Here is a 57,671-nt window from a genome sequence, read left to right as displayed (position 1 = left end):
CTTCGAAACGGTTGCAGCGATGAAGAAATAGAAGGACTCCTCGACCAGGTCCTCTATGTAAAGCCAGAGTACCACGAGCTGGACATGCTTCCGGAAGAGAAAAAACTGACCACGATGGTCAACTTAGGCGGCTGATTCCGTCCCAGTTGCTTCGTTAGTTAATTTTCGGAAGCATTCTCCTGCAATTTAGGAGAAAGCGTGCGAGATGATCTAACAAAAACGTCTGCAATCAAGGGTCATTATTTTTATGTTGGGAACCTCCTTCTAGCGTTACTTGGGGTTTTCCTACTTTTACCTGAAAAGGCAGAGGGCGTCTGTAATCTGATCGGCTCCCTCACAAAACCCGATAGTGTGACCCAGACCCGCTGCACCCAGTCGCGGACCACTCCCACTGATCGCCTCGCACCTGGTTTTGATCCCTCGAAACTCCTGACCCACAGCTTCCCAGGAGAGATAGGGGGGACCGCTGCAATCGATAGCGCCCTCGAGCTTTTCGTTGTTCTCGGTCCTGGAGAGATCACAGGAAATCCATTCGGCCAATTGCTCGATAAGACCAGCACCATCTGTAGCGAGATGGGTGGTCCGATAGGACATGAATGCCAGGGTCTAAATAATATCAGCCTGGGCCGTGCAAAATTTAACACGGCAACACAAAGAGATATCCCGCCAAGCACGGGACCCTGTTTCGATACAGGTCCCAATCCAGACGTGGAAATCACGGAATCAAGCAGCCCGAGTAGTTTTAGCAATCCTCCGCCATTTGCCCAGATCGACTGCCCCGCAAACGACACAGCCGGTTACCTGCACAACAATTTTGTCACGCAGGGAGACTTCTTTCCTTTCCAATTAATCCATGTTGGCTTCGATAGTATTATTAGTTTTGAAGCGGTTCCTGGCGGGACCACTTCCCCGAAAACACTCGTCCCGTGCACGGCTCCTGCCGGGTGGACTTGCGTTAACAGCAGCCAGACGGTGGAACAAGTAACCGGTGTGTTTAACGATCTTGGCACAGGATCTTTCAGCGCGCCTGGCGCAGGGGACCAAGTTGTTGTCAATAATGTGGCCGCATGGTCCGTACAAGCCAAGGGTGATTTAAAATTTACCTCTCCAACAATTGCATGGACACAGCAAATCACCGATCCTGATTTCTCAGGCGTTGCTCTGGAAGGGTTCGATGAACTGACATCTGGATCATTTACATACTGTCAAGGATCGCATGCCCCTGGAGGGCCCTGTGAGGCAAGCAATGTACCCGAGACATCTTATACTTCCGGTGACAGTCAACGAAACGGAACCTTTAGTACCCTGGGAGGAGATTGAATGAGCGCCGTTGATAAACTCACATCTTCTCTATTTCACTCCTCAAAACGAAAAAAGAGTGGATACTCCTCCTGTGCCGATGCTCTTTTGGGGGCCCTTATCCTTCTCGGATTCACACTATTGGTATTTTTAGCTTCTGAACAATCTGCAAATGCGCAGGAATTCGTCATCTTCACTAAAACCCAGGACCAACGGTTCCCTGCTTGTAGCTCCGCCTCTGAAGCTCAATGCGAACGATTTAACTCAAGTCAGCCGGCTTGTACCATCAATATTTTTAGTTGTCGTGGGTACGACCCAACACGGAACATCAGCTCCGGCTTGAACACACCCATAAACTGTCCCGACCTCCAAACAAATTGTCCTGCTCCCGCCGATGGCGCGCTCGAACTCTTCATACACTTGGGACCGGGGGAAGCCACAGGCAATATGCATGGTCGTATACAAGGGGTGAATGGAAGTATTTGCAAAGAGATCTCTTCAGCGGACCCTTCCAGCGAACTTTGTGCGGGAGTGGGGAACCTTAACTTGGGTATTGAGAAATACAATCCTAAAAGTCAGGATGATAACGCCCCTTGTGTCGGAATATTTAATGCCTCCTCTCCGACAGGAACCGGAGATCCTAATCCAGCCGAAGATTGCACGAATCCCACCGGAAATGGAAGCAATACAGCCGGGATGACTTCCGCCGACGGCTTCCATGGCTTTTCCGAGCAATTTGCCAGAAATGACGATTTCTTCCCAGGAGCTATCGAACATGCTGGATTCAAATTCGATGTCAGTTTCAAGTGGATGGACCAAAATACGCTAGCAACCTGTAATCAAAATCGAACCGGGATGGTTCAGCATACTTCCCCCTGTACCCACGCCGCCCAAAGCGTTGAGCAGGTCACTGCGCTTGATTCCGACCTCGGGATTGGAACACGGGCCAATCCCGGACCGGGTGATCAAGTCGTTCACATTAATGTCCTCGGCTGGTCTGCTAAAAATAATGATGACACTTATACCACACCTGGAAATGCTGCCACGCAAGCGACCGGTATAAATCCGAGAATTGCCTGGCAACAAACGATCAAAGACCCGAACTTTTCCGGTCTTTCCGGTTATGATGATGAAATGAATGGTGCATTCACCTATTGCCATGGCGCCCACAACAACTCGGGGGATCCCTGTTTCTCTGTCGTCCTCCCCGATGCAATTTATCCGACCGGAACCAGCCAGACGATCGGCGATTTCAAAAGCTGCTTGTCTTATGATCCGTCGACTGGAAATACAGAAGGCACTTGTCCATGAGTTATCTTAAAACGAATAAATTTCTCTTTAACACTTTAATGGCGCTCTTCCTCCTGTTTTCGATCGTAGGGGAGGTTGGGGCACAACAGTCAGGTGCAACTGACTTTAATATTAACTCAAGCAGCATAGCCCAGCGGCGTGCCGGGAGTGCATCCAGTCCGACTAATTTCGCCAGGAACAATCCAGGTTTTGATCCCTGTTTAAGCCCGACCGGCATTCAAAGCGGTGCAAGATGTGATGGAGAGACAAACCCCGCATCGGGCACGATTCCACTCCTCTCGGCCAGAAACGTCGGCGGTGCCACGAACGATGATAACAACAGACAAGGCGGCTTCTTCCATGCAACCAGTTACGGAGCCGTCACCGATAATATGTTCGGCGCGGTCTCCAAAACCTGTGGTCCAGACAACATTTGTGATAACGCAGACGATGATCCGACGCTTTGCGGAGATCCTGCGTTCGACACCGGGGTCGTGACAGGCCAAAATTGCGGGAACCTCCGCTATAACCCGGTGCGACAGGAGATGCAGATCCCCATCGGCTCGAATAATTTCCACTCGGTTAATTTTCCTTTGCGGCGATTCTTCTCACTGGAGGTCGTTTCCGAAGACAAGGACCTAGATGCCGATGGTGTTGCGGACTACGACCTATTCGGAAGTCCTTCCGGATCGCCTATTATCGCAACACCCGATCGGACCAGTTTTTGCGGGTACACGGCGCCCACCGTCTCGGAGTCCGGCGTAGCCGTGCCGAATGACCCCAATCTCAAGACTCCCTGCCAGGGCCCGCTGTTTTTTGCCGGTATTGGGACCGGCTTTTCAAGCGATTTTACTTTCAGACGTGCACCCTCTGCCGGAACATTTAATTGCGGAAAAGATCCCCGGTTGGCCACGGTGCAAACGACAACAGATCTTACCTGCAGCGTCATGGGAATCATTATGGAAACCCAGCTCGAAACCGGTTTTCCGGATCAACATACTGAGATAGGGGCCTATTTCCACGTTACGAATGCGGATTGTATCGGCTCCTCAAGCGGGGTAGGGGGAAACAATGACTGCCATGCCTCGAACATTAATCCCGCCACCGGAAACACGCTTTCTCTCACGAACTCTCACACGCCTGCCGCCTTTCGTGGCGGGGGTGATCCTATCCCGCCGATGATCACGGTCAATTGGGCGCAGCATATCACCGATCCGGATGTGGCCGGAGCGATCGATCCTAACCAGCCAGCGGCATTCAGCGCAACAATGGCCGGCTCTTTTGAGATGTGCAACCGAGACGTTTGGACCACCTGCAACCAAACCTTCCCGGCGGTCAATGCGCCGACCGGGGAAAGCCAAACGCGGGGAGATCCCGACTTCTTAATCGGGACCGACCCGAACTAGGAAAACAGATGAAGCTCTTATATTTAATACTCGGTATTTTCTGTACAATCCTCCTGACAGAACAGATCTCCTATGCTCAATCGAATGACTTCTTCAGCTCCACGTCAACCGCCAACAGCCGTTTCAAAAGCTCGGGGGATGCAAATGATTGTGCGAATTGTCCCGGGTTTAATCCGTGTAACGGGTCTACGATCGGTGGAACGACTTGCAATGGGAATGGACTGCTTCGCCAGACGCTCGTCGATGGCGCTCTCAACGTGACGCAAGTTGGGTTGGTCGGTCCCCAGGTTTGCATATCGATCTGCGTGGGGACGCCAAGCAATCCGACAAATGATTCGAAACTGGAAGTGAAGGTAAGCCCGCTTTTCGCGATGACCGGCCCCGGCGCCGTCACCGACAATATGTTCAATGTGGTTTCGGACCCGACCCGAACCGCTGCGGAGGTCACGGCCGGGACACCTGCCTTCGGCATGGGAAGCCGTGATCCTGCCAAATGCGGCAATACCGCCGCGGACGGAACGTTTGACCCATCGATCGATCCCGGCGTGCGTTCAGGCCTAAACTGTGGCTATCTTCGGCACAACCCGTCTACTCAAGGACTATCACTCCCATCAGGGAACAACACCCTTTCAACAGGTCAGACGATGACAAGCCTTACAACAATGACGCTGACATCGAGCTCGGGGACCCCGTGTGTCCTCGCAACCGATCCTCCTCGCGCAAACGATACAGGGGAGGGATGCGATTTAGTCGACTTTAATGCAGCGCCCCACGCATTTACTTCAAATGTCTTTCCGACCGGAAGCGACTGGACAGCGGGCCCGTTTACAGGAATCCCGAATGGGCTACACAATGAGTTCTCATTCAGCAGGGGAGTTGTTTGCCGTTCCGACACGGGAGACACAACCTGCGCGAAACAGAGTCTCATCCAGGAAACCCAAACAGAGAACGGCACCTCTCATGCCGAATGGGCCTTTGTCTGGTCTACTAAAAATATTGATCCTGCCGGAGCGGCCTCGGGCGCAGCCACTTGCGGTAATCCGATCCATGGTGTCGCCCAAACGACAGGAGGGAAGATTTGTGTCCATTGGTATTCGAGCTACGAGGACTCCCCCTGTAAAATCATCGGCGCGTATGATCCGAATGCCGGTCCGAACAGCTGCCGGGGGGTGGCCTCCGGATACGGATTCCTGGACGTTTCGGAAGGTTACTTCGTCCGTGATGGGGATGCCGTCAGCACCACTCCGACCAGCTATCCGCTCGGACCACAGGCATCTTTTGGCATCATCAACGGAGCAACAAGCCCGTGATAGAGCATACAGAAATAGAATATTTACCAATTGATTTTTTACTGAACTTTTTTATGTCATTTCTTACTTTTATACTTTACAGGGATATAAAAAGCGGCTAAGCTTAGAGGCAGATTAAATGGTATTTTTTAATCAGGAGGAAACAATGAACCGCTCTATAAAAAAGATTACCCTGTTTTTCCTGGGCATCGGCATCCTGGCATTTTCGGTCCAGGGCGCTTACGCCCAAGCGCTGGACTTTTTCAGCAACACACAATCGCTCGACCTGCGCTCCAGTGGAAGCGATGGCGCACCCGGCTTCAATCCCTGCGCCGGTGGGACCACTCAGCTAACCACAGAATGCTCCGGCGCTCCGGGCGGTTCGGAACCCTTATTGGATGCGTTGAACCTCGGGGATAGCGGAACAAACACAGCCGGCCTCTTCGAAAAGACCGGACCCGGCGCCATTACAGACAACATGTTCGGAATTGTTGAGCGCCCTGCAAGTCCGCTTACCTGCGGAGCCCAGGGGGCAGGTGTCCTTGCCGGCGGCGTCGGATCGCTAAACTGCGGCGATGGAAAATTTGATCCTTCAACGCAGGATCAGACGATCCCAACCTCAGGGACGAATCTTACCGGCGCCATGGCCGTCAACACCCCGATTGACATGACTTCTTGCGGGGCGGGATCGACAATGGGCGCCTGCGCCAACAATGCTTCGCTGCATCGCTCTCAGGTAGAAGACGCCTTTGTTTGGAATCCAACCGGCTCCACGGTGAACCTTCCGGTCAATACCGCCAACATGCCGACAATCATTGCAGCGCCTGCAGCCAAAACCTGCGCCGCGGGAAGCGCCGCGAACCCCGCTGTCTGCGGACAAGCCTCCATGATCGAAACGACCGCGCTTGGCACAACCACCACGGTGGTCGTCAGCCTGGCGACCGATTGGGCGACAACCAACTCTGCAGCAGGTGTGATGGGAACCGCCCCGACGGTCAACTGGGAAAGCAGAATCGTCCAAAGCGAAATGATTGGAGGGGGCACCTTCGATCAAACACTTTCGGGCAGCTTTTTATACAACGGAGGCTCCTTCACTGCGACGGCGTATCCAAATGGGGAGAGCTTCACGATCCGTGCAGGTGGCGGCGGATCACCGGATGAAGCCATTCCATAATTTAAGAAATAAGGAGGTAAGAACATGACTATCATTAAAAAGGTTTCAGCGGTGCTGCCCCTCCTGCTGGCGGGAATGCTGACCGTGGCCGGAACAGAAGCTCAGGCAGTTGACTTCAATATAAATACCCAACTCACCGACCTTCGTTCCGATGGGACCAATAACAACCCGGGATTTAACCCCTGTAGGGGCGGAACACGCACGGCCGGAGTTTGCGGCGGTGCCTTAGTAGTGGATTCAAGTGCGCTTGCCTTGCTGGATCCGGACAACCTTCAGACAGTCTTCCCAAGCCTCGGTCCGGGAGCGGTAACCGATAACATGTTCGGGATTATTTCCGGGCAAGATGCCAGTGGAACGCCAATTCCTGTAACTGCCTGCGGAGTGATCACCAATGCCTCATTGGCTGGCTTAAACTGCGGCGACCTTCGATTTAATCCAAGCACGCAAGGTCAAACCACACTTACCACAGATGCAAACACCCTTGTAACGCCTGTGGCAGGGTTGGACATGAACAGCCAATTTGTCGCCGATTTCTGCCCCGGGCCCGCCGGCGCGCCGACCGATTGTTCGGATGGGGGAGGAACGCCAGCGCAAGTCATCGCGGCCCATACCGGGTTCAATGTCACAAACGACTTCAACTTCAAACGTCTGGGAGGAACGACTTCTGAAATAACCGGCTCCCAGAGCATGCGGCAGGTCACTGCGGTCAAAACAGCCAATATCGGGACCCAAGCGGCGCCCGGAACCGGAGACCAGCTTGTCGAGATCACCGCCGACTGGGCGACCACACCGGCAAACCCTTCCTCGAATAACCCGGCATCAAATCCCGCCAGTCTAACCGTGAACTGGACGCAGAATATCTCCGATCCGGATCAGTCCGGAACGGGGGCCGGATCGTTCACGCAGAACATTGCCGGAAGCTTCGTCTACCACGCTACCGCCGATGCGGTTTCCGCTCAGTATCCAAGCGGAAGGACGCAAACCGAAAGGAGCATCGGCGTTGCCGCCCCCGTGGGCGAAACGATGGACTTCGATGCCGTTCCGTAACAACATATAGAATCATCTTCGCCAAAGAGGAGAGGTCAAACGACCTCTCCTCTTTTTTTTGCCTTTATTTTTGACTTTGATACTACAAGAGATAACATGGTTCTATTTTTTGTCCCTCTCCGTTTTCTAAATTTTTACACAGAATCTATAGACTTTATTGACAATACGCCCGCTCGTGGTAACCTATAAAGACAATTATAGGCTATCCCTGATCGGAGTTGACGTGAGGAAGTTTAATTATCGACAGCTATTGGTTATTTTCTCCCTCATTGTTTCTTTGGCTTTCATTTTAAACGGTTGCGGAGGCAGCAACGGCGGCCGGTCAAACACGGGTGAAGCGCCGAGCGACGATACCACTCCGCCGATTGTTTCTTCGACCTCACCGGCGAATGGAACCAATCAGGTCCCCCTGAATATCATCATCAGCGCCACTTTCAGCGAATCACTCGATCCGGACACCGTTTCCAAGAATACGTTTTTCGTAATAAACGCCTCGAGCGGAGCAACCGTTTCGGGAGAAGTCGTCTACACCGATGAGACGAAAACGGCCTCCTTCACACCGTCCGGCCTCATGGGAATCGATACATCCTACGTAGTGAATATTACAACTTCGCTGACAGACCAGGCCGGAAACCCGATGGATGAAACCTTTTCCTGGTCATTCACAACCGGCGCCGCAATCGATAATTCCCCTCCTTCTTTTCCAGGAAATGATCCTCAACTCATCGCTCAAGCCACCAGTTCAAACTCAATTTCACTCGAGTGGGTAAAGGCCAGTGACAACACCACGCTTTCAAGTCAGCTTCTGTACGTCGTTTGCCGGTCGACTGTTTCAACAGATTGCACAGTCGATCCCTTCCCGGCAACAGGGGGAAATGTGGTCATCAGTGAAATAGCGGCCGGGCAACTCACACAAACAGAGGACGACCGACTCACATTGGGAGTCACCGGATTAAACAGCAACACCCAGTACTATTTCGTCGTCCGGGCGAAGGACCAAGTCAATCTGCTCGACGGCAACACGGTCCAGGAATCGGCAACGACATTCGGAGTTTTTGTTTCGTTAGGAACCAGCTTAAATAAAAACTCAAGTAAAGATGCGCGCGATCCGTCTATTGCAATTGTTGGAAGTACCCCTTACTTAGCTTGGTGGGAAGGAAATACGCCGGCAGATGTCTACGTTAAAACGTTTGATACCATCTCCGAAACATGGTCCACCGAAACCAAAATCAATACGGTTGGAAATCACGCCCTTCAACCTAAGATCGCCTCTAACGGCGCTGCCACTCCCGTTGCTTACATTACATATACCGAGTGTGACAGCGGAGGAGCGAATTGCAAAGTTTACGTTAAAAAGTGGAATGCGGGAGGCAACACCTGGGATCTCGTTGGCGGGGAGATCAATGTGGATGGAACCAAATCCGCCGCCGACAGCGCCATTGCATTTGATGGAAGCGGCACGCCCTACGTTATTTGGGTCGAGCCGGATGGATCGGGCATCAATCAGATTTATGTCAGCCATTTCAATGGATCGAATTGGGTCCAAGATGGGGGCAGCCTGAATGTCGATGCAGCAAAAAACGGATCTAATCCGGCAATCGCAATCAACGGGTCAGCGATTAAGGCTTCCTGGACGGAATGCATCCCGAATTTAAACGACTGCCAGCTCTATGTGAAAGCCTGGGATTCAACCGGTTCTACGTGGACACCCGCGAACCCTACCTCCTTAAAGGCGGGCGATCCCGGTCTTCCTTCTCGCCCCAATGATGTTTCGCTCGGCTTTATAAACCAAGTCCTGCACGTTGTATGGCATGAGAATGCGAGTGTTTATGCTCGGAAAGAGCAGGGAAATACCTTCGTCTCGGTCGGAACCATTTCCACCGTCGTTTCGACTTCATCAAACGCCGCATTTGGATCTGCTGCAACCGGTTCACAGGTTCCCTTCATCACCCTCGTCGATAACAGCAATGCCACGGCAAATCAGGGACCGCACCTCTTCGTTAAAAAATGGGACGGCACACAGTGGGTTACAGAAGGGGGTGGCGCGTTAAACATGACCGGTGGGGGAGGGTTCCAGACGATTACCTCTGCGATTGGATTTTCTGGGGGAACCCCCTACGTTGCCTGGATAGAAAAAGGCTCTTGCCTTGTCAATAATGGATGCGGCCAGAATAATACAAATGTTTCCCAACTTTACGTAAAGCGGTTAGAATAACCGACTCCCTTTTCGTTCCCGACAGATTCATTTTTTATCCGTCGACACTTCCTTACATTTCATTTCAGATCGTTACCTTGACATCTCACTGTCAATCAGGTAAAGTTTTATTTGTCTTTCTCTTTTCAAAGCAAGCACTTGTCTATATGAAACTTTCATTTTTATCCCCTACAAGATCATCAACGAGGATGGTCCATGGATCGACCTTGGCTGAAATTTTATGAGCCTTCCGTCCCTGCAAATCTCCAGTATCCACCCGTCCCTCTTCACCAACTCTTAATCGAATCGACCAAAAAATACCCCAATCAAAACGCAATCCTCTTTTATGGAAAGGGGATGACCTATCGCGAGCTGGATGAAGAGACCAATCGGTTCGCGCAGGCGCTCCAGAAACTCGGGGTTCGAAAGGGAGATCGGGTCGCGGTGATGCTGCCGAACGTTCCTCAGTGCGTCATTGCCTATTACGGCGCGTTGAAGATCGGCGCGATCGTCGTCATGACCAATCCGCTCTATGTCGAACGGGAGCTTCAAATTCAGCTCGCCGATTCGGGGGCCGAAACGATCGTCGCGCTTGACTTCTTCTATCCTCGGATCGAGAAGGCGAAGCAGGGGACCGCTCTCAAAAACATCATCCTCACCTCCGTCCGGGACAAACTTCCCTGGCTCCTCAGCCTCCTCTATCCGATCAAGGCGAAAAAAGAGGGGCAGTGGATTCACGTTGAAAAGACCCCGCCCATCTACGATATGATTGAGATCATGCGGCAGGCGCCGTCGAGTCCGCCGGATGTCCAAGTTACAGAGACCGATCTGGCACTCCTTCAATACACCGGCGGAACAACCGGTATTCCCAAAGGAGTGATGCTGACCCATAAAAACATGGTCGCAAATGCGCTCCAGTGCCGTCACTGGATGCCGACCCTTGAAGAAGGGAATGAAGTCTTCCTCGCCGTTGTCCCGTTCTTTCACGTGTACGGCATGTCGGCCTGTATGAATCTGTCGATCTATCTCGGAACGACGCTGGTCCTTCTTCCGCGATTCGTTACAAAAGACGTGCTCCACGCCATTCAAAAAACGCGGTCGACGATCTTCATGGGGGTGCAGGCGATGTATGTCGCCATCAACAACTTCCCCGACGTGAAGAAATACGATCTCTCCTCCATTAAAGTTTGCATCTCCGGGGCGGGACCGCTGCACGTTGAGGTGCAACGGCAGTTTGAAGCGCTCACCGGCGGAAAGCTGGTCGAGGGGTACGGTCTCTCGGAGGCCGCACCGGTCACCCATGCAAACCCGATTCATGGCAAACGGAAGCCGGGGAGCATCGGCCTGCCGTTTCCAGACACCGAGGTCAAGGTGGTCGATATCGAAACCGGCACCCAGCCGCTCCCAATCGGAGAGGTCGGGGAGTTGATCGTCCAAGGCCGTCAGGTGATGCAAGGCTACTGGCAGAAATCGGAAGAAACAAATGCCGTCCTCCGCAACGGTTGGCTGCATACCGGAGACATGGCGAAGATGGACGAAGAAGGCTACTTCTTTATCGTCGATCGAAAAAAGGATATGATTAAGACACGTGGAGAAAACGTCTACCCGCGCGAGGTCGAAGAGGTTCTCTTCCGCCACCCGAAAGTAAAAGATGCAGTCGTCGTCGGGTTGCCAGATTCCTTTTCCGGGGAGAAGATTAAAGCCTATCTGATTCTAAAAGAAGGAGAGAACGCGACCGCCGAGGAGGTTTTAACCTTCTGCAGAACGGAGCTCTCAAAGTTTAAAGTTCCGCAGGAAATCGAATTTCGGAAGGAGCTGCCGAAGACGATTATCGGCAAAGTCCTGCGGCGCGTCTTGATTGATGAAGAAATGAAGAAACTGAAGGAGTCCAAATGAAAGAAATTGCGATTATCGACGGCGTCCGAACACCGATCGGGAATATGGGCGGGGCGCTGAAAGAAATCACGAACCATAAGATGGGGGAGCTGGTCGTCCGGGAAGTGGTGAAGCGGACGGGGATCGATCCGACCCTGGTCGAAGAGGTGATCTTCGGCTGCGTCGGACAATACAGCGACGCGACCAACCTCGCCCGCGTGATCACCCTGATGTCCGGCTTGCCGATCACCACACCGGCCTACACCGTGGCGCGAAATTGCGCCTCGGGGATGCAGGCGGTCATAAACGCCTGCCAGAACATCCTCGCCGGCGACGCCGATGTTCAGATCGCCGGGGGGGTCGAAAATATGAGCCTGGCGCCGTTTGTCTCGCGCGACATGCGCTTCGGGCATCGGCTGAAACACTCTGTCATGATCGACTCGATCTGGGAGGGGTTGACCGACGGGTTCTGCGGCCAGATCATGGGCTATACGGCGGAGAATCTCGCCGAAGAGTTTAAGATTTCGCGCCAAGAGCAGGACAAATACGCGGTTGAAAGCCACAAAAAGGCTTTCCGCGCCACCCGCGAAGGAAAATTAAAAGATGAGATCGTTCCGGTCTCCATCCCCAAAAAGGTCGCCGGAAAAGAGGTCACGCCGGAGCTCTTCGCACAGGATGAAGGACCCAACGTTGCCTTGAGTGAACAGATGCTCTCCCTCTATCCGACCGTCTTCAAGGAGGGTGGGACGGTGACCCCCGGCAATGCCTGTCCCATCAGCGACGGCGCGGCCGCCCTTTTGATGATGTCGAAGGAGAAGGCCCAAGCGCTCGGATTAACACCGCTCGGTTATGTTCGATCCTACGCTTCAGTCGGCGTCGAGCCGCAGCGGATGGGAATCGGCCCGGCGCTCGCCATCCCCAAGGCGCTCAAAAAAGCAAACCTCTCCCTCTCCGATATTCAACTGATCGAGGTGAACGAAGCGTTCGCCGTCCAATATCTTGCGGTGGAGCGGGTCCTCGGGAACAAGCGGGAGATCACCAATGTCAACGGCGGCGCCATCGCATTGGGCCACCCGGTCGGGATGAGCGGGACGCGCCTGATCATCACATTACTAAAAGAGATGAAGCGCCGGAATCTCACCCTCGGCGTCGCCTCCCTCTGCGTCGGCGGCGGCCTCGGATCGGCGATGGTATTGGAGAGAAAATAACCGGATCAGAACAGCGGGAGCGAACAATGTACATCTATAAAGCGGCAGTGATTGGTGCAGGAGCGATGGGATCGGGCATCGCGCAGGTGATTACCTACTCCGGTTTGCCCGTCGTTCTGAAAGATGTTGATCAAAAATCAGTCGACAGAGGAATCGAGGCAATCCGGAAGATCTATCGGAGCCGGGTCGACAAGGGAAAGATGACCGCCTCGGAGCTGGAACAGAAGATGATGCTGGTCACCGGCGCGACCGACTACTCCGGATTCTCCGATGTCGATATCGTCATTGAGGCGATCTTCGAAGATCTCGAGGTAAAACGAAAACTCTTCCAGGAATTGGAAACGGTTTGCCCCGAGAGCACGATCTTCGCCAGCAATACCTCTTCGCTTCCAATCTCCGCCATTGCAGCAGGAACGAAGCGACCGGAGAAGGTGATCGGGATGCACTTCTTCAACCCGGCCCCGGTGATGAAGCTGGTGGAGGTGATCCCCGGCCTCGGCACTTCTCAGGAAACGATGGATGATGTGGTCGCCTTTACCGAAAGCCTCCGGAAAATTCCGATCCGGGTGCAGGAGTGCGCCGGGTTTCTGGTGAACCGTCTCCTGATGCCTTATCTCAATGAAGCGGCCCTGGCGCTGCAGGAAGGGTCGGCCCCGGCAAAACAGATCGATGAAGCGATCGTCGCCTTCGGGATGCCGATGGGGCCCTTTACCCTCTCCGATATGATCGGAATCGACGTTGCGGTGAAGGTCGCCGACATTCTCTACGATGCCTACGGCCCTCGCGTCACGCCGGCGGAAATTTGGACGGCGCTTTACGAGGCGAAGCGCTACGGGACGAAGAGCGGCTCCGGGTTCTACGAATATGGTGAAGAGAAAAAAGAGAGCCTGGATGCGATCATCGCCAAACTCCAGAAGCAGACCGGAAAGAAGGGGACCCGCTTCTCGGTCAACCGTCTGATGATGCCGATGATCAATGAGGCGGTCATCTCGCTGCAAGAGGGGGTGGCCACGGCAGGCGACATCGACATCGCCATGATGGCCGGCACGGGGTTTCCGCAAGATAAAGGAGGACCGCTTCATTATGCAGATCAGATCGGCATCGATGTCGTTCTCTCCGAATTACAAGCCCTCACAAAAGAACTCGGCCCCCGGTTCTGGCCGGCGCCGATGCTGAAACGGATGGTGATGGGGGGTTATCTCGGTGTGAAATCGGGAAAGGGATTTTTTACTTATACATAAAGGAGGCCGGCTTGGCGAACCAATTCATCAACTACACTCTGGAAGATCGCGTCGCGACGGTGACAATCAGCAATCCCCCGGCGAATGTTCTGACAACCCCTCTTGTAAAAGAATTAGATAAAGTTTTTGATGAGCTTTCCGGGAACAACGATGCGAAAGTCATCATTTTGACCGGATCGGGAACGCTCTTCGTCGCAGGAGCCGATATTAAAGAGATCGGCTCGATCTCCTCCTCGAAGCAAGGGGAAGATCTCGCCCTCATGGGACAAGCTGTCTTCAATAAGATCGAGCAGATGCGGAAGCCGGTCATTGCGGCCATCACCGGTTTCTGTTTGGGGGGAGGAATGGAGCTGGCGATGGCCTGTCATATGCGGATCGCGGGGGATCGCGCCCGGATGGGACAGCCGGAGATCAATTTAGGAATCATCCCGGGATTCGGAGGAACGCAACGCCTGTCGCGTCTGGTCGGCAAAGCGAAGGCGATGGAAATCATCCTGACAGGCGACATGATCAACGCCCAGGAGGCGAAGGCGCTCGGTCTGGTGAACAAAGTGGTTCCGGAAGGGGAGGTGCTGAAGCAGGCGGTCGGATTGGCCAAGAAGATCGCTTCAAAAGGAATGAAGGCGATTGCCGCCGCGATGAGCGCCATTCAAGAGGGAACCACGCAGCCGTTGTCCCAAGGGCTGACCCTGGAGGCGAAGCTCTTCGGACAGATCTGCGACACCAGCGACATGAAAGAGGGGATCTCGGCTTTTATCGAAAAGAGGCAGCCGAAGTTTCAAGATCAGTGAACAGGTGAGCTCCTTACCCCGTATCCTTTGGAGGAACAATGGAATTTAACTTCAGCGAAGAACAGACCATGCTCCGCGATATGGTCCGGAAATTTACCGACAATGAGGTCAAGCCGGTCGCCCAGCGGATCGACAAAGAGCACAATGTCGATCTCGTGAAGGGAATCTTCAAGAAAGGGGCCGAGCTGGGACTCTGCGGGATTCCTTTTCCGGAGCAATACGGCGGCGCCGGGTTCGGCGAGCTTGGATATTGCATCCTTCTCGAAGAGCTCTCTCGCGGATGCGCCTCCACCTGCGTGACGTTCGGCGCGCATATCGGGCTGGCGGGAACATCGATCCTCCTGGGCGGGACCGAAGAGCAGAAACAAAAATATCTCATCCCTTTGGCGCAAGGACAGAAGATGGGCGCCTATGCGCTCACCGAGCCGGGAGCCGGATCGGATGCGGCGAACATACAGCTCTCCGCCAAGCGGGACGGCGACCACTACATCTTAAACGGCACCAAACTCTGGATCACCAACGGCGATATCGCAGATATCGTGGTCGTCTATGCCGTCACCGACCCGGCGCTCAAGGCCCGGGGGGGGATCACCGCTTTTATTGTCGAAACAACCACGCCCGGTTTCTCCGCCAACCGGATTCAAGACAAGATGGGCCTGCGCGGCTCGGCAACCGCCGAGCTGGTTTTTCAGGATGTTCGCGTCCCGAAGGAGAACATTCTGGGCGAAATCGGCAAAGGCTTCATCATCGCGATGCAGACCCTGGATGAATCGCGGCTCTCGCTCGCCGCCGGCTGCATCGGGGCGGCGAAAGAAGTGATCTCGATGTCGGCCGACTTCGCCAAGAAGCGGGTCGCTTTCGGACAGCCGATCGCTCATTTCCAGGCGATCCAATTCATGATCGCGGAGATGACCACCGAGGTCTACCTGATGGAATCGGTCGTCTACCGGACCGCCTGGATGTATGATCAAGGAAAGAAGATCCCCCGGGAAGGGGCGATCTGTAAGTTGTTCTGCACGGAGGCGCTCGATCGGATCGTCGACAAAGCGGTTCAAATCCACGGCGGAAACGGCTTCATGGGAGAACACCCGGTGGAGCGCTTCTATCGGGACTCCCGGATCAACCGAATCTTCGAAGGGACCAATGAAATCCAACGGCTGGTCATCGCCGAAGATGTCCTGAAAAAGGGAGGATTTTAATCCAAATCGTCGTCCTCATCCAGCCGGTTCCCGATCTCTCCAAGGCCAGCGTCAGTAAAAGCCAAGCGCTTCTCATCGAAAAGGGACCGCGCGTCATGAACCCGGCGGACCGAAACGCGCTGGAGTTTGCGCTTCAAATCAAAGAAAAAGCAGCCGAGTGGAAGGCGACCGGTGGTCAGGTGGAGATCACCACCCTCATGCTTGCTCCGTCGGAATCCGAGGGAATTCTGAAAGAGACACTCGCGCTGGAAGCCGATCGCGCGGTCATCCTCTCCGACACTGCTTTTTTAGCGGGGGATGGAACCGCCGCCGCGTCGGCCCTGGGGCAAGCGGCGGCCAAACTGAAAGCCGATCTCGTTTTATGCGGCGAAGGGGCGATGGGTCACCGGGTCGCGGAGGAGATGAACCTCCCCTCGGTTCATTCCATCAGCGGGATTTCATTCGATCAAGGCGCGTTGAAGCTCCTGTCCAAGAAACAAAACGGGGAGGAGACGATCGATGCTTCTCCTCCTCTCCTTGCTTCAGTCATCGCGGGAAGCAATACCCCCCGGATTGCCAATGCAATCAAAATCATGAAGGCCGCCAAAAAAGAGATCCTTCGATGGCCCCCCGCCGATCTCGGCTTAACGGCGGACAAAGTCGGCTCCGGCGCATCCGGGATGGAGCGCGTACGATCCTTCACTCCGGACAGCGCTTAATTGACCCAAAACACTTCGAAAAATTGACGCTCATCAAGAAGGTGTTATACTGATGAATGACATCAGTGTTGATGAAACCTGGACGCATCTTTTAGTCATCGTAGAAGCTGAATCCGGCCGGCTGACCCAGGCCTCAAAGGAGATCCTTGGCAAGGGGCGGGAATTGGCCGACCAACTCGGAGTCTGGCTGATGGTATATCCCCGGCCGTTTCCCCCGGACAACGCAAAAGAGATCATCTCCTACGGCGCAGACCTCGTCTTTCGAACACCCTCTCCTTCGGAAGCCTCCCCGGCCGATCGCTTGCTTGGCGAGAAAGCCCGGTTGACCCACTTGATTGAAACAAAACGACCGGAGATCGTCCTCTTTCCCTCGAACGAGCGAACAACCCCACTGGCGGCCCGTGTCGCACACCATTTTCGAACCGGCCTCGTGACCGGCTGCACGGGAATGGCCCTTGATTTAACCGAGCGACGACTCCTCGCCACGCGGCCTCTTTTTGATGGAAAACTTTTTGAAGAGTATACCTGGCCGGCGCGCCGTCCGCAGATGGCGACCTTGGCCGCCGGCGCCTTCCCGGAAGGATTTGCAGACCCATACAGAGAAGGACAGATTGAGGAGATATCGAATTAAGATGAAGGAGAAAAGATGAATATTGCCGTCTGCATCAAGCAGGTTCCGGCCTCGGAATCGAAGGTGAAGCCGTCGGCGGACGGAAAAGACATCGATCGAACCGGACTCACCTACGTCGTCAATCCGTATGATGAATTCGGCGTCGAAGAGGCGTTGAGAATCAAAGAGCGTCTCAAGACCGGCCAGGTGACCGTCTTCACCCTCGGTCCTGAAAAGGCCGCGGAGGCGCTCCGGACCTGTCTCGCCGTCGGAGCCGATCAAGCGGTCCATCTCAAAGATCTCGGTTTGGACGGGGGCGATGCTTACACCACCGCCGTGGCGCTGGCGGCCGCGCTGAAGCGAAATCCGTACGATATTCTCTTCTTCGGGCGTCAGGCCATCGATGACGACGCCGGCGCGGTCGGAATTCACGTCGCCGAGATGATGGGGCTTCCGCACGTCGCCGGGATCAACAAACTGGAAATCGATTCCCAAGCAAAAAAGGCGGTCGCCCACCGGCAGATTGAAGGGGCGATCGAGGTGGTGGAGGTGACCCTTCCGGCCATCTTCACCTGCCAGAAGGGGTTAAACGAGCCGCGGTACGCATCACTTCCCGGCATCATGAAAGCGAAGCAGAAACCGCTCATGGTGCTGACGCTGACCGACCTTGGCCTTGATCCGGGCCAGGTCGGATCGAACGGAGCGAAGCTGGTCGTGGAAAAGATCGAATCTCCTCCGGTTCGCTCGGACGGGAAAATCATCGAAGGGGAGCCGGCCCAAGCGGTGGCCGAACTGGTTCGGGTGTTACACGAGGAGATCAAGGTCCTCTAATCGGGTTTGATCTCGGCTGGTAAAAAGTGTATGGCGCAAGAAAACGTCCAGGATTCCCAAACCGGGGGAGCGGAAAAGCAGGGCCGAGCCAAAAGGGCGCTGGTCCTGGCCGGCGGCGGGATTCCCGGCTGGATGTATGAAATCGGATGCCTGACGGCGCTCGACGATTTCTTCGACGGCTTCTCGGTGAATGAGTTCGATATTTATGTCGGAACCAGCGCCGGGGCCGCCGTCGCCGCGCTGATCGCAAACGGCGTCAAGCCGCGGATGATCTACGACGATATCAAGAACGACCGAAAGACGCCGTTCAACTTCGCCCGGCGGGACATCTACAGCTTCGGCTATCAAGAAACATCGCATATCATCAAGAAGTTCCTAAAATCGCTTTACCCGATCTTTCGGTACTATATCAAAAGCGGTCGAAAGGTTTCGATCCTCGACCTTTTGGAGTTCCTGCAGGAGAGTCTCCCTTCGGGAATCTTTACGTTGAAGAATTTTGATCTCTACCTTTCCAATTTCTTCTCCCAAGAGGGATACACCAACGATTTTAGAAAACTGAGGAGAGCGCTTTACATTCCGGCGGTCGATGTCGATGTGGGACGATATGACGTATTCGGTGAAGAGGGATTTGATGACGTGCCGATTTCCCAGGCGGTCATCGCCTCTTCCGCCATGCCGATTCTTTTTCAGCCGATTCAGATTCGAGGGAAAGATTACATCGACGGCGGGGTGGGGCGCGTCGCCTATATGGATATCGCCATGAACCACGGCGCCGAGATGATGTGGATCATCAATCCGGTCCAGTATATCGTCAACGACCGAAACCGGGTCCGCCTGCCGTCGCTTTCCGCCGACGGAAAAGCGGTCGGGATCAGGGAGAAGGGGCTCACGTACATCTACGATCAGGCGATGCGGGTCAACACATCGACCCGCATGTACCTGGCGATGAAACGTTATATTTCCGAACATCCGGCAAAACAGTTTATTTTAACCCAGCCCAAACCGTCGGAGGCCTTCATGTTCGCGCACCACGCGGTCAGCTATAACACCCGCGCTCAGGTCCTCCGGTACGGTTACCATTCCACCATGCAGGCGCTGCGAGAGGAATTCGCTTACTACAAGGATTGCTTGAATCGGCATCAAATTGAGGTAACGCTCGACAAGTTCAAGGAACCGTGACGATTGAAGGAGGCACCATGGCAGGGATTTTGGTTTTTGCGGAACAACGGGACGGCAAGGTCAAACGGGTCGGATTGGAAGCGCTCGGCGCCGCCCGTCGGCTCATTCAAAAGGCCGGCGGAGAGGTAGAGGTGGTGTTGATCGGAGATCGGATCGCATCGGAGGCGAAAGGCTTGGCTGCCGGCGGAGCCGATAAAGTCTATCTGGCTGAAACGCCCGAGCTGCGGCTCTACTCGTCGGAAGGGTATGCCTCCATCCTCGCCGACGTGGCGAAAAGAATCCAACCCTCGCTCATCCTCATGGGAGCGACCGCGATGGGAAAAGATCTCGGCCCCAAACTGGCGGCCAAACTCAAAGGTCCCTTCATGGGAGATTGTGTCGGATTGGAAATCAGAGAGGGGGGCGTTGCGACGGCGACCCGCCCGATCTATGCAGGGAAGCTCCTCTCAAGACTGACGAGCCGGCAGCCGACCCTTCAAGTGGCCACGCTCCGGCCGAATGTCTTTCCGGTCCATTCGCCCGATCCCGCCCGCGAGCCGGTCATCGAAAAGGTTGCCCCCCCCATCGATCTTGCAAAATTGAGCGATAAGGTAAAAGAGGTCGTTACGACGGTCGGATCAAAAGTCGAGTTAACGGAAGCCCGGATCATCGTTTCCGGGGGGCGGGGATTGAAGGCGCCCGAAAACTTCAAGCTGGTTGAAGAGCTCGCCGAGGCGCTCGGCGCGGCGGTGGGGGCGTCCCGCGCCGCCGTCGATGCCGGATGGAAGCCGCACGCTTATCAGGTCGGCTTGACGGGAAAGACGGTCTCGCCCGTTCTCTACGTGGCATGCGGCATCTCCGGGGCGATTCAGCATCAGGCCGGAATGTCCTCTTCCAAATATATTGTCGCCATCAACAAAGACCCGAACGCCCCGATCTTCAAGATCGCCACCTACGGCATCGTCGGAGATATTTTTGAGATCCTTCCGCTTCTAACCGAGGCCGTCAAAAAAATGACGGCCGAGGGGTGACAAAAAAATAGGGGCACGACAGGTCGTGATGTCGTGCCCCTACAGAAATGCAAACTGTGGAACTATTTCTTTCCTAAGATCGAGTCTTTCGCCGCCTTCGCAACACGGAATTTCACCACGCGCTTCGCCGGGATCTTGATCGCCTCGCCCGTCTGCGGGTTCCGTCCCATTCTCGCCTTACGATTGACCAGAACAAGCTTCCCGATTCCGGGAAGGGTAAAGGTGTTCTTCGCTTCCCGGTAGGCGAGCCCGGCCAATTCATCGAGAAATTGAACCGCTGTTTTCTTCGGGAGACTGGTCTTCTTTGAAAGGGTGTCGGCGATCTGAGACTTGGTCATGGCTTTGGCCATACGTTCATCCTCCTTATAGGTAGAAGTACGATTGATCCAATCTTGCCAAGGCGGGCGCCTCCTGCCTTGGCTGTGACAACCATCGGAGCGGGCCACGCGTCTTTCTTTAAGACTGAATGAACTCCTCAGTCGGGAGGGGGGCCCCTTCACCCTCCCACCAGATAAGATCGTGAGAATATATACTGAATTTTAAAAGAGGTCAAGAGAAGAAAATACAAAAAAAGAATTCTTTAAAAAGCTTCTCCTCTATGGAAGCGGGCTGATATGCGGCTCATACAGAACTTGAATCACATTTCCGTCCGGGTCCGCCATGTAAAAAGAATAGCTCCCGTCTCGGTGCCGCTTCACCGGTTTGACGATCGGAACACCGGCCGTCTCCATTTTTTCGACCATGGCATCGACGATCGACTCGTTCTCCGCAATGAAACCGAAATGGTCGAGACGCTGTCCCATTTCCGCCGGCGGCGTCTCTCCCGGCGGAATCTGATGAAGCGCCAGATTGTCCGACCCGAAGCTCAGATAGAGATTCTCAGGATCGGGCTCCCAGACGATGCGCATCCCAAGAATTCCCTCGTAAAACCGGCGCGATTTTCCGATATCGGTGACCTTCAGCGCCAAGTGTCTCAACCCTCTGAGCGGGAGCGGACGATTCTCTTCGGACATCTCATTTCCTCTCAAAGCAATTCGATCAACTCGTCGAGTTTTTCCTGCGCCCCGTAGGAGATTCCTTCCAGATCTCGATACGGAATCCGGAGCAGATCTTGACTGTAGATCGCCCCCTGACGCTGGAAGAGCTCGCCGAGCCAAACCAAACGCTCTCCGATCCGGGCCTGTTTTGCAATCCGCTCGATCTCTTCCGGAACAAGGTGGTACTCCTTCGCCAATGTCTCCGCCGTCTCTCCGGCGACCAATCGCCGCAGGATCGTCTGGTTTCTTCGGACCGGAGCGGTCAAGGAGGAGACATCGAGGTAAACCTCTTCCCCTTCGACTTTGACGGCGAAGCAATCGACCTTCATCGACGGCGCTTCAACCATCGCGCCGGTTCGAACATCAAACCGCCAGAGGTGCCAGGGGCAGGTGACGACTCCATCCTTCACCGGTCCGTGACCGAGCGGCCCCCCCTCATGCAGGCAGAGATTATCGATTGCATAGACCGATCCATCCGATCGAAAGAGCGCGATCTCCTTTCCCTCTACCTGGATGACCTTCCCTTTTTCCATCGGAATCTCTTGAAGCCGAGCCACCTTGACGAACTCCGCCGTCATTCTTCCTCCATCTCCACACATCACTAATGCGATAGTTTACCTTTATCACTTTCCTTTTTCAATAGAGGTTTGAGTTCAAAACAGGGGAGGACGGCTTACCGCTTCCCGTTATTTTTCTTTTGATAGCGCAGCGATTTCTTCGATTGCGGCGGGATTTTCAATCGAGGTGAGATCTCCCAGAGATTGTCCGAGAAGCTTTGCCCGGATGACACGGCGGACGATTTTGGCCGATCGGGTTTTGGGAAGATCGGAGACGATGCGGATTGCTTTGGGGCGGAGCGCTTTTCCCATCGCCTCGGTCACTTGGTCTGCAAGGCTTTGTTCATCGGCCGATTGGCCCGGCTTCAACACGACGAGACAAACGATCGCCTCTCCCTTGATCGGATCGGGGACGCCGATCGCCGCCGCCTCGGAGACGGCGGGGTGTGAGATGAGGACCGACTCGATTTCGGCGGGGCCGACACGGCGGCCGGCAATCTTCATCGTATCGTCCGACCGTCCATGGAGGAACCAGTACCCCTCGTCATCGATCCGGGCCCAGTCGCCGTGAAACCAGATATTCGGCCATCGTGACCAGTAGGTGGCGAGATACCGGTCGCGATCCTTCCAGAAACCCCGTGTCATCGACGGGGCCGGCTTTTTACAGACCAAGTGTCCGGTTTCCCCACGGACCGGCTTTCCATGATCGTCGAAGACATCGACATCCATCCCGAGCCCCGGTCCCCCCAGGGTGCACGGCTTCAGCGGGGTGATCGGAAGGGGCGCGAGAAAACAGCCGATGATCTCCGTGCCGCCGGAGATGTTCATGATCGGAAGCTTTCTTTTTCCGATCTTCTCGAAGAACCAGAGATAACTTTCCTGATCCCACGGCTCGCCGGTGGAGCCGAGCATTCGAAGCGATGCGAGGTCATGCTGCGCGACGGGGGCTTCCCCCGCGCGGATCAAGAGACGGACGGCGGTCGGGGAGATTCCAAGATGGGTGAGCCGATGACGGTCGATCATCTCCCAGAGGCGATCGGGGGCCGGGTGGTTCGGCGCCCCCTCATAAAGGAAGACGCATCCTCCCTGCAAGTGAACGCCGATGATCATCCAGGGGCCCATCATCCAGCCGATGTCGGTCAACCAGAAAAAGCGGTCCTCCGGTTTAACGTCGAAGTGATACGCCAGTTCCTTCCCGATCTGCATCAAACAGCCGCCGTGCGTGTGGACGGTCCCTTTCGGCCGGCCGGTGGTCCCGGAAGTGTAGAGGATCAAGGCGGGGGCTTCGGCGTCGAGCGATTCGGTGGCGACCCGCTCCGACTTTCCCGCGACAAATTCGGTGTACCAGCAATCACGCGACGAATCCCAATCGATTTCATTTCCAAGGCGGCGCAGAATGACTTTCTTCCGCAACGTCGGAATTTGAGCGGCGGCCTCATCGGCCGACCGCTTGATCTCAATGATTTTTCCACGCCGGAGAGAGCCGTCGGCGGTGAAGAGGATCTTCGCCTCGGCGTGCGCGAGACGGACGGCGAGGGGGCCGGCGGCAAACCCGGAGAAAATCGGGATGCAAATCGCACCGATCTTGAAGGAGGCGTAGAGGACCGCCACCATCTCCAGCGACATCGGCATGTAGATTCCGATCGTATCACCGGGACCGATCCCTTCCCGCCGAAGGGCGTCCGCCAGGCGGGAGACCTCCCGGGAGAGTTGATCGTACGTCCAGGAGCGGACTTTTTTATCTTCTCCTTCCCAAAGAAGGGCGATCTCATTCGCGCGGGCAGGGAGATGGCGATCGATGCAGTTCATCACCAGATTCGTCTGGCCGCCGATGAACCACTTCGTCCAGGGAAGGCCGGCGGAGGTGTCGTAGACCTGGCGATAGGGCCGGCTCCATCGGATTCCGAGGTCCTTCGAAACCGCATCCCAAAATCGGCCGATATCCTCGATCGACCAGCGAATGAGCGCTTCATATGAAGAAAGACCATGGCGCTGCATTAATCGCCAGACGTTCGATTGCCGGATGATCTCGTCGGAGGGGGTCCAAATGATATCGTTCATAATGAGCATTATAACATTTCGTCCACCTGATGCCCATCCGATCCAGGGTTCCTCCTATTTGCAATAGAAGTGATCCTTTTTTGCACATCTCTTTCTCTACCGTTCACCGATATGTAAAAGATGTAATCAATTCTGCAATCCGCTGCAATTTCGTCATGACCTCGAAAGGGCTCTCCATCCCCCAGTTCGTCCCTTTATCAAAGGTACATAGGTTGCACTGTTACCTAAAAGAAGTACAGTCGGGAGGAGGATCAATGAAAAAAGGTTTTATAAAACAAGCAGTCCGTTATTTTGCAGTCGTCCTTATTATTCCTACCCTCATTTCCTGCGGGTCCAGCGGCGGTTCCAATTCGGAGAAGGACCCTGCAACCCCTTCTTCCCTCTCCAATGAAACACCCCCCGCCACCCCCGCATCGACAGGGGAGCAGCCCCCAACGGAAGGGGCCACCCCGACAGCGACTCCGGCCTCGACGGCGACGGCGGTTCCGGTCGCTCCATCGGTCCCGATCGCCGATCCCGCCCCGGAAACCGATCCGGTGACTGAAGACGCAGGGGGCGGCCCATCCGACGGAGACGCTCGGTGGCAGGCGCTGGGGGCCCGTGTGAACGCGGCGCAACGGGGAGTGGCCGTCTGGTTGACCCTCGCGACAATCGAAAACGCTCCGGTCGTGTCCTGGGAAGAAGACGGAAAAATTTACACCGGTTTTTGGAACGGCACCGAATGGGACGTGGAAGGCCCCTTGAATGTGAACCCCAATGAAGCCGCCACGCTTCCCTCCCTCGCATCCGACGGAGAGCGGCTCTTCCTCACCTGGATTGAAGGAAGGTCGCTCTATCTGGTCAGACGAGAGGAGGGTGCCTGGTCGACCGTCGCCGTTCAAACGTATCAGGACGGTTGCGGTCCGGCCAATGCCGCCTTGAATGTTCGTCAGGGGGTTCCGACCGTCGCATGGGATTCCTTCTGCAGCGACAGCCGATACGCCAGCACGCGGGTCCAGCAATGGGCCGGCGCATGGGTCGATCTCGGCGGGGTCGGATCACACTACGCCGATGCCCCCTCGCCAAGGAAGTATGCGCTCGGCGCCGACGATCAGAACCTCTCCCTTGCCGTTCTGATGCAGAACGCCGCTTCGGAAGGGATCGAATTGGCCCTTTTTCATCGCACCGGGGAGAGTTGGCTTTCCGCCGGCGGCCCGGCCAATGATCCGCTGACTTTTTTCTCCTCCACCTTCTCCCTCGCCTTCGTTCAAGACATTCCAACCCTTGCGTTTCAGCAGGGGGGAATTCAGGCAAGACAATGGAATGGGGAGGCCTGGGTCACCCTCGGCTCACCCCTCTCCGAAGAGGGCGTTGATCCCGCGTTGATGGAAGTCAAAGGGGAACCGACCCTCGCCTTCGGCGGATCGAGTGTGGAAGTTTGGCGTTGGAACGGCACCGCGTGGACCCGGAAGGGGGAGCCCCTGAATGAAACCTCCGGCTCTTTTTCTTGGTCCACCTCGCTTGCCGCTTCGGGCCAACGGCTCTATGCCGCCTGGATTGAAAATGGTTTTGTCTTTGTAAAAGCCCTTCCGGTCCAATGATATGATATATTGTTTACCCGGCATACCGCCGTGAATACCGCCAGGCATCCTCCCAGGCATACTCATTGACGCGCGTCCTCGAAAGCGTTACGCTCTGACCGTTGAAAAGATCGGAATGGACGGGACAACAAGGAGGTCGCTATCGAATCTGTCCTCATTATCGGATGCGGATATGTCGGGTTGCCGTTGGCAAAGGGGTGGATCGAAAAAGGTTTCAGGGTCTACGGCACGACCCGGAGAGTTGAAAAAGCCGATCTTCTCAGGAGAGAGGGGATCGAGCCGATCGTCGTCGATCTCTTAAAACCTCCTTTTCGACTCCCGCAGGCCGACTGGGTTTATTTCCTGGTGTCGGGATCGCAGGAGGAGACCCTTCCCCGCGCCATGACCCATACGATCGCCGCGCTCCTGGAAAACCGGCCCAGTCGGTTTATCTACACCAGCAGCACCGGCGTTTATGGAGATTACTCCAACGGGTGGGTCGATGAATCGTCTCTGCGCCGCGCAAAACATCCCGCCGGGGCGCGTCTGATCGAAACGGAGGATACGCTCTTTACCGCCGTCGAAGAAGCGCAGTTTCCGGGGGTGGTCGTCCGGCTCTCCGGAATCTACGGACCGAATCGAATTCCCGGACGCGATCAAGTTCTAAAACGGGGGACCCTCCGCGGCCGACCCGAAAGTTACCTGAATTTGATCCATCTCGACGACCTGATTCCGCTGCTCCTGGCGACGGCCCCCTTAACAAAAACGGGAGAGTGTTATCTTTTCTCCGACGATCATCCGGTCCGGCGGGGGGATTACTATGCTTTTCTTGCAAAACGGCTCGGCATTTCCGATTTCGCTCCTCTCTGGAATTCGTCCGATGAACCGGCGGCCAGTCGGAGATGCCGAAACCAGAAAATGAAGGAGTATTTCCAAATCGACTTGAAATACCCTTCTTATCGGGAAGGGTTAGGCGCCCTTCTCCCGTCCGGATAACTTTAGCTACGGCGTGGGTCCTGTCTGACTGGCGACCCCGCCGCCGACGACCATGACAAAAATGAGGACCGCAATCTGAATCACCCACCCGACGACGCAGACGCCGACGGCGCGCAGGGTGCTCTGATAATCAAGGGCCTGTCTTACCGCCACCACCATGGCGATCAGCATCCAGATCGAAGACCCCATCAAAACAATGCCGCTGACGGCAGGGAGGAAGCCCAATACCCGGAGCAGGCCGGGGGCGCTGGCGAATCCGAGGGTCCGGAGCAGCTCTCCATGGTCCGCCCTGGTCTGCGGCTCCGGAAGCATCTTCGTCCCGATCACATAGATCAGAAAGGCCCAAATATACCAGCCGATGAGGGCCGCCACCGTGCCGAGCGCCAGCCGCCCGATTCCTCCCCCCTGACTCATCGTTCCGATTCCGGCCGCCAGGCTGGAGAGGACCACGACCCCGATCGCCTGTTTCATCGCTCCCTTGTCGGCTTCCACCTCTTCATAGAGATTCTCATCGAGCTGCGCTGCGCGAATCATCCGATCTACAAACTGACCCATCGACCCTCCTTCACCGAATACCGATACGAAAACGACGATCCACCGTCCGACACAGAAACAAAATGATTTTGGATAATGACCATACCAAAAGAGCCGGTCGGAGTCTAGAGGAATCGTCGGAACAGAGGGATGAAGACGCTCTCTCCCGGCTGGATGGAAGCCGATGACACCCGGAGTCTTCTTGAATTCGGCGCGCGGTTATGATAAATAAGAAGGCCAATCCACGTGGGGAATCATGTCTTATACCGATGCACTCGACTACCTCTACCGCCTGCAGTGGCACGGCATCCGCCCGGGCCTGGAGCGGATGGAGCGCCTTCTCCGTCTGATCGATCATCCCGAGCGAAAATATCGCTCCGTCCATATCGGCGGAACGAACGGGAAGGGCTCGACCGCCGCGACCGTCGCTTCCATTCTGAAACGGGGAGGATACCGCGTCGGCCTCTACACTTCCCCCCATCTGATCGACTTCTCGGAACGGATTCGCATCTCGGGAAAGCCGATTGAACCGGACCAAATCGTTCGACTGACGAACCTCTTAAGAAAACGAATCGAGGAAGAAGAGCCCGAGCTGGCCCTTTCCTTGACCTTTTTTGAGTTCACCACCGCGATCGCCTTCCTCTACTTTGCGGAGGCGAAGGTCGATCTGGCGGTGGTGGAGGTCGGTCTCGGGGGACGATTCGATGCAACCAACCTCCTGGTGCCGTTGGTGACCGCCATCACCCATATCGATCTCGATCATGAACGTTACCTGGGGGTGACGATCGTTCAAATCGCGTCTGAAAAAGCCGGGATTATCAAAATGGAGGTCCCTCTGATCACCGGGGCCGCCCAGCCCGAGGTCCTCGCCCTCTTTGAGCAAGCGGCCCGATTGAAGGGGGCGCCGCTCCTCCGCCTTGATCACGAAATCAACGTGGAAGGGGACCGCCCGGAGGGTTTTGTATATCGGGGAGAGCGCGCGAGAACGGTCCACTCTCCACTGCTTGGACGGCACCAGGTGCGGAACACGGCGGTCGCCCTGGGGATGATCGAGCAGCTTCAAGCGAAGGGCATCGCTCTTTCAGAGGAGGCGATCCTCGAAGGAATCCGAGAGGTGGAGTGGACCGGACGGCTGGAAGTGATCCGGCGGCGGCCGCTCATTCTTCTCGACGGCGCCCATAACCCGGCGGGAGCGAGGGCGCTGGCCGACTTTCTCAGAGAGGTCGATTCCTCGCGGCGCGGAAAACACTGGCTGATCGCCGGAATCATGCGTGACAAAAATATCCGCGACATTCTGAACCCGCTTCTCCCCTGGGTCGATGAGATCGTCCTGACCCGGCCCGACATCGATCGGGCGGCCGAGCCCGATCTCCTGATCGCCTCCATTGAGAAGGGGTCGCCGGTTCAAACCGTCCGAGAGCGGGTGCCCGACGCGATCGACTACGTCGAGTCGAACCTGCGTCCGGAGGATACCCTCGTCATCACCGGATCGCTCTATACCGTCGGGGAGGCCAAGGCGGTTTATTCCGGAACCGTTCCCTCCCTGCTACGAGGATGATCCCTCGCTCCGGAGAACTGCTTCGTTCCCTTTACAGGGGAAGCGCACTCATTTGGTTTTTTGGACTTTTCGGCTTCCCATCAAAGTCCTTCTCCCTGATCCTGCTGGTGATCGGTTTTCTCCTTCCCGCGACGGCTTGGGGGCTTCCCCAAGAAATGAACGAAGCCGTGTTGGGTCGCCCGGAAGCAAACGAGCCGATTCAACTCGACGCCGACCGTCTTGAATATCGGCGGGAGGAAGATCTTTTCATCGCCGAGGGATCGGTGGTCGCGATCCAGGGACCGCTTCGGATCGAGGCCGACGCCATCAGACTCGATAATCGGACCGGCCGACTGATCGCCGAGGGAAACGTCCGCTTCACCGACGGTGACGACCGTATCGACGCCTCACGGGTCGAACTCGATGTCAACACACAACTCGGCGTCCTCCACAATGCCGAAATCTTCATCGAGGTCGAAAACTATCACATCGAAGCGGACAAAGCCGAGCGTCACGCACTCGATCGCTACCTCCTTGAGAATGCCTATTTTACCGCCTGTGACTGCATCGAGGACCCCGATTGGCACATCCGCGCGCAGCGCCTCCGGCTTCAGATCGACGGCTATATAACGGCGCGCAATGTCGTCTTCTACGCAAACGAGGTTCCGATTCTCTATCTTCCGTATCTCCTCTATCCGGCGAAGACCGAACGCCAAACCGGTCTGTTGATTCCGCGAATGGGGTACAGCTCTCGCGACGGGTTCCGCTACAACCAAGACTTCTTCTGGGCCATTTCAAAAAGCCAGGACGTGACGTTCAATCTCGATCACCGCGGCGCCCGGGGGGACGGCGTGGGACTGGAGTACCGCTACGTCTTATCGAAGTTCTCGCGGGGGCACCTAGAAACGAATTATTTTTACGATAAAGAAGACCAAGTCGGAAAATGGGAAATCCGCTACAACCACGAACAGCGTTTTACCGATCGGATCAACGCCAAGATCGATGTTCACTACGTCAACCAACAGGATTTTTTCCAGGAGCTCTCGGACGCCACCGACGAGCGGGCGCAGCAGAATATCGAATCGAACCTCTTCGTCACCTATCGCGGGGACGAATCGTTCACCTATCTTCTCGGCCGGTATACCCAAGACCTGACGACGCCGAGCAACAGCACCACCGCGCAGCGTCTTCCAGAGGTCGGCTACAGCCTGATTGAGCATCGTCTCGGCCAATCACCGGTCTACTTCAACTTTGAGAGCAACGCCGTGAACTTCTGGCGCTCGGAGGGACTGACCACCCAGCGGGTCGATCTTTATCCAAAGCTTTCCGCCCCGATTTCCCTTTCCGGGGCCGGAACACTGACCCCCTGGGCCGGGATCCGGGAGACCTGGTACAGCCGGGGAACGACCGAGGAGCCGGTCAGCCGGGAGATTTTTCCAACCGGCCTTCATTGGGAAGAGCACCTTTCCAAAGAGCGGGGAGGGAGCGTTCACCTGTTGAGCCCGTCACTCATGTATGAGTATATCCCGGTGGAGGACCACCCCGACGTTCCACAATTCGACGAACTCGACCAGCTCCAAGACCGCAACGCGGTGACCGCTTCGGTGACGCAGCGTTTTATGCGGCGGGACGTGAAGGGAGTGATGCAAGAAAGAATCTACCTTCGATTCACCGAGACCTACAACCTGCGGGACGCCCGGTCGGATGAAGAAGACACGGATCCCTTCTCCGATTTTCGCGGCGAGGCGGTGGTTCACTTCACCGATTATCTCTCTCTCGGTTTCGACGCCTTCTATGACCTCTACGATCGTCGCTTCTCCTTCTGGAACACCGATCTGACGATCAACCTCCCCCCATATCTGATCGCCTCCCTTGGACAGCGCTACACGCGGGGAGGGACCCTTCCGCAGCGGGGAGACCTCTTCAATCCGCTCTATCTCGGCGATGAGGAGGCGGCCCCCCGCATTCAGTTCTGGACGGAGAAGATCGTGATCCGAACCCCCTGGGGGGTCAGCCTTGCCAGCCGCGCCTACTTCGACGCCGAAACAAGCAAGTTCGTCGAAATCGCCTACGGCCTCCAATACGAAGACCAGTGCTGGGGAATCACGGTCACTTACCTGGACCTCCGCACCCGAAACGAGTTCTCATTCATGTTCACCTTGAAAGGGCTGGGGGCCACCGGATCGCGGAAGTTTGCCAGCATCTTTTAGGGGCAATGCGGCATGGCGAATGCGGATTACGGAGTAATTAAGGAGAGAAGCAGGAAGTCAGAGATCACGCGGAGAGTAATCTCTCCAGCGCCGTTTTAAGGGCGATGAGATGGATCTCGACCCGCTCCTGCATTTTAAGATGCACCGGGGTCTCGGAGGTGATGACGTGGGAGGTGCCGTTCATGTAGAAGTAGAGCGCCTGCGGCCACTGCCGCTTCCGAGCGAAGCGCCGTTTAAAAAAATCAGAGGAAACATCGGGGCTGATTAATCCCTTTTCGGCCGGGGCCCCTTCGATTTCGGTCTGAAGATTGATCGGATATTTCTTCGCCACCCGCCGGATGATCTTCCGGCCGACCGCTTGGGCCGGACTGCGAAAAACCTCGTACATATAAAATCCCGGCGTGTCGATATCCTCATGGAACTCGACATCGAGATCAAACCTCTTCCCATCGATGACCTTTTTGACGAAGCGTATTTCTGCGGCGGGCCGCTTCCGGACATACTGCCGGTTGAGATCTATTCGAGACCCGTTCTCACGTGTGTGGTGCTCATACCCGAACGGGTTGATGCAGGGAAAAAGGATAAACTGAAACCGGCCAAGAAGCGCCGGCCGGTTCCGGATCATTTCGATGACGGCGAGGATCGCCTCGACGCCGGCCGGCTCATCGCCATGAATCCCTCCGGAAAGGCAGATCTTTTTTTTCCCCCGACCCTCGGGGGTCGAAACCATCCAAAAAGGATACCGATGAGGATTGGCGCGAACCGTTCCGAGGAGATGGGCCTCTATCCCTTTTGTCTCCTTTACCGACCGGAGCATCCGCTCGATCGTTTCCGAATAAGAGCGGACTTTATGTGTCGGCGCAATCGACCCCATTTAAGAGACCCCCTTCGGCTGTTTTAACCGATCGAGGGTGCGCTTGGCCGCCTCAATCCGGATATCTTTCGGGTCGAGCGGAGAGTGCGAAATGAATGTTTCCAGTGCCTGCCGGGCCGAAGCCGTTTGCCCCCTCTCTTGATAAGCCAGACCGAGATAATACTGCACCATGCTTCCGGAGGCCTGATTCCCAAGTTGCTCCGCCGCTTTCTCCAGCTCGACGCTGGCCGGCTCGAACATTCCCAAAATGAAGAGACCCGTTCCGCTGTAGAGATGGCTCAACGGGGTTGCCACCAATCTGTTGAAAAGGAGCGCCATTCGCTCTTCCTCCGGAATCTCGATTCCATTTTTCTTTCGCCATTCGATCTGCTTGGCATAAGGGAGGGTGGAGAAGCGCTTCGGCTCCATCTCCAGATCCTTTCGCCAATCGTTGAGACTCGTGATAAATCGGCCCAGCGCCTGGCTGGCCTCTGCTTCTTTTTTCAGCTTACCAAAAACGAGACTCTGATAGTAGTAGACGAACGGCTCCGAGAAGACCCTTCCTTGCTCGAGCTCATCCAGCGCCCTCTGATACTGGCCGAGATAGTAGAGATTGACGCCATGATAAAAGGCGGCGATCCGCTTTTCCGGATGGTCCTTGCGTAGGCGAGACAGAAGCGGCTCGGCTTGATCAAACGCCCCTTGCTCCTGGTACAACTTGGCCAGACTCAGGGAGGCCTCCGCATGCGAGGGATCCTTTTTCAGAGCGGCCTGCCAGGCGCGGAAGGCGCTGTCGCGATCTTCCTGTTTCTGAAAAAGCGAGCCCATCAGCCAATCCCCCTCGGCGGACGGATGGAGAAGAAGCCCCTTTTGGATCATGTCGCGGGCGTTGCTCTCTTTTCCATTCCGAAGGAGCGCCTTGGCGATGGCGAAAAACGCTTCTCCCTTTGCGCTGTTGGATTCCGCCGGATCAATCAGATAAAGCTCGCCGCCGCGCGACGCCCCTTTCATGTCGGCCATATGAATCGAGAGGGTATCTTCGAAAAGCGACTTCGGCGTTTGGAACTCGACGACGGTATAATCGTCGGTGTTGAAGATCCCGTCGCCGGTGTAACGCTCGATCTCGCCGGGCCCGAGAAGAAAATAAGCCCAGAGATCATAAGGAGAGTAGACCTCGGCCCGCGCGAGATCGTTTGCAACGGCATGGACCGCCATCCGCCGGGCGATCTCCTCCCGGTCAATGACGATTTCGCGATCGGAGCCGATCAGGATCAGATCGCCGGCGTCTGTATAAAAAATAAAGACGTGCGGAAAAACGGAATGGAAGGTCCGGATCACCGCCTTCAGTTCCGGCGCCCGGATGCCGTAAAAATGAATCCACTGAGCGAAAATTCCCCCCGGACGTAAACGCGATCGGCCCAGACGAAAAAACTCCTCCGTAAAGAGTTTGGAGGAGCCGCTTCGCCAGGGATGCGACGGCTCGGAAACGATCACGTCGAAGCGCTCTTTCGAGAGGATGAGGTAGTTGCGCGCGTCGTCGACCACGATTTGAACGCGCGGGTCCTCGAGGACACTTCCGTTGAACGGATCGAAGAAGCGCGACGCCTCGACGACCGCCGGCTCGATTTCCAGGGTGACAAGCTTCGAGAGGGGATGGGTCGCGATGGCGCCGGTCGTGATCCCGGAACCGTGTCCGATCGAGATGACCTCCTTTGCCTCCGGCGCAAGGAGCATCGGGAGATGGCCGACAAGCAGCTGCGTCTTCATGTCGCCGGTGGTGGAGGCATTCGCCTTGCCGTCGATCGCCAGGGTGAGATGAGGGTGCTTCGCCAGGGTCGGGTGCTGAACCACCGTGACGGTGGACGAGATTCCCTCTTTATAGAAAAGAAGATCGAGGGTCGATAATTTCCCGAAGAGCTCGCTCGACATCTGCAGCGGGTTCCAGGCCGGGGTCGAGAAGCCGACGACAACGAGAAACGCGCCGACCCCGCCGACCGCCCAAAGGCGCGCCTCTCCGATTTCGCGCATCTGCATCCAGAGAAGAAGGCTTAAAATGGCGTTGGTGAAGATGGCAACGTGGAGGCTTTTCTGAATGCCGAGCGCCGGGAGGAGGATAAATCCGACCGAGAAGGAACCGACGATCGTTCCGACCGTATTAATGGCATAGGCGCGGCCGACGATCGACCCCAACCCGGTATCGATCATCGGTTGGTTTTTTCGTTTAGGCTCTCGAGAGGAACTCTCTCCCCGGGTCAGAAGATGGATCACCAGCGGGAAAACCCCTCCCATCAGAACGGTCGGGATCAGCATCACGGCGGCGACAATGAAGAATTTGGAGACGGAAATAATTCCCCCCTCCGAGTGGAAGATTTCAAGGAGCTTGAAGAAGAGAACGGGGAGGAGGGGAAAAAGAAATTCCCCCCCGAAAGCAAACAGCGCGATCCCCCCTTGTACGAGGGCCAGCAAAAGAAGGGGGCGCGAAAACCGCTTCAAGAAGAGGGAAAAGAGAAAGCTCCCGATCGCAAGCCCCATGAGAAAGGTGGCGAGCATGGTTGCAAAGGAGTAGAGGGTCGACCCGAGGATCAGGGTCAAGATGCGCGTCCAAACCACCTCATAAATCATCGCCGCAAACCCGGAAAGGGCGAAGGTGATCAATAAAATCCGCCGCGGTGATTGCGGATGTTTCGGCGCGGAGACCGGCGTCCTTTCGGCGGAGGTCTCGACAGGGACGATTCGATGTTTTCCGCGCCAGATCGCAAGAAGACCGACCGCGCCATTGAGCGCCGCCGCAAGAAGTACCGTTTTGTTCAGACCCAAAGCGGGAAGGAGGACAAACCCGGCCCCCAAAACCCCGATCACCGCCCCCAACGTATTAAAGGCATAAAGAAGTCCGACCCCTTTTCCGACCTCGGCATTATTTTTATAGAGGCGGGCGAGCACAGGGAGGGTTCCTCCCATTAAGGCGGTCGGAAGAAGGAGGACAAGCACAGCCATGACAAACCGGACCAAGCTGAAAATATAGAACGAGAAGTGAAAGAGACCGTGGAGATACTGATAGATCGGAATCAGCGAGGAGAGGAGGAACGGAACGAGAAGAGCGTATCCTCCGATGCCAAGCTCAAGAAAGCCGTAGATGCGCAGGGGATTTGAATAGCGGTCGGCGCGCCGGCCGAAGAAATCGCTCCCCAGCGCCAGCCCCCCCATGAATGCGGTCAGGAGGGTGGAGATCGCAAACATCGATGCGCCAAAAACCAAGACCAATTCGCGCATCCAGACCATCTGGTAGATCAGCGCGGTGACGCCGGAGAAAAAGAAGAGAATAGAAACCAAGTTGGATGCCTCCCCCCAAAAATGAGCCCCTTATCATAGTCGATCTGACTGGAAATTTCAAACCGACTTGAACGATAGAAGTTGACACCGGTTCCGAGAAATGTTAAAAAAGATCTTCACTTTTCCGATCTTTTCAGACCGAAGAGATCGCCTTGTCATTCATAGCATACGAAGCGAGCCGCTAGCTCAGTTGGTAGAGCACCGCCCTTTTAAGGCGGGTGTCCTGGGTTCGAATCCCAGGCGGCTCACCACGCCCCTCAAATCACTTCGCATTTTCTCCCAATTAGTACTCAGTTGTTTTTTGTCTTTTATACCCCGAAAAAAACGCCGAAAATGTCGTATTCATTAGCGTTCTAAGAAAAAATTTAATGATATTTTAATTTGACAATCGGCTTTTTTAATGTATATTCAACTTATTGTATAGTTTCCTCCGGTATCTGATTGTTTTTGCGACCTTGTCTGGAGTTGAAGATTGAATAACAACGCAGAAACAAGGGCAACAAGCATATCAAGACCAACACTTCCTTCGCATTTATTTATTTCTTTCTTTCAATTCTTAAATTTACAATCCTACAATCCTCATAGCCTATGTTCTTATCAAACTTAAGATACCGATGTATTAGTAAAGCTATTTATTTATATGGATTTAATTCAAGATGATGTTCCTGAAGTGGAACTATTCTTGCTGAAATCAGTTTGAGCATTAAGGATTAACTGTATGAATAAACACGATCGCAGAACGTATTTTCGAGTCAGAGAGATACTAGAAATACGACTCATACTGAGAGAGTCCGATACTCGCAAAAAGAAAATCTTCACAGGCACGGCAATCGATATTGGACTGGCCGGTCTCTCCGTTTCAACCGATCATACTCTCCCCCGAATTGATAAAGGTATTATTGAGATTAGCTTGCCTGATCCTCTAGAGCCCGTACAAGCCAGAATAAAATTTAAATGGGGAAACGATGAGAAACAGCAGTATGGCATTGAGTTCATTCATTCAGTTGATAATCAGCTGGGAGGCTGGGAAAAGTTCATCAGGAGCTCTAATTCATCGATTCCTGATAGAAGAGGAAAGGAAAAGAATCGAAGGCTGAGTGAGGAAAAACCGGCCGAACCTGTTTCTGATAAAAATAATAGAAAAATGATCCGCCGAATTACAGATCTCTGGCACATGGAAGCCAATAATGGAAAGAGCGCCGATCTCAGAAAAACGGATCTCGTTCCGAAACGAAAAGACATTGATTATACGGTTGCTGCCGCAAAAGCACGAAGAGAATGGTTAAGCGCCAAGACCGGTGTGGAATTTAATCATATCGGCGTATTCAGTGAAAATCCAAAAAACCTACAGGGAAACATCGAAAACTTTATAGGCATTACCCAGGTTCCTATTGGCGTCGCAGGTCCGCTCAAAATAAATGGTCAATTTGCAAAAGGGGATTTTTATATTCCTCTTGCCACCACGGAAGGCGCATTGGTTTATACATACTCGATCGGCATGCAAATTCTGCATATGTCAGGAGGCGTCACGACGAGGATCATTAAAGATGAAACGCACATTTCTCCACTGTTTACCTTTAATACTCTAAATCAGGCCCATCAATTCTGTTATTGGTTACAAGCCAATTTCGAGTTAATAAAAAAGCACGCTGAAGCAACAACAAGATACGGTAAACTTTTGAAAATAGAGCCTATTATCTATGACAAAAATATTACCGTAAAATTTTGCTATTCGACCGGCGATGCAATGGGCTTAAATATGATTAATTTTGCGACAGAAGCCGCATGTAAATTTATTGTGCCAATTGTAAAGCCTAAGCGCTTCTACATGCGTTCAAACTTTTCATCTATCAAGAAGATTTCTGCACACAACTTTTCATTTGGCATCGGAAAAAGTGTTATTTGTGAGGCGATCGTACCGAATAAGATTGTTAAAAGAATTTTCGAAATCACTCCAAAGGATATCACAACCTACTTTCATACCGCAATGTTATCAAGTGTCAATGCCGGAATGATAGGGATGAATGGACATGTTGCAAATGGTTTAACGGCTCTTTTTATTGCGTGCGGACAAGATGTGGCAAACGTCGTCGATTCTCACGTTGGAGTAAGCAACTTTGAGGAAACGGATGGAGGAGACTTATATTTAAGCCTTAAATTGCCTAACCTCTTCGTTGGAACTGTGGGTGGTGGAGCGGAGTTGGCAAGCCAGAGAGAATGTCTCGAACTCATTGACTGTTACGGAAATGGAAAGGTGGAAAAATTTTCAGAAATCGCGGCCGCCACATCACTGGCAGGAGAGCTTGCTGTTTGTGCCAATGTCGCGAATGGTAAATTTGTAAATGCTCACAGGACATACGGCAGAAAACAGAAAAGGCCCATTAAATGACCTCTTTTGACATTTCTTGCATCGGAACCGCCACCGTTAGCTTTCTAATCGGCCTATTTGTCTATCTAAAAAATTGGAAAGCACCCCTTAATAGAGCATGGGCCCTTTTTTGTCTAAGCGTCGCCATCTGGAGTTTGGGACTCGGGATGATGACCTCCTCAACAAATATCGAATCCGCTCAATTATGGATCCGGATACACTATTTTGGCGCCATCTTAATCGGCCCTTTTTTTATGGATTTTGTTTTCAGGTTGATTAATCAGGTCCGTAAGGAAATTCTATTTATTTCTTACTCAGCCGCCGGGCTCTTAGAGATTATTAATTTAAGCAACTTATTGGCTTATCCTGCTCCCCTCGCACCTTTTAATTATTATACAAAACCGGGCACCTTTTATTTTCTCTTTGTCATCTTTTTTATAACTTTAGTCACTTATTCTCATAAATTACTTTTTAATGCATACAAGAACACCACGGGTCAAATTCATAACCAGCTCAAGTTACTCTTCATTGGTGTTACCATTGGATTTTGTGGAGGCTCTACAGCCTTCTTTCCTGTTTTTAATTTGCCATTGTTTCCGTATGGAATTTATTTTGTTGCTGTATATACTGTTATTGTTGCTTATACGATTATTCAATATCGGTTTTTAGATATACGTACAGTATTTCATAAGACATTAAGCTGGTTGGCGATGTCGTCAATCATTCTATTACCGCTTATCAGCGGTCTGTATTTTACAAAAGACTATTTAACATCCTTATCTACTTCAAAATTTGCATTCCTTATCTCATTTGGTGTCGCCTTTTTAATCCCTTACACCAAATTTATTCAGCCGCGTATCGATCATCTTTTTCAGCGTCGCCAATATGATATGCAGAAGATTCTACAGGGAATGGTCAAAGAGCTCGCAGCACTTAAAAATTTGGATGACTTAATCACCAAATTAGCCACAACCATTCAGGGAGCACTTTACGTTTCAAGAATTATACTGGTTCTGTGGAACGATAAAGAGCAGAAATTCAAAGTGGTAAGAGGGGAAATAACTCCCGGTCATGGGCAGATTACCCCGGATCACCCTTTTCTTTCTTGGATGAAAGAAGAAGATCAAGTTGTAGAATTGGAAGAAATAGAACTCGATCCCAAACTTGAACCGATACGTCAAATAGCAAAATCATACTTCAAAACCTTTGATGCGAAAGTCGCTCTTCCTCTTATTCATGACGGAAAGCTCATCGGTATCGTCAACATCGGAGAAAAAGATAATCTTAAATCTTTCTCCAACATGGATCTCGATTTTCTTTCAAACCTCCGCGCCGAAGCGTCGATCGCCCTGAGCAACTCCCTTCTCTATGACGACGTCAGCAAGATGTCGGAGGAGCTTCGACAATGGGCGGGCGAGCTGGAACATAAAGTAGATGAACGGACCCGGGAATTAGCGGAAAGCAAGCACCAGCTCGAGGAATCCTACCAGAAACTTCAAGAGCTCGATCAAATCAAATCAAAGTTTTTCGCCAATATCAGCCATGAATTGCGGACGCCGATTACGCTGATTCTTGCCCCCACCGAAATGATGCTCAGCCGAAATTTAGGAAAGCTCACGAAAGATCAGGAAAAATATCTCACCATCATGCAAACGAACTCCTTGCGCTTATTAAAGTTGATCAATAACCTGCTGGATCTGGCGAAGGTGGACGCCGGCAAGATGGAGCTTTATTACAATCGAGCCGATTTTGCCAAGTATGTCAACGACGTCGTCTTCTCCGTCAGCCCGATGGCGGAGAAAAAATCGTTGGACCTTCGATTTACGTCTGAAGAAACGATTCCTGAATTCTTCTTTGACGCCGATAAGATCGAGAAGGTCATTCTCAACCTCGTATTTAATGCGCTGAAGTTCACTGACAAAGGGGAGATCACCGTTTCCTGTTCACGGCAGGAAAACGATGTGCTTGTCAAGGTGGCCGACAGCGGAATCGGGATACCGAAAGAACATATGCCGAAGCTCTTCAGCAGATTCTCCCAAGCGGACAGCTCCGCCAGCCGAAAATATGAAGGAACCGGCATCGGCCTGGCGCTCTCTCGGGAGCTGGTCGAGCTTCATCATGGAAAAATTTGGGCGGAAAGCGAAGAGGGGAGGGGGACGACTTTTTTGTTTACCATCCCCATCTATACCCGGTTGGAAGATGTCCCCGGGGCCTTGGACCGCCGAACCGAGATCGTTCCCGTCCCGGAAAAGAGGAGAGAAGAAGATTGGACCAAATCTCTCGAAACCCAGGCGGATTATGTCACGGCAGACATCGTAAGGGAGGCGGCCCCTCTTCCGGAAGAGACAAGCCGTACCGACAGCCGGCATCGCCTCCTCCTGGTCGAAGATAACCCGAACATGCTCAGTTATATCGCATCGCAATTAAAGGACGAATATCAACTTCTCTTCGCTAAAGATGGAAGAGAGGGGGTCGAGCGGGCAATGTCCGAGGTTCCCGACCTGGTGATCTCGGATGTGATGATGCCGTATAAAGACGGCTATCAGCTTTGCCGTGAAATCAAAGAAGAGCCGCGCACCTGCCACATTCCAATCATTCTTCTCACGGCGAAAACCGGCATTACGACAAAGATCGAAGGATTGGAACACGGCGCGGACGACTATCTCACGAAGCCTTTCAACTCGCAAGAATTGCGCGCCCGCGTTCGTTCTCTGATCAATCTCAGAAAATTAGAGCGTGAGATCCAGATTCGGAATCATCAATTGGAAGAGACGCTGCGAGAGCTCAAGGAAACGCAAAGCCAGCTGGTTCAATCGGAGAAAATGGCGGCCTTGGGCCTGTTGGTCGCAGGGGTGGCCCATGAAATCAACAACCCGATCAGCTTCGCCAAGGGGAGTCTTGCCATTGTCCGGCGCTCGTTGGAACAGATCAAGGTTGCGGATCGACTGAATCCCGCTGAAAGAACAGAGCTGTTCGAGGATATCGACATCTCCGTTCAAGTGATCAAAAACGGGCTCGACCGCACCGAGAATATCATTAAAAGCCTAAAAACCTTTGTAAGAAAAGATGAAGAGGTTCTGAAGCCCTTCGATCTTCACGAGGGGCTTGAATCAACCCTTCAACTCTTTCAACACGAGATCGCCCATCGAATTACGATCCGACGGGAATATGGAAAAGTACCATCCGTTGAGGCGATTCCTGGACAAATCAACCAGGCCTTCATGAATGTCCTTCAGAACGCGGTTCAGTCGATTCCCGATCAAGGAGAGGTGTACATCAAAACGGAGCAGGAAGGGGACCGCGTTCGGATCTCCGTCCGGGATACCGGCTCGGGTATTTCCGAGAAGGACCTTATCCATATCTTTGATCCGTTTTTTACCACCAAGGAGGTGGGCAAGGGAACGGGGCTGGGGATGACCATCACCTACAAGATTATCGAAAACCACCACGGAAAGATCGACGTGAAGAGCAAAGTCGGTTCGGGAACGGAGGTCGTCATTTCTCTTCCGCTGACGCAACCCGGCGTCCCGACGGAAAAAGCGGGGAAAGGGCTCTATGCCGGAAGCGCTCCGATATAAAGACTATCCGATTCTCTTTGTTGACGACGAAGAGATGGCCCTCGTCACCTTCAAAAATCTTTTCAAAAAAGAATTTACGATCCATACGGCCGGAAGCGGGGAAGCTGCGCTCGAGCTCATCGAAAGGCATCCCGAGTTGGCGTTGATCGTTTCGGACCAACGCATGCCGGATATGACCGGCATTGAATTGCTCCGGCGTATTTCGGTGAAGAGGCCCAACCTCATTCGGATGCTGATCACCGCTTATACCGAGATAGAATTGGTGATCGACGCAATCAACCGCGGAAAAGTATATCGATACATCACCAAGCCCTACAACGAAGAAGAATTAAAACAAACCCTAAAGCAGGGGATCGAGCGCTACTACTTGGTGAAAGAGCGGGACCGCCTTTATGCCGAAAAAATAGAAACATTCAAAAAAATGGCTCAAGCCAATCGGCTGACGGCGATCGGGATTCTGGCGGCCGGCATGGCGCACGAAATCAACAACCCCTTGGTCGCGATTAATACCTTTCTTCAGATGATTCCTAAAAAATATGACGAAGAGGTGAAAGACGAGGAGTTTTGGGATAAATTTTATGCCGTCGCACTGGGCGAAACCCATCGGATTCAGATGCTGATCAGTCAGCTTCTTCACTATTCGAAAACCCCCGAAGAAGAGGGGCTGAAATTAAACGGGGTGAATATCAACGATCTTCTTTATGAAACCATCACCTTTATTGATAATGAAGCAAAAAAGAAAGGGCTGACGATTCGGCAAGACTTCGAGCCCGATCTTCCTCTCTGTTATGTTGATCGGGAAAAGATACGGCAGGTGTTTTTAAATATCCTTCTGAATGCCATCCAGGCGACCCATGAGGGCTACATTCGGGTAAAAACATCCGCCGACTTCGATAAAAAAGACCACGCCTTCTTCCATGTGGCCGTTGAAGACACCGGTGTCGGCATCGCCGAAGAAAACATTCAAAAGCTATTCAATCCTTTCTTCACGACAAAACAAAATGAAGGAACCGGCCTCGGATTGATGATGTGCCATCATATTATTGAAGAACACCGCGGCAGCATCGATGTCCATTCGGAACTCGGCAAAGGAACGACCATGACCATCCATCTACCGGTCAATTTAACCGAATTCAACCGGAGAAAATCGGACCGCGCGTCACCTGCTCCCTCCGTCGATCAGTAGACCCAAGCCGCTCTTCGATAATAAAGTAAGAAAGGGAAACGAAAACGGCCCTCCCAAAAGGGGAGGGCCGTTTTCGTTGAAAGGTGCGCTTGTTATTTCTCGCTCGGCTTTAAGACAATAAAGAATGCCCGATTCTCCCGGCTGATTCGAAGGAGAACCGCTTCCGTCTTTTTGGTCTTTTCCATGATTTTCTTGAACTCGTCGGTGCTGTCGACCTTCTCGCGATTCACTTCCTTGATCAGGTCCCCTTCCTTCAGACCTTCCGCCTCCGCGGCGCTTCCGGGCTCGACCTTCGTGACGATGACCCCTTTTTCTTCTTTAAGCTTAAAACGCTCGGCGATTTCCGGGGTAAGGTCTTGAACATTCAATCCAAGAAAGACTTCGGGCCGCCTCGGAATGGCCGCCGTAACCGCCTCGTCTTTTCGCTCGATCAACTCGATCGTGACGATTTTCTTCTTTCCGTCCCGCATGATCTCGATGTTGGCTTTTCTCCCCGGGATTAATCCGGCGATCACGCGCGCCAACGAATTGGGGGTATCGACCGGCAAATTTTCGACCCTGAGGATGATATCGCCCGGCAGAATTCCCGCCCTGCTCGCCGGGTCTCCGTCGAAAACTTCATTCACCAGAACCCCTTCGTTCTCTTTCACGCCGAACTTGCTCGCCAACTCCGGGGTGAGGGGTTGGATCCCGACGCCCAACCAGCCGCGCGTCACCTTTCCCTTGTCCATCAACTGCTCTGTAATCGATTGGACCATGTTGGAGGGAATGGCAAATCCGATTCCCTGGGCGAAGTTGATGATGGCGGTGTTGATTCCGATGACCTCGCCGCGGATATTGAACAACGGTCCGCCCGAGTTGCCCGGATTAATCGAGGCGTCGGTCTGGATGAAATCCTCATATCGGGAGAGGTTGACATTTTCTCTTCCGAGGGCGCTCACCACGCCGACCGTCACTGTTCGATCCAACCCAAAGGGATTTCCGACGGCAATCACCCATTGTCCCACCTTGATTTTGGTGGAGTCACCCAGCGTGGCAAAGGGGAGATCTTTTGTCGCTTCGATCTTGACCAACGCAAGATCGGTATCGGGATCTTTTCCGACCACCTTCCCGGTAAACTTGGTCTTATCGGAGAGCCGGACCTCGACTTCGTCTGCATCCCCCACGACATGATTATTTGTTACGATAAATCCCCGTTTATCGACAATCACACCCGATCCAGAGCCGGGAGGAGCTTCCGGCGCTCTTTCACGCGGCGATTCCCGAGGCCCTTCATCAGGACGAGCGGGAGGGGCCCCTGTTTGAGGAGCAATATTCACCACCGTCGGTTTCACTCGATCGGCAAGGGTGATGAATATATTCTGGAAATCCTCCAGTAGCTTTATCCCGGCATCAGGGCTGTCTTTTGGCGCAGCCAGGACGGTCATTCCTGGAAGCAGCAAAATTACCAGAGCGAAGATAGTCACTCTCCTGAACATAAATTCTCCTTTCAAGGAAGTAAAAAGGTGGGGAAGAACGTGCTATATAGTAAAACATTTTATATGAAATGGTAAACTATTACAAGTATCCATTCGGCTTTGTAAAGACATCTTTTTTGATTGATATGATCAGACCTTCTGAGATAAGGTAGCAGACAAGGGTTGAAGCTCCCCGCCGCGGGGAATCTTTAAATGAAAAATGCGTATCACCGCTGATCACATCGTGAGCGAAAGCGGATCATGCGTTGCGCATACGTTTCCAAGGCAAATAGACAACGGCAGGGGGTGCATTGATGGGAAATTTAGTGCTGGCGCTGGCGGGAATATTTGTTCTTTTCGTTGCAGCCATTGCCTGTAAACCTCCGACAGATCCGAAAGATAAGTAATCCTAATTACCCCAAACGAAGATTTCATCTTCAGAAAACGTCTTCCTCAGTTCAGTGCCCCCTCATTTATTCAGCGATACTATAATTTATTTTATAATAATAGCTGTCCAACTCGGACGGCGGCAGATTCAAGCCGGCTTCGAACAGTCCAGATCCCTCAGGCAAGAGACACGTGTTGGTCGCGTCGCAGCTTGAACCCTTTACAGAGGCGAAATACGTTCCTACCACAAGCCCGTCCTTTATCGCGACAAAGCTTATTTTAACGGAGATTAACGGGTAAACCGAGTCATTCTTAATCAGCCCCCGAAGGGTCACCTCACCAAAAAAGTCGATCGCTTCAGTGACAGATCCGACGAGCATGACCTGTGAAGAAGGGACCCTTGGGACCGACGCCGTATCGACATCCCAACTAATGACGACAGAAGCCGATGCGGGAATCGATTCGAGAGATGTGTTAATCTGAAACCCGCCGACCTCGCCAGGTCCCAAACAGGAATCGGTTTCAGCAGAATGGATCGAAAGGGTTGATCCATGAACGTAGGTAAATTTGGAATCGATCAATTCACCGGAGGCATTTTCCGAGTTGATGACGATTTTGACCAGGCACGCCGGATCCTCGCCTTTGTTGATCAGCTCTCCAAGATAATGCAAGTTTCCAAGTGAATTGAGTTTTCGATTAATCTCGCCTTTGAGTTCAATCTTTGCATTTTGGGTTGGAGCCGAAGGAGGGGACGACGTTATTTGGGGTTCACCCGGTCCGACCCCCTCCAGTCTTGCACCGCCTCCTCCATCTCCACAACCGACCGAGATCAGCGCCACCACCAGAAGGACGAATTTTCGCATAGTCACCTCTTTTGCATCTTCTCTATTAATGATAAAGCGGGGGGGAGAGAACTATCAAGCGAAAATATCGAGCGTCATTCCTATGGAAGTTTCCATTCGTCGTCGACAGTGGGCCGAGACCACCGACAACGGACTGGTCATGATCTGATCATGAGGATCGTTTAGAGGTTTTGAGGCAGATCGCTTGGCGAGGTTCGGTACTGGATATCCCTTTTTAAGACTCCCCAATCGCCGGGCGGCAGAGAACTCGCCGCCCTGGCTTGGAAAGTCATAAAATTGTAAGTGGTGGAAATTAGGGTAGGTCGGTGAGAGTTGAAGCTAATTGTCAGTGCTTGAAAGAATTGGTGCCGAGACGCAGAATCGAACTGCGGACACGAGGCTTTTCAGGCCTCTGCTCTACCGACTGAGCTATCTCGGCAATGAGGCAGAAAGTAACAAAGGAAGCGCAGATTGTCAATAGTTATTGTTTGAAATGTTACGGCTTGACCTTGATCGCCTGAAGAAAGGCATAGTCGAACGGGTTCAACTCGTAGGGAACCTCTTCGATCTCTTCATCTTCGAGTCCCTCGATTTCAGCCTCATCTTGATCGGATAGGAGACGACTGAGGGATGCGACCACCAGATCGACCTGGTATCCCTCTTTTTCGATGTTCTCAAGGATTTTCTTGATCTGATCATTCTCTGCAAAGAGATGGCTGATCTTCTCGGTCAACTCTTTCACCAACCCCTGAAGACGTTCATTTTCAAATGGTTCTTCATCGTTTGGGTTCATCCGTTTTCCTTCCTCCATATTTCTAATATACAAAAGTCGGAAGAAGGGTGTCAAGGCGAGGAAGGGGGGGAAGAGAATGTCTCAAGGGTTTCCATTTTGACGCGGGCTTTATGAATATAGTCCTTTGCTTCCGCATGTTCAGGTTCAACAATCAAGACATCCTGCCAGGCGTAGACGGCATCTTGCAGCTCCCCTTGACGATAGAGAAGAATGCCTTTGTCGACAAGAATACGGATCAGTTGATCCAGATGCGTGGTGATCTCGTCGATCCGAAATGGGAGCTCTTGTTCCATCATTGGATCATTCTGGGAACGGAACAACTCGAGCGCCTCCTTCCAGGCCAGACCAGCCCTCAGGTACTCCTCTCGATGATAGAATTGGAGGCCGTTCTCATTTAACTGAATCAAACTTCGGGCGGTCTTTTCGCGTTCTTCTTTCAATTTTTTCTGCGCCGATCTGAGACCCAGGACTGCAGGTTGGCTGGAAGGATCGGCCCTGAGGACCGCCTCGAACTCGACGATCGCCTCTTTATGCTTCCCTTGCTTTAAGAGTTGTTGGCCCGCTTCCAGGCGCGGATTTGCCTTCCCGGACTCGGCAGACCCCGGAGACTTCGGAGCCTGCTCGACCCCTTGCGAATCTGTTTCTTTAGGAGAGAAATAAGCGCAAGAAGTAAACAGAGTTGCCCCCAAGAGGACAAAAAAGAAGAACGCTCTCAAACAAAACCTCATTTAACTAGATGAGTTTGTACTGTTCAGTGCCGAATTCAACGTTTTTTCGAAAGAGGGAATCGGTTCGGAATCCGACAACGACATAGACCTGAATCTCTTCGGATTTTCCACGAACCCGAGTCGGGGGAAGGGGGATCGCATCAAGAATTGATTCAAGACGTTTGTAGGTGCTCGCAGAGATCAAGATTTGGGTATGATAGCGCTTGTTCAGCTTTTCGATTCTCGCCGCCATATTGACGCTGTTGCCGATCACAGTATAAGCGAGCCGCTGCAGCGTGCCGACATTCCCGGCAATCACCTCGCCGGTATTGATTCCTATTCCGATTTCGATCTCAGGATAACCTTCCCGAATCCATTTTTGCTTGAGCAATTGGAACCGCTCATTCATCTCGATTGCCGCGCGAACGGCCCGTTCCTCGTCGTTCTCATGGCGGACGGGCGTTCCAAAAACGGCCATCACCGCATCCCCCATAAACTTATCCAATGTCCCCTCATATTTTTGAACCACTTCGACCACCGCTGCAAAATAGTCGTTCAAAATATGGACGACCTCGGAAGGCTCCAACTGTTCTGCTAAGGCAGTGAAATTGCGAACATCGGTAAAAAGGATCGTTGCTTCAGTCCGTGTCCCGCCCAATTGCAAGGTTTTTGGGTTTTGCAGAAAGGACTCCAAAATATTTTCCGAGACATATTGGGTGAATGCCTGCTTGATCAACTCCTTTTCCCGGAGGTTTCTCGACATTTCATTGAAGTTTGAAACCAAAAGGCCGATCTCATCATTCGACTTCATTTGAATCTGGGGGAAATCTCCCTCTGTGATCGCCTTCACCCCTTGAACCAGCCGACGGATCGGCTTTACGATCACATAAGCCAACAGCCACGCCCCCAACAGACCGACGCAGAGGGCGAGGAGAATGAAGAGTCTAATTTTCTTTTGAGATTGCGCCACCGTTTCGTAGATCGGTCTTTTAGAGAAACCAACATGAACCGAGCCGATCACCTGTTGACCGGCGAAGAGAATGGGGGTAATCACGTCAAGACGCTCCCTCCCGTCCAAATCGTGCGAAGTCAGCAGCTCGACCCCTCCCATAAGCTGCCGCTGTCCTCCCCCCACGGAAGGAGAATACGTCCGTCCTTGTTGCGTCATATCGGTATGAGCGAGAATATTTTGTTTTACATCGACGATGAAAATATAAAGGATGGCCGGATCTTTTGAGGCTTCGCTGATCATTGTTTCCAGGGCAAGCCGGTCTCGCGTTAAAATGGCCTCTTGGCTGTACTGGGCGATCCCCTGAGCGATCGAAGCCGCTCGGAGGGTCACCTCTTCGGTCAATGATTCGGTCATCAGTCGGGAGGTAATCAGATAGGAGAGAGAGAGGGTCAAACCAAGCAGGGCGCCGATGAGAAGCGAGAATTTGATTTTCAGGTTGAACTTTTTAAGTATCATAAAAGAAAGTAAAGAAAGAAATACTCCTTAAGCGGAGTTTATGTGAAAGATATTAAGCAAAAATGAAAACTTTATTAAAATGTTATTAAATTGTGCCCCCTTTTGCAAGAAAAATGAACGGGTTTCTTTGATCCCCTCGTTAGGGAAGCAGGGGCGTATTGCAATACGCCCCTACAAACGAACCCTGCGACGCACCTGTGTTCGGACGGTATTAAGGTGGAGGAGGTGGCAGGTCTCCTGCAGTAGAACCGTCGTTCGGGTCCATTTTAAAGTAAGGGTGAGCGCACTTTTCCCTTTTGACAATGGGGTCGAAAATCAATATAATTCTAAAGTTTATAGTTTTAGGGAAGTGCGACTTGCAAGAGTATATCAGAAATTTTTCGATTATCGCCCATATTGATCATGGAAAATCGACACTGGCCGACCGCCTGTTGGAGAAAACCGGGGCGGTCACCCCGCGAGAGTTCAAAGATCAGCTCCTCGACGATATGGATCTGGAACGGGAGCGGGGGATCACGATCAAAGCCCATGCCGTTCGGTTAAAGTACCGGGCGGACGATGGGCATGATTATATCTTCCATCTAATTGATACACCGGGACACGTCGATTTTACCTATGAGGTCTCCCGAAGCCTTGCCGCATGTGAAGGGGCCCTCCTCGTGGTGGATGCTACCCAAGGGGTGGAGGCGCAAACGATCGCCAACGCTTACCTCGCCATCGACAACAATCTTGAGATTATTCCTGTGATCAACAAGATTGATCTCCCCAGCGCCGACGTTGAGAAGACCAAACAGCAGATCGAGGATATCCTCGGCCTCGACGCCTCGGAGGCGATCCTCGCAAGCGCCAAAGAGGGGAAGGGGATCAAAGAGATCCTGGAGGCGGTCATCCGCCGGGTTCCTCCTCCATCGGGAAAAGTAGACGCGCCGCTTCGCGCGCTGATCTTCGATTCCTGGTTCGACAACTACCAGGGGGCGGTCGTCCTGGTCAAAGTGGTCGACGGAACGATCCGCAAGGGATCTCAGATTAAACTGATGTCGAACGGCATCGAGCACGAAGTTCTCTCCCTCGGCGTTTTTACGCCGAAAGCGGAAGAAGCGACCTCGCTCTCGGTCGGGGAGGTCGGTTGTGTGATCTCAGGCATCCGGAACGTCAGCGAGACCAAGATCGGCGACACGATCACCGACGCGAAACACCCCGCGACGGAGGCGATTCCCGGCTATAAAGAAGTCAAGCCGATGGTCTTCTGCGGCCTCTACACCATCGACACCGACCGCTACGAAGATCTGCGGGACGCGCTCGAAAAACTTCGACTCAATGACTCGTCGTTCAAATATGAGCCGGAGACCTCTTTGGCGCTGGGCTTCGGATTTCGATGCGGCTTCTTGGGCCTGCTCCATATGGAGATCATTAAAGAGCGGCTCGAGCGGGAATACCGGCTCTCCCTCATCAGCACGGCGCCGACGGTCGTCTACCGGGTGACCACGGTCAAGGGAGAGGTGCTTCACATCGATAATCCGGCGAAGCTCCCCGCGCCCAACCTGATCGCCGGTTTTGAGGAGCCTTTTATCGAGGGGGTAATCATCACGAAAGATGAGTTTTTGGGATCGATCATGAAGCTCAGCCAAGATCGGCGCGGGATACAGAAGGATATGAAATACCTCGATGTCGGACGGGTCATGGTGAAGTATGAGCTCCCGTTGAATGAGGTGATTCTCGATTTCTACGACCGCCTGAAATCGCTCTCGAAAGGATACGCTTCGCTCGATTATGAATTCATTGGCTACCGGGAAGCCGATCTGGTGAAAGTCGATATCATGCTCAACGGCGAAACGGTCGATGCCCTCTCTTTCATCGCAGCGAAGGATAAATCGCAGATCAGAGCGCGGCAGCTCGCCGAGAAGATGAAAGAGCTCATTCCCAAACAGATGTTCGAAGTCGCCATTCAAGCAGCCATCGGGAGCAAGATCATCGCGCGGGAGACCGTCAGCGCCATGAAGAAGAATGTGACCGCCAAGTGTTACGGCGGAGATATTACGCGAAAGAGGAAATTATGGGAGAAGCAGAAGGAAGGCAAGAAAAGAATGAAGCAGGTCGGCCGGGTGGAGATCCCACAGGAAGCCTTTCTTGCAGTCCTGAAAGTTCAGGATTAGCCTTGCCTGAAGAGAACAAGCTGAAATCGACGATTCGGGAGTACGCCGAAACGCTGGTCATCGCCATCATCCTGGCGTTGGTGATCCGGACGTTCGTCGTGCAGGCGTTTAAGATTCCGTCGGGCTCGATGATTCCGACGCTGAACATCGGCGATCATATCTTGGTGAATAAATTCATCTATGGAGTTCGTCTCCCCTTTACCGACGTGACATTGATTCCGATCCGGGAGCCGCATCGAGGCGATATCATCGTCTTCCGTTTCCCGAAAGATGAGTCGAAAGATTTCATCAAAAGGGTCGTGGGGCTTCCGGGAGATACCATCGAGGTGAAGAATAAAGAGGTTTACCTGAACGGCCAGAAACAGGACGAATCGTACGCCATCCACGAGGACGACAATCCGGCGCACTCCGTGCCGGATCGGGATAATTTCGGCCCGGTCTCCGTTCCGAAAGACTCCTATTTCGTCATGGGAGACAACCGCGACCATAGCCTCGATTCGCGCTTTTGGGGATTCGTCGACTTCTCCAAGATCAAGGGCCAGGCCTTTATCATCTACTGGTCGTGGGATGGCGAGGCGAGTTGGGTCCGTTGGAACCGAATCGGAAAATTGATCCATTAATTGCGACGTCAATTAGGACTCCCAGGGTATGTCCTCCTCTCGACGGAAAAAGAAAACCGCCTCTCCTTCACAAGGGAACAGTCCAGCCATGACCGAAGCGGCGTCTAAAAAAGAGCTTCGGCCGTACCTCGATCGGTTCGATGGACATCGTGTCCTGGTGGTCGGGGACCTGATGCTCGATCACTACATTTGGGGAAACGTTCAGCGGATTTCTCCCGAAGCGCCGGTTCCGGTCGTGAACGTGCTGCGGGAGTCGGTGCTGCTCGGCGGTGCCGGAAACGTGCTCCACAATATCCTCACGCTGGGGGGCCGGGGACTTTTGTGCGGCGTCATCGGCGCCGACGAAGCGGGACGGTGGTTGTCCGAAGAGCTGAAGTCCAAAGGGGTCGAGATTAGCGGGATTGTGGTCGAGGAAGAGCGGCCGACCACCAAAAAGACGCGGATCGTCGCCCACCAACAACAGGTCGTCCGGTTCGATCACGAGAAAAAGGGCGAAATTTCAAATAAAACTGAAAAGAAGTTCATCCAATTCATTAACGACCAACTCGACCGGATCGACTGCATGGTGATTTCCGATTACGCCAAGGGGGTCATTACCGAAGGTCTTTTGGAATCGATCCTCCCCCTGGCACTCCGGCGAGGTATCCCGGTCGTCGTCGATCCCAAAGTCCACCATTTCTCTCTTTATAAAAAAGTCACGGTCGTCACCCCCAATCATCTGGAAGCCTCACAGGCGTCGGGGGTTGATATTGAAGACGAGGCAACCCTCCACCAAGCCGGGAAAGCGCTCTTGAAAAAGCTCGGCTGCCAGGCGGTCCTGATCACGCGCGGGGAGCAGGGGATGAGCCTCTTTGATAAAAGCGGGGAGACCACCCATATTCCGACCGAGGCAAGACAGGTGTTCGATGTCACCGGCGCCGGCGATACGGTGGTCAGCACCCTGGCGCTCGCCGTCTCGGCCGGGGCGCCGCTGCCGGCCGCGGCGCGGCTGGCCAATCATGCCGCCGGCGTGGTCGTCGGGATGGTCGGAACGACGGCAATCGAAAAAACGATGCTGAAGAAAGCCCTCTCATGAAAATGACCGCGGATTCGGTTTTGGTGGTCATCCCGGCGAGATATCCCTCCACCCGGTTTCCGGGAAAACCGCTCGCCGACCTGAACGGAAAACCGATGATCCAGCATGTCTGGGAGCGGGCGACGGCGGCAAAGCGCCCGAACCGTATCCTGGTTGCAACGGATGACGAACGGATCGCTCAAGCGGTCCGACGCTTCGGCGGGGAGGTGATGATCACCTCGTCGGATCACCGAACCGGGACCGAGCGGGTGGCGGAGGTCGCCGCGCAATTCCCCGCTTTACAGGTCATGAACCTTCAAGGCGATCTCCCCCTCTTTCAGCCCGCAACGCTCGACCGGCTGATTGAAAGCGGCGGCAAATTGATTCAACGAGGGGAGGCCGACTTGATCACGGCCAAATCGGCGATCACAAACGAGGAAGAAGTCTTCTCCCCGCATTCGGTCAAAGTGGTTTCGAATGAACGGGGAGAGGCCCTTTATTTTTCGCGATCTCCCATCCCTCACGTTGAAAAAGATGCATTCTCACAAAGAGTGGCATTCACCTTTTATAAACATTACGGTATTTATCTCTACCACAAAGATTTTCTCCTCCGCATCGCCAAATCGCCGGAGGGAAGCTTAGAGAAGATGGAGCGGCTTGAGCAGCTCCGCGTTCTGGAACAGGGGGGAAGGGTCCGCGTCCTTGAAATCGAAAGGGAAGAAGCTCGCTTTTTCTGGGAGGTCAATACACCGGAAGATCTGGTCAAAGCGAGAGAGATTTTAAATGCCGACTCCTCACGCAATTTAGCACTCGGAGGGTTCCAGTGAAGAAAAAGCAAACCAAAACCAAATACATCTTCGTGACCGGCGGCGTGGTCTCCTCCCTTGGGAAGGGTCTCTCCGCCGCGGCAATCGGGAATCTGCTCGAATCCCGCGGGCTCTCGATCACTTTTCTGAAACTGGACCCCTATATCAACGTCGATCCCGGCACGATGAATCCTTATCAGCACGGCGAGGTCTTCGTCACCGACGACGGCACGGAGACCGATCTTGACCTGGGGCATTACGAGCGCTACACCTCGGCCAGGATGTCGAAGAAGAACAACTACACCACCGGAAAGATCTACAACAATGTCATCACCAAAGAGCGGCGAGGCGATTATCTCGGCGGGACAGTGCAGGTCGTTCCCCACATTACCGATGAGATCAAGCGCTGCATCAAGGCGGTCGGGAACGGAATCGATGTGGCGATCGTCGAAATCGGCGGAACGGTCGGCGACATCGAAAGCCTCCCGTTCCTGGAAGCGATCCGTCAATTTCCGTTCGATATCGGAAGAGAAAATGTCCTCTACATTCACCTCACTCTGGTCCCGTTTATCAAGGCGGCCGAGGAGTTGAAGACCAAGCCGACCCAGCACAGCGTCAACAAGATGCGCGAGATCGGCATTCAGCCCGACATCCTCCTCTGCCGGACCGACCGGTTTATCTCGACAGACCTCAAAAAGAAGATCGCCCTCTTCTGCAACGTCGAGCAAGAGGCGGTCATTACCGCGAAAGATGTCGACAGCATCTATGAAGTGCCGCTCGTTTTCCACCAGGAAAAACTGGACGAAACGATCGTCAAAAAATTGAAGCTGAAGGCAAAAGCGCCGCAGTTTAAGAGCTGGGAGAAAATCGTTCAGGTCATCAAACATCCGCAGGATGAAGTCCAAATCGCCCTCGTCGGGAAATATGTCGACCTCAAAGATTCGTACAAGAGCCTTTGCGAGTCGCTGATCCACGGCGGAATCGGAAACAAGGTGCGGGTCGTGATCGACTGGGTCAACAGCGAGCGGCTTGAAGACGAAGGGGTCGAGCCGGTCCTGAAGGGATCCCACGGCATCCTCGTGGCGAGCGGCTTCGGAAACCGGGGAATCGAGGGGAAGATCTCGGCGATTGAATACGCGCGGGAGCGGGAAATTCCCTTTTTCGGCATCTGTCTCGGGATGCAATGCGCGGTCATCGAGTTTGCCAGACACATTGCGGGGCTCTCCAAGGCAAACAGCTCCGAATTCGAACCGAAAAGCCCCGACCCGGTGATCGATCTGCTTCCCGATCAGCGCCACGTTCAAGAGAAGGGGGCGACGATGCGGCTCGGCGCCTACCCCTGCCGCGTGGAGAAGGGAACGAAAGCCTACGAGGCCTATCAGCAGACCGAGGTCTCCGAGCGGCACCGCCACCGATACGAATTCAACAACCAGTACCGGGAGCTTCTGACCAAACAGGGACTCGTCCTTTCCGGTTTATCCCCGGATGGGAAGTTGGTCGAGATCATCGAGCTGGCGGATCACCCCTGGTTTCTCGCCGTTCAGTTCCATCCCGAGTTTAAATCGCGGCCGCAAGAGCCGCATCCCCTCTTCCGAGAGTTCATCAAGGCTTCACTGAAGCATAAACGCGCCGGGGGCTGAGAAAATTTTTCATTGTTCATTTTCCATTTTCCATTTATGATTGGCAAATGACACATGACCAATGGAAATGATAAACCGCTTTTAGGAGAAGCAATGCCTTACTCGGTTGAGATTGGAAAGATGCGATTTGGGGAGGGAGATTTTTTCCTCATCGCCGGCCCCTGCGTCATCGAAAACGAAGATCTCGTCTTAAAGACGGCGGAGATAATCGCCCGGATCGCCGCCGCGCACAAGGTTCCGCTCATCTTCAAATCCTCCTATGACAAAGCGAACCGGACCGCCGTCAGCTCCTTCCGGGGAATGGGAATGGAAGAGGGGCTGAAAATCCTCCAAAAGGTGAAAGAGACAATCGGCGTTCCGGTCCTCTCCGATGTTCATGGGCCTGAAGAAGCGACCGCCGCCGCCGAGGTCCTTGATGTGCTGCAGATCCCGGCCTTTCTCTGCCGGCAGACCGATCTGCTCCTCGCCGCCGGAAAAACCGGCAAGGTCGTCAATGTGAAGAAGGGACAGTTTCTCGCCCCCTGGGACATGGCCAACGTGGTCGAGAAGCTGGAGTCGACCGGGAACCGGAAAATCTTCCTGACCGAGCGGGGCGCCAGCTTCGGATATAACAATCTGGTCAGCGACATGCGCTCTCTGGTCATCATGCGGCGGACCGGCTATCCGGTCGTCTTCGACGGCACCCATAGCGTCCAGCTGCCGGGAGGGGGAGGGAAAGTCTCCTCCGGCCAACGGGAGTTCGTCCTGCCGCTGACGCGGGCCGCCGTGGCCACCGGATGCGACGGCCTCTTCCTGGAGGTGCATCCCTCTCCGGACCAGGCCCCCTCCGACGGACCGAACATGATCGATCCGGCGCAGCTCGATCAGCTGCTCGGGCAGGTCGGTCGAATTCTCGAAGCGCTCCGGGAAAGGAAAACCCCATGATCTTGGAAGAAGGCAAGCGGGTCCTCAGAATCGAGGCCCAGGCGATCACCGATCTGATCGATCGAATGGACGGCCGATTTGTCGAGGCGGTCGAGCTTTGCTACAACAGTAAAGGCCGCATCGTGGTCGTCGGCATGGGAAAATCAGGGTTGATCGGGAAGAAAATCGCGGCAACCCTCGCCAGCACCGGCACCCCGGCCTTTTTTCTTCATCCCGCGGAGGGGATCCACGGTGACCTCGGCATGGTCTCGAAAGAAGATGTCGCCCTTCTGATCTCCAACAGCGGGGAGACCGAGGAGATCCTTCGAATCTTGCCGTCGATCAAGCGGATGGATCTGAAAATGATCACCCTGACGGGGAATATTAAATCAACTTTGGCGAAGATGAGCGATGTCGTCCTCGATATCTCGATTCGGGAAGAGGCCTGTCCGCTGGGGCTGGCGCCGACGGCGAGCACCACCGCCACCTTGGCGATGGGAGATGCGCTGGCGGTCGCGCTCCTTCAGCAGCGGGGATTCCGAAAAGAAGACTTCGCCTTCTTTCATCCCGGCGGCACCCTCGGGCGACAACTTCTGCTCAAGGTCGAAGATGCGATGCACGTCGGGAACAACATTCCGAAAGTGGCCGAGGAGACGCCGATGAGAGAGGTCGTCCTGGAGATGACCGCCAAAAAGCTTGGGATGACGACCGTGTTGAACGCCGCCGGAAATTTGGCGGGGGTGATCACCGACGGGGATCTTCGCCGGCTGATCAAAAAGATCGATCACGAAGGGCGGGATATCTTTTCCCTGCCGGCGCGCGAGGTGATGAATCGGAGTCCGAAAACCATCTCAAAAGAAGCGCTGACGGCGCAGGCGATTCACATGATGGAATCACACGCGATCACGACCCTCGTGGTGGCGGGGTCCGACGGGCATGTCGACGGCATCCTTCATCTTCATGATCTCCTCAAAAAAGGGGTCGTCTAAGTGAAGCGCCGGCCGGTCCCCCTTTCTCAGCGACGGCAGAAGGCGATGCGAATCCGCTATCTCCTTCTTGATGTCGACGGGGTGATGACCGACGGAACCCTCTATTTTGATGAGAACGGACGGGAGATCAAAGGGTTTTCGATTTATGACGGCCACGGCATCCGGCTCTTGCAACGGGCGCGGATCGGGGTCGGGATCATTTCGGGCCGTTCGTCTGCCGTGGTCGCCTGGCGGGCCAAAGAGCTCGGCATCGAGGATGTGCATCAGGGAAGCCGGGACAAAGAGGCCGCATACGAAATGATCAAAGCAAAACATCGTCTGCAAGATGAAGCGGTCGCATTCATCGGGGACGATCTCATCGATCTTTCTTTGCTTCGGAGGGTCGGCTTTTCGATCGCGGTCGCCAGCGCGGTCGATGCCGTCAAACAGGAAGTCGATTGGGTCACAAAAAAAAGGGGAGGGGAGGGGGCCATTCGGGAAGTCATCGATTTCATCCTCTCCGTTCAGGCTTCAAAAAAAACAAAACATGAAAGGGAAAAGACAGAAGGCGGAAAAGAAAACGACGCATTTTTTTTACCCCACACACCGCCTGCCTGACGTCATCTAGGGCCGCTTATGAAAATTTCTAAAAAACTGGTCCGCTCTTTTATCTTTGCTGCATTAGCCTCGGTTGCTTTTTTGACCCGGCCGCTCTCCTGGAAATGGGGGGTTCGCCTCGGCGGCATGATCGGCACCCTTCTTTATTACCTTCTCCGGAGAGAAAGGGCCAAGTCGCTGGAGGGGCTTCGGATCGCTTTCGGCTCCGATAAACCGGAGCGGGAGCTCCACCAGATTCTGAAAAAGAGTTTTCAAAATCTGGGGAAGGGGCTGATCGAGATCATCAATTTCGGAAACCTGAAGCCCGAGCAGATCGAGTCGTTGATTACAATCGAAGGGGAAGAGTATCTCAAAGAAGCCGAGTGCGAGGAAAATGGAACGATTCTGATTACCGGCCACCTCGGCAATTGGGAGCTGATGGCGGCGGCGCTGTCGCTTCGCGGCTATCCGCTCCATGTGATTGCCGCCCCCCTTTACGACCCGCGCATCGACGAATGGATCGTGCAACATCGATCCCGCTTTCAGGTGGAGACGATCAGCCGGGGAAGTCCCTCTTCGTCAAAAAAAATCTTAGGCGTTCTGAGAAAGAAAGAAATCCTCGGTCTTCTGATCGATCAGGACACCAAGGTCAACGGCGTCTTTGTCAATTTTTTCAACAAAAAAGCCTACACCCCGGCCGGCGCCGCGGAGCTCGCGCTGCGAAGCGGGGCGGCGACGATGATGTGCTTTATCACGCGGCTTCCGAACGACCATCATCGGATCAGCATCGAGAAACCGATGACCCTGGTGCAGAGCGCCGAACATTCAAAAGACGTCGAGATCAATACGGCGCGCTTTACCTCCCGAATTGAAGAGCACATCAAACAGTATCCCGACCAATGGGTCTGGATGCATCGACGCTGGAAAACGAAGCCGGAGAAAAATGGTCCAGAATAAGAGTGATATCCATCCCGCTTCCGCCCCCATCCCAAAACAACACGTCAACGGATCTGTCATGAATCTGCCGAATATCCTCACCATGATCCGGGTCGTGCTGATCCCGTTCTTCATCTTTTTCTTCTCGCGGCCGTCCACCTCATCGGCGATCATTGCCGCAGTGATTTTCCTG

Annotated in this window: 48 protein-coding genes and 2 tRNA genes (2 of these 50 cut by a window edge); 36 read left to right on the top strand and 14 right to left on the bottom strand. The window is 53.8% G+C overall.

Annotated elements, in window-relative coordinates:
* The 4 genes from moaA to MCM46_19010 all read left to right on the top strand — a co-directional run.
* A protein-coding gene (moaA, locus tag MCM46_19025) for a GTP 3',8-cyclase MoaA (GenBank protein ID MCG3113902.1) crosses the window boundary here: on the top strand, positions 1-135 show its 3' portion. The gene continues 861 nt to the left of window position 1, outside the view; 135 of the gene's 996 nt are visible here — the last part of the coding sequence; its start codon lies beyond the left edge, outside the window; the stop codon is at positions 133-135.
* 63 nt (positions 136-198) lie between these two features.
* Positions 199-1,320, top strand: a complete 1,122-nt coding sequence (locus tag MCM46_19020) for a hypothetical protein (protein ID MCG3113901.1) — start codon at positions 199-201, stop codon at positions 1,318-1,320.
* Complete coding sequence (locus MCM46_19015) at positions 1,321-2,610, top strand: hypothetical protein (GenBank protein ID MCG3113900.1); 1,290 nt, start codon at positions 1,321-1,323, stop codon at positions 2,608-2,610.
* A complete protein-coding gene (locus MCM46_19010) occupies positions 2,607-3,995 on the top strand; it encodes a hypothetical protein (protein ID MCG3113899.1) in 1,389 nt (462 codons plus the stop codon). The genes MCM46_19015 and MCM46_19010 overlap by 4 nt, the downstream gene beginning before the upstream one ends.
* A gap of 76 nt (positions 3,996-4,071) precedes the next feature.
* On the opposite strand, the gene MCM46_19005 is transcribed toward MCM46_19010, so the two are convergent.
* Positions 4,072-4,467 (bottom strand): hypothetical protein, encoded by a 396-nt coding sequence (locus MCM46_19005; GenBank protein ID MCG3113898.1) that lies wholly within the window; start codon positions 4,465-4,467, stop codon positions 4,072-4,074.
* A 172-nt stretch (positions 4,468-4,639) separates the two neighbouring features.
* Here MCM46_19005 and MCM46_19000 point away from each other — a divergent pair, with 172 nt between their 5' ends.
* From MCM46_19000 to MCM46_18935, 14 genes are all read left to right on the top strand, one after another.
* Positions 4,640-5,305: a hypothetical protein gene (locus MCM46_19000; GenBank protein ID MCG3113897.1), complete on the top strand. Its 666-nt coding sequence runs from the start codon at positions 4,640-4,642 to the stop codon at positions 5,303-5,305.
* 118 nt (positions 5,306-5,423) lie between these two features.
* Positions 5,424-6,458 (top strand): hypothetical protein, encoded by a 1,035-nt coding sequence (locus MCM46_18995; GenBank protein ID MCG3113896.1) that lies wholly within the window; start codon positions 5,424-5,426, stop codon positions 6,456-6,458.
* Positions 6,459-6,482: 24 nt separating this feature from the next.
* Positions 6,483-7,505, top strand: a complete 1,023-nt coding sequence (locus MCM46_18990) for a hypothetical protein (GenBank protein ID MCG3113895.1) — start codon at positions 6,483-6,485, stop codon at positions 7,503-7,505.
* A gap of 223 nt (positions 7,506-7,728) precedes the next feature.
* On the top strand, positions 7,729-9,720 hold the full coding sequence (locus MCM46_18985) for an Ig-like domain-containing protein (protein ID MCG3113894.1): 1,992 nt from the start codon (positions 7,729-7,731) through the stop codon (positions 9,718-9,720).
* A gap of 195 nt (positions 9,721-9,915) precedes the next feature.
* The gene (locus MCM46_18980; protein MCG3113893.1) at positions 9,916-11,595 is read left to right on the top strand and encodes a long-chain fatty acid--CoA ligase; all 1,680 of its coding nucleotides are present in this window, start codon (positions 9,916-9,918) and stop codon (positions 11,593-11,595) included.
* Positions 11,592-12,782, top strand: coding sequence for a thiolase family protein (locus MCM46_18975; GenBank protein ID MCG3113892.1), 1,191 nt, complete (start codon positions 11,592-11,594; stop codon positions 12,780-12,782). Before MCM46_18980 ends, MCM46_18975 begins: the two co-directional genes overlap by 4 nt.
* A 26-nt stretch (positions 12,783-12,808) precedes the next feature.
* On the top strand, positions 12,809-14,023 hold the full coding sequence (locus tag MCM46_18970; GenBank protein MCG3113891.1) for a 3-hydroxyacyl-CoA dehydrogenase NAD-binding domain-containing protein: 1,215 nt from the start codon (positions 12,809-12,811) through the stop codon (positions 14,021-14,023).
* 11 nt (positions 14,024-14,034) lie between these two features.
* Positions 14,035-14,814 carry an enoyl-CoA hydratase gene (locus MCM46_18965; protein ID MCG3113890.1) on the top strand — a complete coding sequence of 260 codons (780 nt, stop codon included), beginning with the start codon at positions 14,035-14,037 and terminating at the stop codon, positions 14,812-14,814.
* A gap of 38 nt (positions 14,815-14,852) precedes the next feature.
* Positions 14,853-16,013 (top strand): acyl-CoA dehydrogenase family protein, encoded by a 1,161-nt coding sequence (locus tag MCM46_18960; GenBank protein MCG3113889.1) that lies wholly within the window; start codon positions 14,853-14,855, stop codon positions 16,011-16,013.
* A gap of 95 nt (positions 16,014-16,108) precedes the next feature.
* Positions 16,109-16,711, top strand: a complete 603-nt coding sequence (locus MCM46_18955; GenBank protein MCG3113888.1) for a hypothetical protein — start codon at positions 16,109-16,111, stop codon at positions 16,709-16,711.
* A gap of 52 nt (positions 16,712-16,763) precedes the next feature.
* A complete protein-coding gene (locus MCM46_18950) occupies positions 16,764-17,342 on the top strand; it encodes a hypothetical protein (GenBank protein MCG3113887.1) in 579 nt (192 codons plus the stop codon).
* A 15-nt stretch (positions 17,343-17,357) separates the two neighbouring features.
* Positions 17,358-18,152, top strand: coding sequence for an electron transfer flavoprotein subunit beta/FixA family protein (locus MCM46_18945; GenBank protein MCG3113886.1), 795 nt, complete (start codon positions 17,358-17,360; stop codon positions 18,150-18,152).
* 30 nt (positions 18,153-18,182) lie between these two features.
* Complete coding sequence (locus tag MCM46_18940) at positions 18,183-19,331, top strand: patatin-like phospholipase family protein (protein MCG3113885.1); 1,149 nt, start codon at positions 18,183-18,185, stop codon at positions 19,329-19,331.
* A gap of 17 nt (positions 19,332-19,348) precedes the next feature.
* Complete coding sequence (locus MCM46_18935) at positions 19,349-20,341, top strand: electron transfer flavoprotein subunit alpha/FixB family protein (GenBank protein ID MCG3113884.1); 993 nt, start codon at positions 19,349-19,351, stop codon at positions 20,339-20,341.
* Between the two features lie 62 nt (positions 20,342-20,403).
* On the opposite strand, the gene MCM46_18930 is transcribed toward MCM46_18935, so the two are convergent.
* The 4 genes from MCM46_18930 to MCM46_18915 form a co-directional block, all read right to left on the bottom strand.
* On the bottom strand, positions 20,404-20,691 hold the full coding sequence (locus MCM46_18930; GenBank protein ID MCG3113883.1) for an HU family DNA-binding protein: 288 nt from the start codon (positions 20,689-20,691) through the stop codon (positions 20,404-20,406).
* A gap of 246 nt (positions 20,692-20,937) precedes the next feature.
* On the bottom strand, positions 20,938-21,354 hold the full coding sequence (locus MCM46_18925; protein MCG3113882.1) for a VOC family protein: 417 nt from the start codon (positions 21,352-21,354) through the stop codon (positions 20,938-20,940).
* Between the two features lie 11 nt (positions 21,355-21,365).
* Entirely contained in the window at positions 21,366-21,956 is a 591-nt protein-coding gene (locus MCM46_18920; GenBank protein ID MCG3113881.1) for a Rieske 2Fe-2S domain-containing protein, read from the bottom strand.
* A 108-nt stretch (positions 21,957-22,064) separates the two neighbouring features.
* Positions 22,065-23,996 carry an AMP-binding protein gene (locus tag MCM46_18915; protein MCG3113880.1) on the bottom strand — a complete coding sequence of 644 codons (1,932 nt, stop codon included), beginning with the start codon at positions 23,994-23,996 and terminating at the stop codon, positions 22,065-22,067.
* Positions 23,997-24,250: 254 nt separating this feature from the next.
* On the opposite strand from MCM46_18915, the gene MCM46_18910 reads away from it, so the two are divergent.
* Together MCM46_18910 and MCM46_18905 are read left to right on the top strand one after the other, a co-directional pair.
* Positions 24,251-25,576, top strand: a complete 1,326-nt coding sequence (locus MCM46_18910; protein MCG3113879.1) for a hypothetical protein — start codon at positions 24,251-24,253, stop codon at positions 25,574-25,576.
* A 180-nt stretch (positions 25,577-25,756) separates the two neighbouring features.
* Complete coding sequence (locus MCM46_18905; protein ID MCG3113878.1) at positions 25,757-26,551, top strand: NAD-dependent epimerase/dehydratase family protein; 795 nt, start codon at positions 25,757-25,759, stop codon at positions 26,549-26,551.
* Positions 26,552-26,557: 6 nt separating this feature from the next.
* Here MCM46_18905 and MCM46_18900 read toward each other — a convergent pair whose 3' ends face one another.
* Entirely contained in the window at positions 26,558-27,106 is a 549-nt protein-coding gene (locus tag MCM46_18900) for a YIP1 family protein (GenBank protein ID MCG3113877.1), read from the bottom strand.
* Positions 27,107-27,341: 235 nt separating this feature from the next.
* Here MCM46_18900 and MCM46_18895 point away from each other — a divergent pair, with 235 nt between their 5' ends.
* Together MCM46_18895 and lptD are read left to right on the top strand one after the other, a co-directional pair.
* Positions 27,342-28,643, top strand: a complete 1,302-nt coding sequence (locus MCM46_18895) for a bifunctional folylpolyglutamate synthase/dihydrofolate synthase (protein MCG3113876.1) — start codon at positions 27,342-27,344, stop codon at positions 28,641-28,643.
* Positions 28,640-30,832: an LPS assembly protein LptD gene (gene lptD, locus MCM46_18890; protein MCG3113875.1), complete on the top strand. Its 2,193-nt coding sequence runs from the start codon at positions 28,640-28,642 to the stop codon at positions 30,830-30,832. The genes MCM46_18895 and lptD overlap by 4 nt, the downstream gene beginning before the upstream one ends.
* Before the next feature lie 64 nt (positions 30,833-30,896).
* Here the strand turns inward: lptD and MCM46_18885 are convergent, their stop codons facing one another.
* Together MCM46_18885 and MCM46_18880 are read right to left on the bottom strand one after the other, a co-directional pair.
* The gene (locus tag MCM46_18885) at positions 30,897-31,706 is read right to left on the bottom strand and encodes a M14 family metallocarboxypeptidase (GenBank protein ID MCG3113874.1); all 810 of its coding nucleotides are present in this window, start codon (positions 31,704-31,706) and stop codon (positions 30,897-30,899) included.
* A complete protein-coding gene (locus MCM46_18880) occupies positions 31,707-35,015 on the bottom strand; it encodes a fused MFS/spermidine synthase (protein ID MCG3113873.1) in 3,309 nt (1,102 codons plus the stop codon). It abuts the gene before it with no gap.
* 175 nt (positions 35,016-35,190) lie between these two features.
* Between MCM46_18880 and MCM46_18875 the strand changes: the two genes are divergently transcribed.
* The 4 genes from MCM46_18875 to MCM46_18860 all read left to right on the top strand — a co-directional run bounded on the left by MCM46_18875 (position 35,191) and on the right by MCM46_18860 (position 42,147).
* Positions 35,191-35,266 (top strand) — tRNA-Lys (locus MCM46_18875).
* Between the two features lie 467 nt (positions 35,267-35,733).
* Positions 35,734-37,404, top strand: a complete 1,671-nt coding sequence (locus tag MCM46_18870) for a hypothetical protein (GenBank protein ID MCG3113872.1) — start codon at positions 35,734-35,736, stop codon at positions 37,402-37,404.
* A gap of 1,280 nt (positions 37,405-38,684) precedes the next feature.
* A complete protein-coding gene (locus MCM46_18865; protein ID MCG3113871.1) occupies positions 38,685-40,961 on the top strand; it encodes an ATP-binding protein in 2,277 nt (758 codons plus the stop codon).
* Positions 40,939-42,147: an ATP-binding protein gene (locus MCM46_18860; protein MCG3113870.1), complete on the top strand. Its 1,209-nt coding sequence runs from the start codon at positions 40,939-40,941 to the stop codon at positions 42,145-42,147. Before MCM46_18865 ends, MCM46_18860 begins: the two co-directional genes overlap by 23 nt.
* A 92-nt stretch (positions 42,148-42,239) precedes the next feature.
* Here the strand turns inward: MCM46_18860 and MCM46_18855 are convergent, their stop codons facing one another.
* From MCM46_18855 to MCM46_18830, 6 genes are all read right to left on the bottom strand, one after another.
* Complete coding sequence (locus MCM46_18855) at positions 42,240-43,625, bottom strand: DegQ family serine endoprotease (protein ID MCG3113869.1); 1,386 nt, start codon at positions 43,623-43,625, stop codon at positions 42,240-42,242.
* Positions 43,626-44,077: 452 nt separating this feature from the next.
* Positions 44,078-44,854 (bottom strand): hypothetical protein, encoded by a 777-nt coding sequence (locus MCM46_18850; protein ID MCG3113868.1) that lies wholly within the window; start codon positions 44,852-44,854, stop codon positions 44,078-44,080.
* 342 nt (positions 44,855-45,196) lie between these two features.
* Positions 45,197-45,272 (bottom strand) — tRNA-Phe (locus MCM46_18845).
* A 57-nt stretch (positions 45,273-45,329) separates the two neighbouring features.
* On the bottom strand, positions 45,330-45,626 hold the full coding sequence (locus tag MCM46_18840) for a hypothetical protein (GenBank protein ID MCG3113867.1): 297 nt from the start codon (positions 45,624-45,626) through the stop codon (positions 45,330-45,332).
* 50 nt (positions 45,627-45,676) lie between these two features.
* Entirely contained in the window at positions 45,677-46,342 is a 666-nt protein-coding gene (locus MCM46_18835) for a hypothetical protein (protein ID MCG3113866.1), read from the bottom strand.
* Between the two features lie 16 nt (positions 46,343-46,358).
* On the bottom strand, positions 46,359-47,801 hold the full coding sequence (locus MCM46_18830; GenBank protein ID MCG3113865.1) for a HAMP domain-containing protein: 1,443 nt from the start codon (positions 47,799-47,801) through the stop codon (positions 46,359-46,361).
* Between the two features lie 302 nt (positions 47,802-48,103).
* Here MCM46_18830 and lepA point away from each other — a divergent pair, with 302 nt between their 5' ends.
* From lepA to pgsA, 10 genes are all read left to right on the top strand, one after another.
* Positions 48,104-49,954, top strand: coding sequence for a translation elongation factor 4 (lepA, locus tag MCM46_18825; GenBank protein ID MCG3113864.1), 1,851 nt, complete (start codon positions 48,104-48,106; stop codon positions 49,952-49,954).
* Between the two features lie 2 nt (positions 49,955-49,956).
* Positions 49,957-50,574 (top strand): signal peptidase I, encoded by a 618-nt coding sequence (gene lepB / locus MCM46_18820; protein ID MCG3113863.1) that lies wholly within the window; start codon positions 49,957-49,959, stop codon positions 50,572-50,574.
* Between the two features lie 88 nt (positions 50,575-50,662).
* Entirely contained in the window at positions 50,663-51,649 is a 987-nt protein-coding gene (rfaE1, locus tag MCM46_18815; protein ID MCG3113862.1) for a D-glycero-beta-D-manno-heptose-7-phosphate kinase, read from the top strand.
* Positions 51,646-52,455: a 3-deoxy-manno-octulosonate cytidylyltransferase gene (gene kdsB / locus MCM46_18810; GenBank protein MCG3113861.1), complete on the top strand. Its 810-nt coding sequence runs from the start codon at positions 51,646-51,648 to the stop codon at positions 52,453-52,455. Before rfaE1 ends, kdsB begins: the two co-directional genes overlap by 4 nt.
* Positions 52,452-54,074, top strand: coding sequence for a CTP synthase (locus tag MCM46_18805; protein MCG3113860.1), 1,623 nt, complete (start codon positions 52,452-52,454; stop codon positions 54,072-54,074). The genes kdsB and MCM46_18805 overlap by 4 nt, the downstream gene beginning before the upstream one ends.
* 93 nt (positions 54,075-54,167) lie before the next feature.
* Positions 54,168-54,998, top strand: coding sequence for a 3-deoxy-8-phosphooctulonate synthase (gene kdsA, locus MCM46_18800; GenBank protein MCG3113859.1), 831 nt, complete (start codon positions 54,168-54,170; stop codon positions 54,996-54,998).
* Positions 54,995-55,966, top strand: coding sequence for a KpsF/GutQ family sugar-phosphate isomerase (locus tag MCM46_18795; protein ID MCG3113858.1), 972 nt, complete (start codon positions 54,995-54,997; stop codon positions 55,964-55,966). Before kdsA ends, MCM46_18795 begins: the two co-directional genes overlap by 4 nt.
* Positions 55,967-56,563 (top strand): HAD hydrolase family protein, encoded by a 597-nt coding sequence (locus tag MCM46_18790; protein MCG3113857.1) that lies wholly within the window; start codon positions 55,967-55,969, stop codon positions 56,561-56,563.
* An 18-nt stretch (positions 56,564-56,581) separates the two neighbouring features.
* Positions 56,582-57,499, top strand: a complete 918-nt coding sequence (locus MCM46_18785; protein ID MCG3113856.1) for a lysophospholipid acyltransferase family protein — start codon at positions 56,582-56,584, stop codon at positions 57,497-57,499.
* A 58-nt stretch (positions 57,500-57,557) separates the two neighbouring features.
* Positions 57,558-57,671 carry the beginning of a CDP-diacylglycerol--glycerol-3-phosphate 3-phosphatidyltransferase gene (gene pgsA / locus MCM46_18780; protein ID MCG3113855.1) on the top strand. 429 nt of this gene lie beyond the right edge of the window, so the window shows 114 of its 543 coding nt (coding positions 1-114); its start codon is at positions 57,558-57,560; its stop codon lies beyond the right edge, outside the window.

The organism is Candidatus Manganitrophus morganii, from assembly GCA_021651055.1.
GTDB classification, from domain to species: Bacteria; Nitrospirota; Nitrospiria; order SBBL01; family Manganitrophaceae; genus Manganitrophus; species Manganitrophus morganii.
The sequence above is the reverse complement of the archived record's forward strand: the minus strand, read 5'-3'. Positions and strand labels throughout refer to the sequence as shown.

Coding starts and splice junctions, on each gene's coding strand:
- MCM46_19015 (MCG3113900.1), top strand. CDS start 1,321: ATGAGCGCCGTTGATAAACTCACATCTTCTCTATTTCACTCCTCAAAA.
- MCM46_19010 (MCG3113899.1), top strand. CDS start 2,607: ATGAGTTATCTTAAAACGAATAAATTTCTCTTTAACACTTTAATGGCG.
- MCM46_19005 (MCG3113898.1), bottom strand. CDS start 4,467: ATGCCGAAGGCAGGTGTCCCGGCCGTGACCTCCGCAGCGGTTCGGGTC.
- MCM46_19000 (MCG3113897.1), top strand. CDS start 4,640: ATGACAAGCCTTACAACAATGACGCTGACATCGAGCTCGGGGACCCCG.
- MCM46_18995 (MCG3113896.1), top strand. CDS start 5,424: ATGGTATTTTTTAATCAGGAGGAAACAATGAACCGCTCTATAAAAAAG.
- MCM46_18990 (MCG3113895.1), top strand. CDS start 6,483: ATGACTATCATTAAAAAGGTTTCAGCGGTGCTGCCCCTCCTGCTGGCG.
- MCM46_18980 (MCG3113893.1), top strand. CDS start 9,916: ATGGATCGACCTTGGCTGAAATTTTATGAGCCTTCCGTCCCTGCAAAT.
- MCM46_18975 (MCG3113892.1), top strand. CDS start 11,592: ATGAAAGAAATTGCGATTATCGACGGCGTCCGAACACCGATCGGGAAT.
- MCM46_18970 (MCG3113891.1), top strand. CDS start 12,809: ATGTACATCTATAAAGCGGCAGTGATTGGTGCAGGAGCGATGGGATCG.
- MCM46_18960 (MCG3113889.1), top strand. CDS start 14,853: ATGGAATTTAACTTCAGCGAAGAACAGACCATGCTCCGCGATATGGTC.
- MCM46_18955 (MCG3113888.1), top strand. CDS start 16,109: ATGAACCCGGCGGACCGAAACGCGCTGGAGTTTGCGCTTCAAATCAAA.
- MCM46_18950 (MCG3113887.1), top strand. CDS start 16,764: ATGAATGACATCAGTGTTGATGAAACCTGGACGCATCTTTTAGTCATC.
- MCM46_18945 (MCG3113886.1), top strand. CDS start 17,358: ATGAATATTGCCGTCTGCATCAAGCAGGTTCCGGCCTCGGAATCGAAG.
- MCM46_18940 (MCG3113885.1), top strand. CDS start 18,183: ATGGCGCAAGAAAACGTCCAGGATTCCCAAACCGGGGGAGCGGAAAAG.
- MCM46_18935 (MCG3113884.1), top strand. CDS start 19,349: ATGGCAGGGATTTTGGTTTTTGCGGAACAACGGGACGGCAAGGTCAAA.
- MCM46_18930 (MCG3113883.1), bottom strand. CDS start 20,691: ATGGCCAAAGCCATGACCAAGTCTCAGATCGCCGACACCCTTTCAAAG.
- MCM46_18925 (MCG3113882.1), bottom strand. CDS start 21,354: ATGTCCGAAGAGAATCGTCCGCTCCCGCTCAGAGGGTTGAGACACTTG.
- MCM46_18920 (MCG3113881.1), bottom strand. CDS start 21,956: ATGACGGCGGAGTTCGTCAAGGTGGCTCGGCTTCAAGAGATTCCGATG.
- MCM46_18915 (MCG3113880.1), bottom strand. CDS start 23,996: ATGAACGATATCATTTGGACCCCCTCCGACGAGATCATCCGGCAATCG.
- MCM46_18910 (MCG3113879.1), top strand. CDS start 24,251: ATGAAAAAAGGTTTTATAAAACAAGCAGTCCGTTATTTTGCAGTCGTC.
- MCM46_18900 (MCG3113877.1), bottom strand. CDS start 27,106: ATGGGTCAGTTTGTAGATCGGATGATTCGCGCAGCGCAGCTCGATGAG.
- MCM46_18895 (MCG3113876.1), top strand. CDS start 27,342: ATGTCTTATACCGATGCACTCGACTACCTCTACCGCCTGCAGTGGCAC.
- lptD (MCG3113875.1), top strand. CDS start 28,640: ATGATCCCTCGCTCCGGAGAACTGCTTCGTTCCCTTTACAGGGGAAGC.
- MCM46_18885 (MCG3113874.1), bottom strand. CDS start 31,706: ATGGGGTCGATTGCGCCGACACATAAAGTCCGCTCTTATTCGGAAACG.
- MCM46_18870 (MCG3113872.1), top strand. CDS start 35,734: ATGAATAAACACGATCGCAGAACGTATTTTCGAGTCAGAGAGATACTA.
- MCM46_18865 (MCG3113871.1), top strand. CDS start 38,685: ATGGATCTCGATTTTCTTTCAAACCTCCGCGCCGAAGCGTCGATCGCC.
- MCM46_18860 (MCG3113870.1), top strand. CDS start 40,939: ATGCCGGAAGCGCTCCGATATAAAGACTATCCGATTCTCTTTGTTGAC.
- MCM46_18855 (MCG3113869.1), bottom strand. CDS start 43,625: ATGTTCAGGAGAGTGACTATCTTCGCTCTGGTAATTTTGCTGCTTCCA.
- MCM46_18850 (MCG3113868.1), bottom strand. CDS start 44,854: ATGCGAAAATTCGTCCTTCTGGTGGTGGCGCTGATCTCGGTCGGTTGT.
- MCM46_18840 (MCG3113867.1), bottom strand. CDS start 45,626: ATGAACCCAAACGATGAAGAACCATTTGAAAATGAACGTCTTCAGGGG.
- MCM46_18830 (MCG3113865.1), bottom strand. CDS start 47,801: ATGATACTTAAAAAGTTCAACCTGAAAATCAAATTCTCGCTTCTCATC.
- lepA (MCG3113864.1), top strand. CDS start 48,104: ATGGGGTCGAAAATCAATATAATTCTAAAGTTTATAGTTTTAGGGAAG.
- rfaE1 (MCG3113862.1), top strand. CDS start 50,663: ATGACCGAAGCGGCGTCTAAAAAAGAGCTTCGGCCGTACCTCGATCGG.
- kdsB (MCG3113861.1), top strand. CDS start 51,646: ATGAAAATGACCGCGGATTCGGTTTTGGTGGTCATCCCGGCGAGATAT.
- kdsA (MCG3113859.1), top strand. CDS start 54,168: ATGCCTTACTCGGTTGAGATTGGAAAGATGCGATTTGGGGAGGGAGAT.
- MCM46_18795 (MCG3113858.1), top strand. CDS start 54,995: ATGATCTTGGAAGAAGGCAAGCGGGTCCTCAGAATCGAGGCCCAGGCG.
- MCM46_18785 (MCG3113856.1), top strand. CDS start 56,582: ATGAAAATTTCTAAAAAACTGGTCCGCTCTTTTATCTTTGCTGCATTA.